Annotated in this window: 52 protein-coding genes and 1 tRNA gene (1 of these 53 only partly in view); 22 read left to right on the top strand and 31 right to left on the bottom strand. The window is 66.9% G+C overall.

Annotated features, from left to right (window positions below; translation table 11 throughout):
• The first annotated feature begins 105 nt into the window (after positions 1–105).
• Entirely contained in the window at positions 106–1,113 is a 1,008-nt protein-coding gene (locus tag RMCB_RS12515; RefSeq protein ID WP_062829031.1) for a DUF2971 domain-containing protein, read from the top strand.
• A 63-nt stretch (positions 1,114–1,176) separates the two neighbouring features.
• On the opposite strand, the gene RMCB_RS36975 is transcribed toward RMCB_RS12515, so the two are convergent.
• Together RMCB_RS36975 and RMCB_RS12505 are read right to left on the bottom strand one after the other, a co-directional pair.
• Positions 1,177–1,431, bottom strand: coding sequence for a helix-turn-helix domain-containing protein (locus tag RMCB_RS36975; protein ID WP_062829030.1), 255 nt, complete (start codon positions 1,429–1,431; stop codon positions 1,177–1,179).
• Positions 1,432–1,837: 406 nt separating this feature from the next.
• On the bottom strand, positions 1,838–2,830 hold the full coding sequence (locus RMCB_RS12505) for an AraC family transcriptional regulator (RefSeq protein ID WP_062829042.1): 993 nt from the start codon (positions 2,828–2,830) through the stop codon (positions 1,838–1,840).
• Positions 2,831–3,102: 272 nt separating this feature from the next.
• Here RMCB_RS12505 and RMCB_RS12500 point away from each other — a divergent pair, with 272 nt between their 5' ends.
• Positions 3,103–4,521: a DUF1254 domain-containing protein gene (locus RMCB_RS12500; RefSeq protein WP_062829029.1), complete on the top strand. Its 1,419-nt coding sequence runs from the start codon at positions 3,103–3,105 to the stop codon at positions 4,519–4,521.
• A gap of 127 nt (positions 4,522–4,648) precedes the next feature.
• The gene (locus RMCB_RS12495; RefSeq protein WP_062829028.1) at positions 4,649–5,275 is read left to right on the top strand and encodes a hypothetical protein; all 627 of its coding nucleotides are present in this window, start codon (positions 4,649–4,651) and stop codon (positions 5,273–5,275) included.
• A gap of 66 nt (positions 5,276–5,341) precedes the next feature.
• Here the strand turns inward: RMCB_RS12495 and RMCB_RS12490 are convergent, their stop codons facing one another.
• The 3 genes from RMCB_RS12490 to RMCB_RS12480 form a co-directional block, all read right to left on the bottom strand.
• On the bottom strand, positions 5,342–6,580 hold the full coding sequence (locus tag RMCB_RS12490) for a D-alanine--D-alanine ligase family protein (protein WP_062829027.1): 1,239 nt from the start codon (positions 6,578–6,580) through the stop codon (positions 5,342–5,344).
• Positions 6,581–6,723: 143 nt separating this feature from the next.
• The gene (locus RMCB_RS12485) at positions 6,724–8,166 is read right to left on the bottom strand and encodes an MmgE/PrpD family protein (protein WP_072278461.1); all 1,443 of its coding nucleotides are present in this window, start codon (positions 8,164–8,166) and stop codon (positions 6,724–6,726) included.
• Between the two features lie 19 nt (positions 8,167–8,185).
• Positions 8,186–9,409, bottom strand: a complete 1,224-nt coding sequence (locus tag RMCB_RS12480; RefSeq protein ID WP_062829025.1) for an MFS transporter — start codon at positions 9,407–9,409, stop codon at positions 8,186–8,188.
• Positions 9,410–9,690: 281 nt separating this feature from the next.
• On the opposite strand from RMCB_RS12480, the gene RMCB_RS12475 reads away from it, so the two are divergent.
• The 4 genes from RMCB_RS12475 (at position 9,691) to RMCB_RS12460 (ending at position 12,999) form a co-directional block, all read left to right on the top strand.
• The gene (locus RMCB_RS12475) at positions 9,691–10,476 is read left to right on the top strand and encodes a cutinase family protein (protein WP_072278464.1); all 786 of its coding nucleotides are present in this window, start codon (positions 9,691–9,693) and stop codon (positions 10,474–10,476) included.
• Positions 10,477–10,680: 204 nt separating this feature from the next.
• A complete protein-coding gene (locus RMCB_RS12470) occupies positions 10,681–11,421 on the top strand; it encodes a YwaF family protein (RefSeq protein WP_062829023.1) in 741 nt (246 codons plus the stop codon).
• A gap of 48 nt (positions 11,422–11,469) precedes the next feature.
• The gene (locus RMCB_RS12465) at positions 11,470–12,453 is read left to right on the top strand and encodes an LmeA family phospholipid-binding protein (protein WP_072278460.1); all 984 of its coding nucleotides are present in this window, start codon (positions 11,470–11,472) and stop codon (positions 12,451–12,453) included.
• Positions 12,454–12,462: 9 nt separating this feature from the next.
• Positions 12,463–12,999, top strand: a complete 537-nt coding sequence (locus RMCB_RS12460; protein WP_062829021.1) for an LOG family protein — start codon at positions 12,463–12,465, stop codon at positions 12,997–12,999.
• Here RMCB_RS12460 and mhpA read toward each other — a convergent pair.
• The 3 genes from mhpA to RMCB_RS12445 are packed head-to-tail and all read right to left on the bottom strand — an operon-like array spanning position 12,944 to position 16,593.
• The gene (gene mhpA / locus RMCB_RS12455) at positions 12,944–14,503 is read right to left on the bottom strand and encodes a bifunctional 3-(3-hydroxy-phenyl)propionate/3-hydroxycinnamic acid hydroxylase MhpA (protein WP_062829020.1); all 1,560 of its coding nucleotides are present in this window, start codon (positions 14,501–14,503) and stop codon (positions 12,944–12,946) included. The two genes, RMCB_RS12460 and mhpA, sit on opposite strands and share 56 nt — an antisense overlap.
• Positions 14,504–14,518: 15 nt before the next feature.
• Entirely contained in the window at positions 14,519–15,454 is a 936-nt protein-coding gene (locus RMCB_RS12450; protein WP_062829019.1) for a fumarylacetoacetate hydrolase family protein, read from the bottom strand.
• Positions 15,451–16,593, bottom strand: a complete 1,143-nt coding sequence (locus tag RMCB_RS12445) for a VOC family protein (protein ID WP_084388444.1) — start codon at positions 16,591–16,593, stop codon at positions 15,451–15,453. The genes RMCB_RS12450 and RMCB_RS12445 overlap by 4 nt, the downstream gene beginning before the upstream one ends.
• A gap of 93 nt (positions 16,594–16,686) precedes the next feature.
• Between RMCB_RS12445 and RMCB_RS12440 the strand changes: the two genes are divergently transcribed.
• From RMCB_RS12440 to RMCB_RS12430, 3 genes are all read left to right on the top strand, one after another.
• Positions 16,687–17,334 carry a TetR/AcrR family transcriptional regulator gene (locus RMCB_RS12440; RefSeq protein ID WP_062829017.1) on the top strand — a complete coding sequence of 216 codons (648 nt, stop codon included), beginning with the start codon at positions 16,687–16,689 and terminating at the stop codon, positions 17,332–17,334.
• A gap of 158 nt (positions 17,335–17,492) precedes the next feature.
• Positions 17,493–18,110, top strand: a complete 618-nt coding sequence (locus tag RMCB_RS12435; RefSeq protein WP_062829016.1) for a hypothetical protein — start codon at positions 17,493–17,495, stop codon at positions 18,108–18,110.
• The gene (locus RMCB_RS12430) at positions 18,107–18,472 is read left to right on the top strand and encodes a hypothetical protein (protein ID WP_029367594.1); all 366 of its coding nucleotides are present in this window, start codon (positions 18,107–18,109) and stop codon (positions 18,470–18,472) included. The genes RMCB_RS12435 and RMCB_RS12430 overlap by 4 nt, the downstream gene beginning before the upstream one ends.
• Positions 18,473–18,477: 5 nt before the next feature.
• On the opposite strand, the gene RMCB_RS12425 is transcribed toward RMCB_RS12430, so the two are convergent.
• Positions 18,478–20,022 (bottom strand): PTS transporter subunit EIIC, encoded by a 1,545-nt coding sequence (locus tag RMCB_RS12425; RefSeq protein WP_029367592.1) that lies wholly within the window; start codon positions 20,020–20,022, stop codon positions 18,478–18,480.
• A gap of 116 nt (positions 20,023–20,138) precedes the next feature.
• Here RMCB_RS12425 and RMCB_RS12420 point away from each other — a divergent pair, with 116 nt between their 5' ends.
• Together RMCB_RS12420 and RMCB_RS12415 are read left to right on the top strand one after the other, a co-directional pair.
• Positions 20,139–20,609 carry a PTS sugar transporter subunit IIA gene (locus RMCB_RS12420; RefSeq protein WP_062829015.1) on the top strand — a complete coding sequence of 157 codons (471 nt, stop codon included), beginning with the start codon at positions 20,139–20,141 and terminating at the stop codon, positions 20,607–20,609.
• A gap of 97 nt (positions 20,610–20,706) precedes the next feature.
• Positions 20,707–23,346, top strand: a complete 2,640-nt coding sequence (locus RMCB_RS12415) for a LuxR C-terminal-related transcriptional regulator (protein ID WP_201028283.1) — start codon at positions 20,707–20,709, stop codon at positions 23,344–23,346.
• 3 nt (positions 23,347–23,349) lie between these two features.
• Here the strand turns inward: RMCB_RS12415 and RMCB_RS12410 are convergent, their stop codons facing one another.
• From RMCB_RS12410 to RMCB_RS12390, 5 genes are all read right to left on the bottom strand, one after another.
• Positions 23,350–25,914 carry a helix-turn-helix transcriptional regulator gene (locus RMCB_RS12410; protein ID WP_062829014.1) on the bottom strand — a complete coding sequence of 855 codons (2,565 nt, stop codon included), beginning with the start codon at positions 25,912–25,914 and terminating at the stop codon, positions 23,350–23,352.
• Between the two features lie 72 nt (positions 25,915–25,986).
• Complete coding sequence (ptsP, locus tag RMCB_RS12405; protein WP_062829013.1) at positions 25,987–28,404, bottom strand: phosphoenolpyruvate--protein phosphotransferase; 2,418 nt, start codon at positions 28,402–28,404, stop codon at positions 25,987–25,989.
• Complete coding sequence (gene dhaL, locus RMCB_RS12400; RefSeq protein WP_062829012.1) at positions 28,401–29,015, bottom strand: dihydroxyacetone kinase subunit DhaL; 615 nt, start codon at positions 29,013–29,015, stop codon at positions 28,401–28,403. Before dhaL ends, ptsP begins: the two co-directional genes overlap by 4 nt.
• Position 29,016: 1 nt before the next feature.
• Entirely contained in the window at positions 29,017–30,015 is a 999-nt protein-coding gene (dhaK, locus tag RMCB_RS12395) for a dihydroxyacetone kinase subunit DhaK (RefSeq protein ID WP_062829011.1), read from the bottom strand.
• 11 nt (positions 30,016–30,026) lie between these two features.
• Entirely contained in the window at positions 30,027–30,779 is a 753-nt protein-coding gene (locus RMCB_RS12390; protein WP_062829010.1) for an MIP/aquaporin family protein, read from the bottom strand.
• A gap of 151 nt (positions 30,780–30,930) precedes the next feature.
• Between RMCB_RS12390 and RMCB_RS12385 the strand changes: the two genes are divergently transcribed.
• On the top strand, positions 30,931–31,677 hold the full coding sequence (locus tag RMCB_RS12385) for an IclR family transcriptional regulator (RefSeq protein ID WP_062829009.1): 747 nt from the start codon (positions 30,931–30,933) through the stop codon (positions 31,675–31,677).
• A 3-nt stretch (positions 31,678–31,680) separates the two neighbouring features.
• On the opposite strand, the gene RMCB_RS12380 is transcribed toward RMCB_RS12385, so the two are convergent.
• Both RMCB_RS12380 and RMCB_RS12375 read right to left on the bottom strand, forming a co-directional pair.
• On the bottom strand, positions 31,681–33,360 hold the full coding sequence (locus tag RMCB_RS12380) for a patatin-like phospholipase family protein (protein ID WP_062829008.1): 1,680 nt from the start codon (positions 33,358–33,360) through the stop codon (positions 31,681–31,683).
• A gap of 102 nt (positions 33,361–33,462) precedes the next feature.
• Positions 33,463–33,663 (bottom strand): hypothetical protein, encoded by a 201-nt coding sequence (locus RMCB_RS12375; RefSeq protein WP_062829007.1) that lies wholly within the window; start codon positions 33,661–33,663, stop codon positions 33,463–33,465.
• A 19-nt stretch (positions 33,664–33,682) separates the two neighbouring features.
• On the opposite strand from RMCB_RS12375, the gene RMCB_RS12370 reads away from it, so the two are divergent.
• Entirely contained in the window at positions 33,683–34,057 is a 375-nt protein-coding gene (locus RMCB_RS12370) for a DUF488 domain-containing protein (RefSeq protein WP_062829006.1), read from the top strand.
• A gap of 37 nt (positions 34,058–34,094) precedes the next feature.
• Positions 34,095–34,697 (top strand): GNAT family N-acetyltransferase, encoded by a 603-nt coding sequence (locus tag RMCB_RS12365; protein WP_062829005.1) that lies wholly within the window; start codon positions 34,095–34,097, stop codon positions 34,695–34,697.
• A 19-nt stretch (positions 34,698–34,716) separates the two neighbouring features.
• Here RMCB_RS12365 and mbtN read toward each other — a convergent pair whose 3' ends face one another.
• From mbtN to crcB (RMCB_RS12335), 6 genes are all read right to left on the bottom strand, one after another.
• The gene (gene mbtN, locus RMCB_RS12360) at positions 34,717–35,883 is read right to left on the bottom strand and encodes a mycobactin biosynthesis acyl-ACP dehydrogenase MbtN (RefSeq protein WP_062829004.1); all 1,167 of its coding nucleotides are present in this window, start codon (positions 35,881–35,883) and stop codon (positions 34,717–34,719) included.
• Complete coding sequence (mbtM, locus tag RMCB_RS12355) at positions 35,880–37,463, bottom strand: long-chain-fatty acid--ACP ligase MbtM (RefSeq protein WP_062829003.1); 1,584 nt, start codon at positions 37,461–37,463, stop codon at positions 35,880–35,882. Before mbtM ends, mbtN begins: the two co-directional genes overlap by 4 nt.
• Positions 37,460–37,729, bottom strand: coding sequence for a mycobactin biosynthesis acyl carrier protein MbtL (locus RMCB_RS12350; RefSeq protein ID WP_062829002.1), 270 nt, complete (start codon positions 37,727–37,729; stop codon positions 37,460–37,462). The genes mbtM and RMCB_RS12350 overlap by 4 nt, the downstream gene beginning before the upstream one ends.
• A gap of 68 nt (positions 37,730–37,797) precedes the next feature.
• Positions 37,798–38,877 carry a DUF190 domain-containing protein gene (locus RMCB_RS12345; RefSeq protein WP_072278459.1) on the bottom strand — a complete coding sequence of 360 codons (1,080 nt, stop codon included), beginning with the start codon at positions 38,875–38,877 and terminating at the stop codon, positions 37,798–37,800.
• Entirely contained in the window at positions 38,874–39,242 is a 369-nt protein-coding gene (gene crcB / locus RMCB_RS12340; RefSeq protein ID WP_029367572.1) for a fluoride efflux transporter CrcB, read from the bottom strand. The genes RMCB_RS12345 and crcB (RMCB_RS12340) overlap by 4 nt, the downstream gene beginning before the upstream one ends.
• Before the next feature lie 31 nt (positions 39,243–39,273).
• Positions 39,274–39,666, bottom strand: coding sequence for a fluoride efflux transporter CrcB (gene crcB / locus RMCB_RS12335; protein WP_062829001.1), 393 nt, complete (start codon positions 39,664–39,666; stop codon positions 39,274–39,276).
• A 71-nt stretch (positions 39,667–39,737) separates the two neighbouring features.
• Here crcB (RMCB_RS12335) and pgm point away from each other — a divergent pair, with 71 nt between their 5' ends.
• From pgm to RMCB_RS12320, 3 genes are all read left to right on the top strand, one after another.
• Complete coding sequence (gene pgm, locus RMCB_RS12330) at positions 39,738–41,372, top strand: phosphoglucomutase (alpha-D-glucose-1,6-bisphosphate-dependent) (RefSeq protein ID WP_029367569.1); 1,635 nt, start codon at positions 39,738–39,740, stop codon at positions 41,370–41,372.
• Entirely contained in the window at positions 41,369–42,628 is a 1,260-nt protein-coding gene (locus tag RMCB_RS12325; RefSeq protein ID WP_062829000.1) for an MFS transporter, read from the top strand. The genes pgm and RMCB_RS12325 overlap by 4 nt, the downstream gene beginning before the upstream one ends.
• A gap of 55 nt (positions 42,629–42,683) precedes the next feature.
• Positions 42,684–42,756: transfer RNA gene (locus RMCB_RS12320), tRNA-Ala, on the top strand.
• Positions 42,757–42,933: 177 nt separating this feature from the next.
• Here RMCB_RS12320 and RMCB_RS12315 read toward each other — a convergent pair.
• Positions 42,934–45,168, bottom strand: a complete 2,235-nt coding sequence (locus RMCB_RS12315; RefSeq protein ID WP_062828999.1) for a serine hydrolase — start codon at positions 45,166–45,168, stop codon at positions 42,934–42,936.
• Positions 45,165–45,812, bottom strand: a complete 648-nt coding sequence (locus RMCB_RS36045) for an LGFP repeat-containing protein (RefSeq protein ID WP_165606283.1) — start codon at positions 45,810–45,812, stop codon at positions 45,165–45,167. Before RMCB_RS36045 ends, RMCB_RS12315 begins: the two co-directional genes overlap by 4 nt.
• A 495-nt stretch (positions 45,813–46,307) precedes the next feature.
• Between RMCB_RS36045 and RMCB_RS35825 the strand changes: the two genes are divergently transcribed.
• Positions 46,308–46,586, top strand: a complete 279-nt coding sequence (locus RMCB_RS35825; RefSeq protein WP_131805516.1) for a hypothetical protein — start codon at positions 46,308–46,310, stop codon at positions 46,584–46,586.
• Positions 46,587–46,699: 113 nt separating this feature from the next.
• Here the strand turns inward: RMCB_RS35825 and RMCB_RS12300 are convergent, their stop codons facing one another.
• Entirely contained in the window at positions 46,700–47,116 is a 417-nt protein-coding gene (locus RMCB_RS12300; protein ID WP_062828997.1) for a hypothetical protein, read from the bottom strand.
• 188 nt (positions 47,117–47,304) lie between these two features.
• On the opposite strand from RMCB_RS12300, the gene RMCB_RS12295 reads away from it, so the two are divergent.
• Positions 47,305–48,123: a DNA polymerase beta superfamily protein gene (locus RMCB_RS12295; protein ID WP_062828996.1), complete on the top strand. Its 819-nt coding sequence runs from the start codon at positions 47,305–47,307 to the stop codon at positions 48,121–48,123.
• Here RMCB_RS12295 and RMCB_RS12290 read toward each other — a convergent pair.
• The gene (locus RMCB_RS12290) at positions 48,107–48,574 is read right to left on the bottom strand and encodes a hypothetical protein (protein ID WP_062828995.1); all 468 of its coding nucleotides are present in this window, start codon (positions 48,572–48,574) and stop codon (positions 48,107–48,109) included. The two genes, RMCB_RS12295 and RMCB_RS12290, sit on opposite strands and share 17 nt — an antisense overlap.
• A gap of 46 nt (positions 48,575–48,620) precedes the next feature.
• Positions 48,621–48,851, bottom strand: a complete 231-nt coding sequence (locus RMCB_RS12285) for a hypothetical protein (RefSeq protein ID WP_062828994.1) — start codon at positions 48,849–48,851, stop codon at positions 48,621–48,623.
• A 441-nt stretch (positions 48,852–49,292) separates the two neighbouring features.
• Between RMCB_RS12285 and helR the strand changes: the two genes are divergently transcribed.
• A complete protein-coding gene (gene helR / locus RMCB_RS12280; RefSeq protein ID WP_062828993.1) occupies positions 49,293–51,515 on the top strand; it encodes an RNA polymerase recycling motor ATPase HelR in 2,223 nt (740 codons plus the stop codon).
• On the opposite strand, the gene RMCB_RS12275 is transcribed toward helR, so the two are convergent.
• From RMCB_RS12275 to RMCB_RS12260, 4 genes are all read right to left on the bottom strand, one after another.
• The gene (locus RMCB_RS12275) at positions 51,512–52,894 is read right to left on the bottom strand and encodes an NtaA/DmoA family FMN-dependent monooxygenase (protein ID WP_062828992.1); all 1,383 of its coding nucleotides are present in this window, start codon (positions 52,892–52,894) and stop codon (positions 51,512–51,514) included. The genes helR and RMCB_RS12275 overlap by 4 nt on opposite strands.
• Before the next feature lie 19 nt (positions 52,895–52,913).
• Positions 52,914–54,071, bottom strand: a complete 1,158-nt coding sequence (locus RMCB_RS12270) for an LLM class flavin-dependent oxidoreductase (RefSeq protein WP_062828991.1) — start codon at positions 54,069–54,071, stop codon at positions 52,914–52,916.
• A 172-nt stretch (positions 54,072–54,243) separates the two neighbouring features.
• A complete protein-coding gene (locus RMCB_RS12265) occupies positions 54,244–54,834 on the bottom strand; it encodes a hypothetical protein (protein WP_234792088.1) in 591 nt (196 codons plus the stop codon).
• Positions 54,831–55,391 (bottom strand): RNA polymerase sigma factor, encoded by a 561-nt coding sequence (locus tag RMCB_RS12260; protein ID WP_062828989.1) that lies wholly within the window; start codon positions 55,389–55,391, stop codon positions 54,831–54,833. The genes RMCB_RS12265 and RMCB_RS12260 overlap by 4 nt, the downstream gene beginning before the upstream one ends.
• Before the next feature lie 134 nt (positions 55,392–55,525).
• Here RMCB_RS12260 and RMCB_RS12255 point away from each other — a divergent pair, with 134 nt between their 5' ends.
• Positions 55,526–55,853 carry the 5' portion of an Asp23/Gls24 family envelope stress response protein gene (locus tag RMCB_RS12255; RefSeq protein ID WP_062829039.1) on the top strand. Its footprint extends 146 nt past the window's final position, so 328 of the gene's 474 nt are visible here — the first part of the coding sequence; its start codon is at positions 55,526–55,528; its stop codon lies off the right edge, out of view.

The raw sequence follows: 55,853 nt of genomic DNA, 5'->3' as shown, positions 1-55,853 counted from the left end.
GGCGTCAGACACCAGCAGCATCGAGGGAGGCCCGCCCTTCTCGGCGGAGCCACACAGGTGGGGAATTTCGATGAGCGTCAGTGGGGAAATTCAGCGAGCGCAGTCATGACCATCGACCCACCGTTTCTGGGACAGTCATTCCCGATTACGTGGCTATTCGACTCCCGCGTATATGCCAGAGCGGCAAGTGACAATCACCCGCCGATCCTCTACCACTACACCGACGAGAACGGGTTGAGGGGGATCGTTAGTCCGCCGTCGTGGGATATAGACCACCCGGGCTTCGGCCTCGCAGCGCAATTGTGGGCAACTGACGTGCGATACATGAACGACGCGAAGGAACTCCTGTTTGGGGCCGAGCGGTTTGTGGAGCGGTTTCGTGCAGCCGCCGCCGATGCGTCAACGCCCCGAAAGTTGGCAGACGCAATGTCACGCCTAGCGGACGTGTTCGACGAAACTGATGTCCTACGTTGGAATTTGCGGTGTTTCGCCGCCTGCTTTAGCGACTCTCCGGACCTGGTCAATCAGTGGCAGGGATATGCCAGAACGGGCGGGTATGCCATCGGCTTCCCCTGGGATGCCCTAGCCGAGCAGACGTATGCCCTGCACCCAGCAGCAACAGCCGCTGGCACAACCGCGCAGTCAGTCGGGTTGCGAAAGATGGGATACGACGCGCCAGCAGCCGATTCCCTGGCTGCTTCGTCTATCGCTGGGATGCGTCACGCCTACAGCGCAGAAGGTAGCTTCGTCCGGTCGATGATTGAGGACGGCTCAGGCGGAGGGCTGCTCTACATGGCGTCCATTGTGCTTAGTGACCTCGCATGCGTGAAACATGGTGCGTTTCAACATGAACGTGAATGGAGGTTGTTCGCCCTGAGTGAGCCGGGATACCCCTCAAAGACCCGGCAGTCGGGCGTTCCCTATCTGGAGATGGCCGTAAACGTGGACGACGCGGATGGTTCCAATCCGCAAACGTCCCCGACTATTGCAAGCCTCGTCGTCGGCCCTGGTCACGATCAGGCAAGCCGGATCGTTTTCGCCCGTGACCTGCTGGCGCAGCGCGGACATAACCCCGACGTGGTCGTCGGCTACGACGGGCCATACCGAGGGTGACCGAATAGGTGGCACCTTCGGTCAGCGATCACTTGGCGTTCGTGTGCGTGCGACTTGTCGCCCTCAGATTTGGAGGTCCACTTCCCACGGCAATGACTCGGCATAGCGCTCAAGCACCGCGAACGGGAACAACACCTTCCCTCCGTGTCTCTTCGCCAACAGCTTGCCGGACAGCCGGAGCCTGTCGATTTCCCTCACGCTGAGCGACAGGATGCGTGCAGCCTCAGGCCGCGTCACCAATAGCGGTGGGGGGAGGACGGGCGACGCAGTGCCAACGTCGTCTAGATGCTTGAGCCAGCACCCTGAAAAGTCCGCCATAGTAGGAACGTAGTTCCGAAGCCGTGCGACTGCGACTACATGCCTTGTACATCCCGTTTTCGTGGGTCTGCGTACCGGCCAGGGGGCCGTTGACGTGTTGACGTAGGTCAACAGATGGCCCACGCCGGCCCATGTTTCCGCATGTCGCGCCATGTTGACGCATACTTGAAAAGTGCTGGTGATTAGCGGTATTTGCGGCTTCAATTCCCGGCAGCTCCACTTTTGAAGTACAGACAACTTCATATCTGAGACCTCCTTGCCGACGAGCAAATGTGTCACCCGTGGAACCCCACGAGATGACAAGTCGGCAAGGAGGTTTCTTCATGCGGGCGACCGGCACGACACCCAGATGCGCCTGCCGGATGATCGAGGTACCGCGCATCACGTAACGCGGATACGGCGAAAGTCACCGGTTCCGGTAGGCCGTAGGCGTCATCCCGAACCAGCGTCGGCAGGCGCGGCTGAACGTGCTGTGCTCGGTGTAGCCGAGCTGGCGGGACACCTGGGCCACAGGGAGGTCGGTGCCGGTGAGCAGCCGGTCGGCGAGTTCGCGGCGGGTGCGGTCGACCAGTTCGGCGAAGGTGATTCCCTCCGATACGAGGCGCCGCTGCAACGTCTTCGGATGGATGCCGAACTGGCGTGCCACCAGGGTGGCCGACAGTTCCCCGGACGGCAGCAACTGGCGTACGACGCTGCCGACGGTATTGGCGATGTCGGGTGTGCGCTGACCGTGAGCCTGTGACAGGTAGGTGAGGGCGAGTCGGTGAGCGAGCGGATCGTGATTGAGAGGACGCTGTAAATCCTTGGCGCGCAGGGTGAATCCGGCGACCGGCTCGGAAAAGTGTGGTGGGCAGCCGAAGTACCCGCGGTAGTCGGGCACAGAACCCAGCGGGGTATGGGGCAGGTGCACGGCGACCGGCCGGTAAGTGGTGCCCAGGAACAGGCGCAGCACTTGCAGGGTCAGCCCGAGCGCCAGTTCGATCGCCTGGGCCTGCGGGGGTGCCGGGCGCAGAAGGAAGTCGTATTCGAACCGCCGTAGCGCCGGATCGGCATGGTCGGTGATGCCCGCCGCGATGGCCGGGCTGTGCGAGTCCATATAGGTGACCAGGACGTCGAGCGCCTCGGCGACCGTGGCGGCCGTGCGGGCGGCCACGGCGACGGGGCCGAGGATGTCGATGCTCTGCTGCCTGCCGAGTTGGCGTCCGAAGTCGGGCACGCCCAACACCGTGGCCGCGGCTTCGACCGCGGAGATGGCGCTGCGCAGCGGGATGAACCGGTCGTCGTGCCCCGCGTCGGCCGGATCGATGCCGACCATCGTCAGCATCGTGTCGGGATCGCCGCCATGGACGGTGACGAGTGGCGCGAACCCCGTGAGGGACGATCCGCGGACCAGTTGCATGTCCACAAGAGTCAAGAAGCTGTCCAGCAAAGTCAAGACAAGCAGACGCTGGATGGTGCAGAGTGGTTGCCCGGTCGGGGGACCACAACCGGTTGTGGCCGACGCGAAAGCGGTGGGCCGCAACGGAGATGAACCAGGGGGAACCCGTGGACGCGCAGCCCAGCTGACGAGGCGGTCGGACTCACTGCGGCGCCTCATCGAGATGCGCCGGATACTGGACAAGCCGTGCTCACGGGGCGTAACGCCGCGACGGCCCACATGAAGGGAAATGGATGAAGGTCTGGGTTTCGGGTCTGGTGGCGCTGCTGCTGGCCGCCACTGCTGGCTGCGGTGGCAAATCCGGTGAACCGCAAGGTGGTTCGAGCGCGGAGCCGACGCCGCAACAGGTGCGCGAGATTGCCAAGGAGGCGTACATGTACGGCTTCCCGATGGTCGACAACTACCGCATCCAACACTCCTACTTCGTCGACAAGGCCAACCCGCAGTACAAGGGCGACTGGAACCAGACGCACAGCATCGCCCGGGTGTTCACCCCCGAGGACACCACGATCCAGACGCCCAACTCCGACACCCCGTACACGATGCTGGGTGCTGATCTGCGGGCCGAGCCGCTGGTGCTGACGGTTCCGCCGATCGAGGCCGGCCGCTATTACTCGTTGCAGTTCGTCGACGGCTACACCTACGACTACGCGTACGTCGGCAGTCGCACCACCGGCAACGGCGGCGGCAAGTACCTGCTGGCAGGCCCGAGCTGGAAGGGCGAGAAGCCGGAGGGCATCAACGAGGTGATCCGGTCGGACACCGATTTCTCGCTGGTCATCTACCGCACTCAGCTGTTCGATCCCGCAGACATCGACAACGTCAAGAAGATCCAGGCCGGTTACACCGTCGAACCGCTGTCCGCGTTCGAAAAGAAGCCCGCCGCAACAGCTCCCGCGATGGACTTCATCGCGCCGCTGACCCCGGACGAGCAGAAGACCTCGCCGAAGTTCTTCCAGATCCTCAACTTCGTCCTCAAGTTCGCTCCCGTGCTCCCCGATGAGAAGGAACTGCGAGACCGGTTCGCCACCATCGGCATCGGGCCCGACGGCAACTTCAACCCCGACACCATGAGCAAGGACACCCTGCAGGCCGTGCAGGACGGGATGGCCGACGCCTGGGCCGAGCTGACGACGTTCCAGAAGGAGAAGCTCGTCACCGGTGAGGTCACCTCCGGGCAGCTGTTCGGCACCCATGAGGAGCTCAAGAACAACTACCTCTACCGCATGGCCGGTTCGGTGCTGGGCATCTACGGCAACGTGGCCCAGGAGGCCCTGTACCCGGTGATCGCGACGGACTCGACCGGTGCGCCGCTGACGGGCGCCGGCAAGTACACGCTGCGATTCGCGCCCGGGCAGCTGCCGCCGGTCAACTCGTTCTGGTCGATCACGATGTACAAGATGCCGCAGAGCCTGCTGGTGGCCAACCCCATCAACCGGTACCTCATCAACTCGCCCATGCTGCCCAACCTGATTCACGATCCGGACGGCGGCATCACGATCCATGTGCAGAACCAGTCGCCCGGCGCCGACAAGGAGGCCAACTGGCTGCCCGCACCCGACGGGCCGTTCCAGATGATCATGCGCCTGTACTGGCCGAAGGAAGAAGCGCTCAACGGCTCCTGGAAGGCGCCGCAGGCAGTCAAAGACTGACGGCCGCAGGCATCGCGCCGCCAGAGGTCACCAGCGGACCAATCAGGTAGGCCCCCAGAGATGGGGGCCTTTCCTGTATCGGAGCATTGTCACCGGTTTCTCGGCCACGCTCTGTCACTCTGTGCGAGTGGACCTGGTGTGGGGTGTCGTCGCGCTGACCGTCGCGACGTTGACGGTGCTGCTGGCGGTACGCAGGTTCGTCACGGTGGGAAGCCAGTTGGTGTTCTCGCGTTATGTCGCCGTCGGTGGGCTGGTCGCGTTCGGCGCATCCCGCGACGACGCCGTCGCCCCCGACATCTATTGCGTGCGCTTCGAAGTGGGCGGGCCGGGAGTCTTTCACAACGTGACGATGCACCTGTTCGGGATGTCCGACACGGATGCCCAACCACAACGGCCCGCGGTGCGCCACACCATGGCCGCCGGTGACAGTCCCATCGAGTGGACCTTCCGGCTTTCCGACGAGGCAGCGACGCGGGCCTGGGTGATGGTGACGTGGGTGCGGCCATACCTGCAGGGCGTGGAGTCCGAGGCGCTCGCGCAATGGCTGCACACCGGCCGGCTGTACGAATGGCGGTGGTACTCCGAGACGATCCGATACGTGCGGACCGTCGTTCGGTTCATCGCCCGACGATGGCCGCTTCCGGCCGCCGAGTCGGTGCGCGACTTGCCGCTGTACGGCCGGTGGCGTCGCACGTCGTCGAACACCAGCGCCGATCTGCTGGGTCCGGCTGCCTGCCCGCCGCCGATGGTCTGAGTCGGCCCTGCCGGAGGTCCGCCTGCGGGGTACTCCCCACACGCGGCCTCCGGCTCGGTGGCACCGTCACCGCGTAGGCGTCAAACGATGGCATGCCAGGCGCGCCCCGGCCGAGCTTGTCGGCAGACCGGCTTGCCGCAGGGCGCGAGGACCCCCATGCGTGGAGGGTCGCGTGATCCTTTGGACGGGGGCGGCGTTGACGGCTATCGCCGCAAGCAACTCGGTGTAGCTCCAACCGATCTCGGTTCCGGACAGTGCCGACAGGTTGATCATCTGCTCCCGACCGGGCCGACCCGGGCCGGTCATGCTGGGCTTCATGTTGATGTCGATGGCCTTGATGACACCGTCGGCGTCTTCCCGGCAATCGATGCGGATCGGCGCAGTGGCCTTCAGGAACTGCGCGACTCGCACGGCGTGCCTGGCGAATTCGCGGAGTTGATCATCGTCGCCCGCAGGCTTGCTGTTCGACTGGATCGGCACCACCCCGCTGAACGGCATCACTCCACCGCGATGTCCAGTCCGCTCGATCGCCGGAAGTGGCCAGTGGGTGGCTTCGTGCCGCACCCCGTCAGCCGTCTCATAGATGCCCGGTGGCATCACGGTCACGGCCAGCTCCCGGCCTGACAGGTACTCCTCGATGAGGAACTTGCCGCCGAACTTCGGCCCGACCAGCGATTCGATGTGCTCTGCCGCGTCGCCGACCGAGCCGACGACCTTGACACCGGCGCTACCACGGCCACGGACGGGCTTCACGATGATCGGGAAGGACAGCCCCTTCGTCGAAACCGCTGTCTCGACTTGTGCTTTCGCCGGACCGATCTCGACGTTGACGAGCGCCTGCACCGGCACCGGGACGCCGATCGCGCTGATAGCGGCCTGGCACACGTTCTTGTCCTCGAACTTCTCGACCACGTCCAGTGGCTGACCAACCACGTACAGCCCGGAGCGAGAACCGAAGTGGGCCAACGGATGCTCGTCGAACAAGCTGGTATTTGCCCATAGCACCACAGCTCCGTCGGACACGGCGCGGGTGATGCCGTCGAGAGTGTCCGGGTACGTCCACTCGGCGTCGACGTCGGGCCGCGGATCGTCTACCGGGGTAAGCACGTCACAACCGGCCTGCGCCAATGCAAATGCGATGTCTGCCGATGAATCCCGGTACCCGAATGGGTTCGAGGGCTTGACCGCTCCGCCGAGCGACGGCGGTGTAACGGCTTGGTGCAGCACCGCGATCGGCTTACCCGACAGCGCAGGTGCATTCGCCGTGATGATGTTGCCGGTGCTCTGTGCGTTTGCTGTTTTCATTCGAGTTCTCCTGTGTGAGTGAGTGTTTGGTATCTGCCAAGTGGTGGCCTTGCAGAACCAAAATTACGGTCCTTCCGGCGTCCTGGCCCGCTTGTGCGCACAACCGCAACAAGCGCGCGATCTTCGGCTTTTGTGCATTGCGCTCATCGCGGTTTCGACGTGCCAGGGAACTGGGCGATGACATCGCTGACGTCCGTGCAGGTCTCCAAACTCAGGATTTTGCCTGCGAGGCAGTCGATTTCGGCTGGCGTCGCGCCGAGCCCAAGCTGGAGGCAGTCCGAGAACTTGGCGAGTGCCTCGTCCTCGGTCATCGGCTGTTCCGGACTACCCTCCATGAACTCGAGGAAGCGTTCGATGCGCCGGCCGTCCCGGCAGAGGATCGTCACCCGGGTCGGCGACATGGCGCCGGACGCTATCGTTTGGTCCACCACGACGCGCGTGCGCGCTGCCAGGGCGCTGACGACGGGGTCCGTGATCTGCGGCCGCTGGAAGGTGGTCACGTCGACCCGGCCGTGGATGAGCGCCGTCGCAAAGCAGTAGCAGGCGTTGAACTGCGCGTGGATCGTCGAGTCCCGGGCGACGTCGTAAGGCTCGCCGACGATCTTTGTGTTCACCTCGCTCATGCCGATGGCAACGCTCTCGATGTCCGCTGGGCTCAGGCCTTCTCGGTGCAGCGACTGGCCGATGGCGATCGCGTTGTGGGTGCAGCGGCAGCAGGGATACGGCTTCATGCTGTGCGTCATGACCTCCCACCGCAGGCCGAGATCCTGCAAGAGAGCGTCAGGCCGGACATCGCCGGCCTCGTACAACCGGAAGAGGCCCGCTTCTCCCTCGAGAAATCGGGTCGGTCCGGTCAATCCCGCCGCGGCGAGATACGCCGCGGCCGTGCCGTTGCGCGACGCGAAGCCCGCTCCGAGCCGCTTGGCCAGAACGCCGTCGTTCAACGCCTGCCGGGTACCCGAGGCCTGATGAAAGGCAAGGCCGACGGCATCGGAAAACTTGTCGGCGCGCAGGTCCAGTACCCGCGCGGCCGCCGCCGCGGCGCCGAGCGCGCCCATGACGGTGGTCGGATGCCAGCCGCGGGACATGCTGTGGGGTGCGGTGAGTCCGAGTCGCGCCTGCAGCTCGACGCCGGTGGCGAGCGCCGCGATGAAGTCACGGCCGCTGACACCGCCCTGCGCTTCTGCTGCCGCCATCGCCGCGGGCAGGATGACGGCGTAGGCGTGTACGCGGCCGGGATCGTGATTGTCGTCGAAATCCAGCGCGTGCGCCGCTGCGCCGTTGGCGAGCGCGGCTGTCGGCGGTGCTGCGCGGCCCTTGCCGATCAGTACCGTCGAAGGGCCGGCACCCTCCCAGCCGAGAAGGAGACGGTTGACCTCCGGTATGCCGGGGGCCTCGGCGGCGGCAGCGATCACGCCCAGGGTGTCGAGCACGAAGAGCTTGATTCGCTGCACCACCGGCGCGGGGAGATGAGAATAACGCCAATTCTCGTATGCGGCCGTGACCTCGCGGCTGAACCCGTCGGCGGGCGCATCTTGTCCGGTGGCACGCTGCGCCGGAAGGCCTGCCGTATTCGTTGTATTCATCAGTGGCTGCTCTCTGGGATTAGTTGCGGGGCAAGAAGAATGCGGCGATGCCCGCCGCGACACCGGCGAGAATGAGCACCGTCAGCGCCACGCCGGGCCAACCTGCCGACGTCAACGCGATGCCGCCGAACCAGCCGACGATGCTCGATCCCGCGTAGTAGAAGAGGTTGTAGAGCGACGAGGCCTGGGCCTTACCGACGGTGGCCCCGCGGCCGGCCCACCCGGTGGCGATCGCGTGAGCGCCGAAGAATCCGACGGTGGTGACCACCAGGCCGATCAGTATCAGAAACAGGTTGGTGCACAACGTGATCAGTACTCCGGTGATCATGATGGCGATCGATGTCAGGAGCACCGATTTGCGGCCGAACCGAGTGGCGAGGGCGCCCGCGAGGGTCGATGCTCCGGTGCCTGCCAGGTAGGCGAAGAAGATCAGGCTGAGCACTGTTCCCGGCAGGTGATAGGGCGCTGCGGTCAGCCGGAACGCCAGGAAGTTGTAGATCGCCACGAACCCGCCCATCAGGAGAAATCCCTGGGCGAACAACGTCAGCTGGCGTGGTGAGCGCAGATTGACCACGAGGCGGTGGGTCAGCGTGCCTTCCGGGTTGGCTCCGCGCCCACTTGCCGGTGTGAAGCCTCGTGAGTGCGGCGCGAGTTTGACGAAGCCTGCCGCCGCGGCTGCGCACAGGACGGCCACGGTGATCATGCCGATCCGCCACGTCGCCACCTCGGTGATCGGCCCGGCGACCACCCGGCCCAGCAGCCCGCCGATGCTCGTCCCGGACACAAAGGTCCCGGCTGCCCGCGCCGCGTGCTCGGGGGCGATTTCCTCGGTGAGGTAGGCGATCGCGATGGCGGGAACACCGGCGAGCACGAGTCCCTGCAGAAGTCGCCCGGCGAGCAACAGGTGGAGGTTGGGTGCGCATGGCGTGAGCAGCCCGAGCACGCTCGACGTCACGACCGACACCGACATGGCCTTCACCCGGCCGACACGGTCGGCAATCATCGACCAGGGGATCACCCCGACGGCCAGGCCGATCGTGCAGGCCGACACCATCAGCGCTGCGCTCGCCGCTCCGACACCCAGGTCGGTCGAAATCTGCGGTAGCACTCCCTGCGGCGAGTACAGCTGGGCAAACGTTGCGATCCCCGCGCAGAACAATGCCCCCAGCAGACGGCGGTACTCGGTGGACCCGCGGCGGTGTCCGACCCAAGATTGTGTGCGGCTCTGGGAGATGGTGTTCATGACCACGCCTTCAGTCGAGGTGACATCGATTGCGGCGAAGTTATGCGCTGGGGGCTACGACTGGCGCGCTTGTGCGCGCAACCCGCGCAGTGCGCGAATATCGGGCTTTTGCGCATTTCGCTCACCGATGCCGGAGGCCCCTGGCCACAGCCGGTGGCAACGCGAAGTTGATCCTTTGCCGTTACGCGTTACATTGAGGCGTGTTTTCTCGCCGCATACGTAGCCCCCGGACGGGCAGTGCGCGGTCAAGTGGTCGCTGGGTCGGGCTTGGCGCTGCTGCACTGTTGACGGCCGGCGTCTCGCTGGTCACCGCAAACGTGCCGGTGGCGTCCGCCACCGACTGTGCCGACGCCGAGGTCATCTTCGCGCGCGGTACCGATGAGCCCGCCGGCCTCGGTCGGGTCGGCGACGCACTCGTCGACTCGCTGCGCAAGCAGACCGGCCTGAACATCGCCACGTACGCGGTGAACTACAAAGCCAGCAAGCTGCAGCTGCATGGTGGTGACGGCGCCAAAGACGCGATCTCACACCTCAAGTCCACGGTGTCGTCCTGCCCGGACACTCAGATCGTGCTGGGCGGCTACTCGCAGGGCGCGAGCGTGATGGACATCGTGGCCGGCGTTCCTGTGGGTGGCATCAGCTGGGGTGATCCGCTGCCTGCCGAGTATGCGAAGAACGTCGCGGCGGTCGCCACCTTCGGTGACGTGGCCACCCGCACCGACCAGGCCCTGCCGACCCACAGTGCACTGCTCGGTGCCAAAGCGATCGACCTGTGCAATCCGAGCGACCCGATCTGTCATCCGGGCCCGGGCAACGCCTGGAGCGGCCACACCGAGGGCTACGTCCCGCTGTACACCGACCAGGCCGCGGCATTCGTCGCGGACAAGCTGCTGGGCGGGTCTCGGCAGTCGTTGCCCGGGTATGGCCCGCTGCCGGGATACGGCCCTGACACGTCGGTGCACGGCCCGCAACCGGGGTACGGCGTGCAGCCGCCCGGGTCTGACGGGTCGACATCGGCGCCTGCTTCGCCGCCGCCCGATCTGAGTTGGGTCTCGGCGGTCCGCTGACGTCCCTGACGGTCCTCGCGGTGATGCCCGTGGTCGCGCTGCGGTCGCTTGCTCAGACGAATTCTGAACACGCCGAACAACATTGAGAAACCGTACGAGCGGCCGCGGAGATCGTCCCCGACGCGTTGTACAGCGCACATCCATGGTCGCCTGCGATGATGGGTAATCGGTCCTGCCGGCAACGCAACGGGGGAGTTGATCGCAGTGTTCTCGGCACAACGTGAGTTCGTGGCCTACGGCCCGTCGCACTGCATCGTGTTGGCGGTGTTTGCGCTGGGTGCGGTACTTCTGGTGGTGGCAGGCCGGCGCCAGACGCCGTCGCAGGCCCGGGTGTTCAGCCGGGTGCTTGCGGTGCTCCTCGTCGGGGCTTTCGCCGTGGCGCTGGGCTACAAGCTGGCCGACCCCGCCCTCGACACGTCGGTGCCGCTGCAGTTGTGCGACGTCGCTGAGCTCGCCGCGGCGTATGCCCTGTGGTCACACCGGCATTGGGCGTTCGTGCTCACGTATTTCTGGGGCCTGGTGCTGAGCTCGCAGGCGCTGATCACGCCGGACATCGGTACGGCCCGCGACGGCGCACCCGACTTTCCCCACCACCTGTTCATCACGTTCTTCACGCTTCACGTACTCGTGGTGTGGGCGGCCATCTATCTCACCTGGGGGCTCGGCATGCGCCCGCGGTGGCGCGACTACCGCTTCGCCATTGTCGCGACGCTCGGGTGGGCGGCGGTCACGCTCACGTTCAACGCGATCACCGGAACCAACTACGGCTACCTGAACAGGAAGCCGCCCACTGCGTCCCTTCTTGACGTGTTGGGCCCATGGCCGGTGTATCTGGTGGCCGAGGTCGCGATCGTGCTCGTCGTATGGGCGCTGATGACCTGGCCGTGGGAGCGGGCCCGGCGCCGGACCGAGCAGCCGCTGCCGCTGCACGAAACGAGTGATTGAACGGTCCTTCTCAGCTCGCGCCCATCTCGATGGGGCAGAATTGCCGAGGTGTCGACACCGCCGCAACGTCCCGGACAACCTGGTTGGCGCGGTCGGGGAGCGCCACCGCCCGACCCCGCGACCCAGCGGCTGCGGCCACCCGAGCCGCCGACCGAGCGGTTGAGACACGCTCCGCCGCCACAGCAGCCGGGCCGGCCCGAACCACCGACCGAGCAGTTGCGCGCTCACCGGCCGCCGGCCGACACTCCGGCCACCGAGAAGATTGCCCGCCAGCGTCCGCCGGCGTCGTCAGGTGAGCGTCCACGCAAGAAGCCCCGGCGCTGGCAGGCCATCGTCCTGGTCGCGGTCATCGTCGTGGCGCTCATCGCCGGTGGATTGGCCGGGGCGGAACTGTATGCCCGGCATCGGGCAGGGACCCTGCTGGCCGATGTCACGCAGTGCGTCGTGCAGGACGGTGCCACCATCTCGTTCGGCGTCAGTCCGCCGTTCCTGTGGCAGCACATCACCGGCCACTACACCAACATCTCCGTGGACACGGCCGGTAACCAGGTCCAAGCGGCCAAGGGGATGACGGCGGACGTGAGCCTGTCCGACATCCGTTTGCAGGGCGACGCCAATTCAAAGGGCACCATCGGATCGCTCACCGCCACGCTGTCCTGGACCTCGGCCGGGATCAAGAACACGGTGGCAGACAACCTGCCGTTCGTCGGGGACCTGCTCACCGACGTACATACCGACACCGCCGCGGGCACCCTCATCCTCGAAGCCGCGGGTGGCACCAGCATCACCGCCAAGCCCGTCGTCAGCAACGGTGACCTCAACCTGCAGGTGCTCGACGCCACCGGTCCGTTCTCGAAGGACGCAGTGCAGTCGGCGCTCGACGGCCTCACCAAGAAGCTCAACGACAACTATCCGCTGGGAATCCACGCCGACAGCGTCGAGGTGACCAGCACCGGCGTGGTGGGCAAGTTCTCCAGCCAGAACGCGTCAATTCCCAATGGGGAAGCCAATTCCTGCTTCGCGAGCATCTGAGATACGCACGTGAACATCTGCGTGTTCCTGTCTGCCGCCGACCTGGACGAGCGCTACACCGGGCCGGCATTGGCCTTCGCCGAACTCATCGGAGCCCGGGGAAACACCTTGGTATGGGGTGGATCCGACACTGGGTTGATGAAGGTCGTGGCCGACGGCGTGCGTGCCGGCGGGGGCCGGCTGGTGGGTGTCTCGGTGGACTTCCTGCGGCACAAGGCCAAACCCGACGCCGATGAAATGGTGTTCACGCGTGATCTGGCCGAGCGCAAGGCGACGCTACTGGCCCGCAGCGACGCGATCGTCGTGCTGGTCGGCGGTCTGGGTACCTTGGACGAGCTGACCGAGATCCTCGAACTGCGCAAGCACGGCCGGCACGACAAGCCGGTGGTGCTGCTCAATACTGCAGGCTTCTACGACGGTCTGTTGGTACAACTGCGCCGAATGGCGCAGGACGGGTTTCTGCCGATTCCACTGGACGATTTGGTGCACATCACCGACGACGCGAACGACGCGCTGGCGTATCTGGAACGTGCCCTGGCACGGTAGACCGGTCTGCGGCCCGAATGTGCGGCGGGTGGAAGGCCGGTAGGGCATCGAGTACGGCCGCCACATCACGTCCGGAGCAGGCCACAGTGCGGTCCGGGCGCACGACGGCCGCGACGGCATTACCGCGGCGCAGCCATTCGGCAACGGCGCCAACGGAGTCGACGTAGGCCGTGGCACCGCATGCGGCAACGTGCGCAGACTCGGCATCGGTCAACGCCCGCAGGCTCACCACGGAGAATCCGCGGCCGAGCCGGGTGTCGAGTCGTGTTCCGTCGTCCAGTCCCGGGTTCGGGCACAATCGCCCCGCGAGTTTTCCCGGCCCGGGCAGCCGCAACGACGGTGTGCGCGAATCGAGCACCTTGTCGCGCAGGCCCGGGACGAGATGCAGGCGTGGCAGCACGACGCGGCGGGCGAGGCTGCCGGTGCGCCCACCCGCGGTCATTGCCCGGCCGACTTTGAGGGCCAGCCGGATCATGCTGCGGGCATGAGGCTTTCGTTCGCGCTCGTAGGTGTCCAGCACCGTGGCGTCGAGATCACCGTGCAGGACGCCGGCCAGCTTCCACGTCAGGTTCACCGCATCCCGCAGCCCGGCGCCCATGCCCTGGCCGATGAACGGCGGGGTGAGGTGGGCCGCATCGCCCAGCAGGAAGATGTTTCCGCGTCGCCAGCGGTCGGCCACCCGTGCGCGGAAGGTGTATTCGGTGATGCGCACGAGTTCCAGTTGGTCCTCGTCGACGTGTGCGGTCCACGGCGCGATCAGCGGGCGCAGCGCGGACACCGTCGAGAAGTCCGCAGCCGATTCTCCTGGGAGCAGCCGGAATTCCCAGCGATATCGGGTCGTGCCGATGCGCATGTAGGTGCCGGCACGGCGCGTGCTGCATACCTGATGGACGCCCTCCCACTGATGTAGGTCGGCGGTGGTGGCGATGTCGACGACCAGCCAGCGTTGCTCGAAGTGAAGGTCGCGCATCGATGTGCCGATTCGCTTGCGCACCAGGCTGTTCGCGCCGTCGCACCCGAGCACGTAGTCGGCTGTGAGGATGTGCTTCTTCCCGCGGTCGACGAGGCTGATGCGCGTGGGCGTGCCGGGCTCGATGTCGACCACTTCGGCGCCGCCCCATAGCCGGGTCCGCGGATACCGGGAGAGGTTGTCGCGCAACAGCGTTTCGAACTCCGGCTGGTCGAACATGTTGGCCTGTGGAAAGCCGTTCGGACTGTGGTCGGGGTCGCGGCGGAACTCGCTCAAGACCTGTTGGTCGTCGTCGAGCAACCGCAGCCCCAGTGCAGGCCGGGAGATCGCCGCGAATCCCTCGGCCAGGCCGAGTCGGTCGATGACGCGGTAGATCTCGTCGTCGAGGTGCACCGCGCGGGGCTGCGGGTAGACATCGGGCCACCGGTCCAGCAGCAGGGCGTCGACGCCGTATTGGGCCAGCAGGGTGGCCGCGGTGACCCCGGTCGGCCCGGCGCCGATGACCACGACCGGATAGTGACTTGGTGTCTTCATGGCTGCTCGCGTGCGCTACATCGACCGCACGCGCATGCGTTGCGCGCCGAGATCGATGGCACCGTCGTCGGTGGCGATGGTGGCCTCGACGATGTCGCCGTCCTTGAGATATTTCGGGTTGGCGGCCTGGCGTTTGAAGAACGCCTTCCACTTCACCGCAGGCGGCAGGAGGTTGCCGATGATCTCGACCGGCTTCGGCGGGGCGCTGAGTGCGGTGCCGACCGGGGTGCCGGTCAGGATCAGGTCGCCTGCCGACAGATCCTGGAACCGGGTCAGCGACTGCAGGGCTTGCAATGGGCGGTACAGCATGTCGCCATCGACCAGCGCGTTCTGCCGCTGTTCGCCGTTGACGTGCAGACGCAGCCGCAGGTCACCGAACCGTTTGAGTTCGTCGGAGTCGAGCAGCACCAGCTCGGGCCCGACCGGGGTGAATGTCGGGTAGGACTTGGCTTCGTAGAACTGGGTCTGCGGCAACTGGATGTCGCGTGCTGACACGTCATCGGTGATCACCAGACCGGCGATCACGCCGGGGAGGTCCGCTTCGGAGAGCGTTGTCCCGACCGGGATGTCGCGGCCGATGACCAGTCCGATTTCCACCTCGTAATCCAGCAACCGGACATGCGTGGGTTTGACGATGTCGGCGAACGGCCCGCTGATCGACGCCGAGGACTTGCGGAAGAACGTGAGTGGAATCGTCCGCGGATCCATACCCGCATCGCGGACATGGGATTCGAAGTTGGTCATCTGGGCGATCACCCGGCACGGGGCCGTGACGGGGGACACGGGCTCGAGGGAGTCCAGCGCCACCGACTCGCCCGACCGCGCGGCGTCGATGGCGGCACGGTCAGCCAGCAAGGCGCCCGTGGTGGTGGCGTCGGTTTGGATGCGCGCAGCGCCATCGGGAGTCTTGACCCACCAGGCGTCGGCGGTGCGGAGCACGGAAACGGTCATGAGGCAGCAACTTTCAGTAGACCGACGAGACGTCGGAGGTCGAATTCGTTGTCCGCGCGTAACGCGGCGATCATCGAGCGAAGTTCGTGGCGCGCCGATCTCAGATCGGTGCCCAGGAAGTCCTTGCTGACGGGTGGTCCCCACTGCGACAGCCCCGAAGCGGTGAACGGTGCCCAACCGGGTTCGACAGTGTTGTCGAACATGTCGCCATCGGTGAAGTGTTCGACCAGAAATCCGTCCGGATCCCGCCAGTAGTCGAACAATTGGCTGCCCTGGATATGCCGGCCGATACCCCACGAACGCAGATAGCCGCGTTCGCGCAGATATTCACCGCCGGCAGCGAGGGCGTCGAGATCGCTGACCTGGTAGGCGGAATGCACGTAGCGATCGGCCGGGCCGAGCGCCAGTGCGATGGTGTGGTGGTCGGCGGGGGTGGCACCCCGATCGCATCGGATGAAGCTCATCGCCGGGCCGCGGTCGCGCTGGCCCGGGAAGAACTGGAAGTCGCTGACGATCATGCCGAAGGTTTCCAGATACCAGTCGAGGGTCCGCCGATAGCTGGTGGACTGCAGCACGACATGGCCCAGCCGTTGCACCCGTGCAGGCACCCGCGCCGGTCGCTGCGTCGTGTTGATGCGCCGGTATTCGTGGCCGGCGTTGACGACCAGAGGTGGCTGCGTGGGCAGTTCGGCGAGTTCATGCATACCGGCCACGACGCGCACCGGCGTGCCGCTCGGATCGACGAGGTCGACCGCGAGGCCGCCGAGCGTCTCGGGCAGCGGCCGGACCGAGAGCCCGCTCTTGTCGGCCAGCCGCAACACGTCGACCTCGTCGGCGGCGCGCAGTGCGAGCCCACCGAATCTGGTCCGTGCGCCGCGGCGCACCAGAACGCACGGCGCACCGGCGTCGGTGCCCCGCAGGTGGAGCTCGTGAGGGGTGCGCAGGGCCGTCTGGAAACCGAACGCCCGGGCGAATGCCTCGGCACGCGTCAGGTCGGGCTTTTCGAATTCCAGCCACGCCAGATCGGCGACTTTGATCACCGGATTCTTGGCGCGCCCGCTGTGCTCGCCTCTGTGGGCGCCGTGCTCGCTGTGCAGGGTGTCGTGCGGATCGCGTCTTTTCCGCAGGTGAGCGGTCATCGAACCTCCTCGGCTGACGAAATCATCACATACGACGACTTGCTCAGTCAAGAGTTTCTGACGAAATCCTCAGGAATGAGGCACACTGGTGGCATGGTCGACGAACCGGTGAGCCGCTCCCAGCGGCGCAAGCAGCGCACCCGCGCGGCACTGATCGAGGCGGCGCAGGCGTTTATCGCGGCGGGCAAGCTGAACTCGCCGATCCTGGAGATCACCCAGGCTGCCGATATCGGGATGGGCTCGTTCTACAACCATTTCGAAAGCCGTGAGCAACTGTTCGAGGCGGCCGTCACCGACGTGCTCGACTATCACGGTGCGCTGCTGGACGAGTCCACGTCTGCGATCGACGATCCGGCCGAGATCTTCGCGGCCAGCTTCCGGCTCACCGGGCGCTTGTTCCGTCGCAGGCCCCAGGAGAGTCAGGTGCTGCTCGCCAACGGGATGTCGCTGCTGGTGTCCGACCGCGGGCTGGCCCCACGCGCGTTGCGTGACATCAAGGCTGGGATCGCTGCCGGCCGCTTCACCGTCGCCGATCCCGAGTTGGCGCTGGCGGTCGCCGGAGGGGCGCTGCTCGGCCTGGGGAATCTGCTACGTGCACAGCCTGATCGCGACGACGCACACGCCGCCGACATGGTCACCGAAGATGTGCTGCGACTCTTCGGCATGTCCGCCGACGACGCTCACGACATCTGCACGCGACCACTGCCAGACCTGCCGGCGCTGAGGCGGCCGGTGGCCTGACACATCCGGCCGGTTTCTTGGCGAGGCCGTGGCGCGCCAACGCGGCTGGGCCAGAATCGGATCGATCGCCGTGGCTGCCGACGTCTCGACGACGTCCGCGAGAAATTGACGTTTGTGCAGCCCTGCTTCGGGTAACACCCCGGTGCAGGAGGTCAGAAATGCCTACATGGAGTTGGATCGTCATCGCGGTCGTCGTCCTGATCATCGTGGTGCTCGCACTGATCGCAGGCGCATCGATGATGCGGAAAAAGCGCAGTGACAGATTGAAAGACCAGTTCGGCCCGGAATACGAGCGGGCCGTCGACACCGCCGGAGGCCAGCGCGCCGCGGAAAAGGAGCTTCTTGCTCGCGAACGCAAACACAACAAGTTGGACATCACCGAATTGACGCCGCAATCACGGGCGCGATACGAGCAGGCGTGGCAAGAAACTCAGGCACGGTTCGTGGACGATCCGTCGCAGTCGGTCAGCGAAGCCGATCGACTGGTGACCGAGGTATTGCGCGAACGCGGTTATCCGATAGACGATTTCGAGCAGCGAGCGGCTGACATCTCGGTCGATCACCCGAAGGTCGTCGAACACTATCGCGCGGGGCACATCCTGCATCTCGCGCAACAGCGCGGTGAGATCGGTACCGAGGCACAGCGCGAGGCGCTCGTGCACTATCGGACCCTCTTCGAAGAACTACTGCGGCCGGACCACGAGACGCGCGATACGGCCGAAACGCCGGCCGAGCGTGAGACCGGCACGGACACGGCGAAAGGGGCGCGAGCATGACCGCCCACGACGAGCAGGCGGCGACCGGATGGCCCGAGCCTGTGCCTGCCTACGAAGACGATTCTGTTGCCGCGGACGCGCCGACGGACGACAACACGCTGTTGTTCGCCGACGAACATCTCTCGGGTCTGCGCTCGCGGTGGAATGAGGTCCAGGCGGCCTTTGTCGACGACCCGAAGCAGTGTGTGCAGAAGGCGGACAGTCTGGTGGCAGAGGTCGTCGAAGAGCTGCATGCGAGTTTCGCCGACACCCGTTCTCGGCTCGAGGCTCAATGGGCCCGTGGCGAGGATGCGTCCACCGAGGATCTGCGGGTGGCCCTGAAGCGCTATCGCGATTTCTTTCAGCGGTTACTGTCGGTCTGAGCCTGCTACAGGATCTCGAGGATGCTGTTCTTGAGTGCTTCGGAATCGGTGCCGAACACCGCCTGCACGCTGTTGCCGACCTCGACCACACCGGCGGCGCCCAGCGCGCGTAGCCGGTCCTGATCGACCTTGGTCTTGTCGGCGACGTCCATCCGCAACCGGGTGATGCAGGCGTCGACGTTGACCAGGTTTTCCCGGCCGCCGAATGCCTCGATCAGTTGCTCGGCCTTGCTGTCGGTACGGGTCAGGGTTTCGACCGCACCGGCGGTGGCCGGGTCGCCGAGATTGGCGGCCTGCTCGGCCTCGAACTCGGCCTCGGGTTCGCGCCCCGGCGTGCGCATGTTCCACTTCGTGATCGCGAACCGAAACAGCAGGTAGTAGACGACGAAGAACACCAGACCCATGCCGACGAGCAACGGAATGTTCTTCGCGGCCGGTGCCGTGCCGTAGAGGAGTAGGTCGACCAGGCCGGCCGAGAACGAAAACCCCAGATGAATGTCGAGCAGATACGCGATCGCCAGCGACAGGCCTGTCAGCACGGCGTGCACGACGTAGAGCGGGAACGCGACGAACATGAACGCGAACTCCAGCGGCTCGGTGACGCCGGTCAGAAACGCCGTCAGCGCCGCCGCCGAGAGAATGCCGACCGCGACCTTGCGCTGTTTCTTGTTCGCCACGTGGATCATGGCCAGCGCGGCAGCGGGTAACCCGAACATCAGGACGGGGTAGAAGCCCGCAGTGAGGTGTCCCGCAGTGGGATCGCCTGCGGCGAACCGGGTCAACTCACCGGTGACCACTTTGCCGTCGGGCGTCTGATAGTCGCCGTAGAGGAACCACACGTAGGAGTTGGGGATGTGGTGCAATCCGAGCGGGATCAGCATGCGGTTGGCGAACCCGTAGACGAATGCGCCCAACGCGCCCGAGCCGCCGATGAACCGGCCCAGACCGGTCAGGCCCGCGTCGAAGATCGGATAGAAGTAGCTCATGGCGAAGCCGATGAACAGGCAGGCCAGCGACACCGCGATCGGGACGAACCTTCTGCCGCCGAAAAAGCCGAGATACGACGGCAATTCGATGGTGTGATACCGGTCGAACAGCCACGCGGTGACCAAGCCGACGACGATGCCGGCGAACACGCTGTAATTGATCTGGGCCTGCTCCCCGGCTTTGTCGACCTGACCGGCGAGCACGATCGGCGACATCGTCTTGAACACCGCAGAGGTCACCAGATAGCCCACCGCCGCAGCGAGCGCGGTGGATCCGTCGGCCTTGCGCGCGAATCCGATCGCCACGCCGATGGCGAAGAGCAGGGGGAGGTTGCTGAACAGCGCATCGCCCGCGGCGCTCATCGACTTGAAGAACGGTCCGATCACCGGTGCGTCGATGCGGCCCAGCAGGTCGGGCTGGCCCAGCCTCAGCAGGATTCCCGCCGCGGGCAGCACCGCGATCGGCAGCATGAGGCTCTTGCCCAGCCGTTGCAGCTGGGCGAATGTGCGCGCTGCCGGACTCGATTTCCCCGGTGCCCCGCCAGGTTTCGTGGTATCGGTCATGGGTGCGTCGCCCTCCTGGTCGCCTGTGCGGTCGCCGCCGAGTTGGTCGGAAGCTTAGACGAGACGGCATGCGACGCTCGTAAGGTTGCGGCCACAAACATAGAAGGAGACCACGCGTGAGTACCACGACAGTGCTGGCCCCCATCGCCGGGCGCGCGGTCGCCCTCGGCGACGTCCCCGATCCGGTCTTCTCGGCCGGAATGGTCGGTCACGGCGCGGCGATCGACCCCGGACCTCGAGTGGTCGATGCCATCGCCCCTGTGAGCGGGAAGTTGCTGAAACTGATGCCTCATGCGTATGTCTTATTGACAGAGGAGAAAGTCGGCGTCCTGGTCCATCTCGGCCTCGATACCGTGGCGCTGGGCGGCGAGGGCTTCACCGTGCACCTCAAGCAGGGTGATGATGTCGCCGCGGGCCAGGTCGTCATCACCTACGATGCCGCGTCGGTGGCCGCCAAAGGTCTCAATCCCATTGTCCCCGTTGTGATCATGGACGAGCGTGAAGCAGGCAACATCGCCGTGTCGGATGCCGTGCGGACAGGTTCGGACATCGATTGCGGAGCCGTCCTCTTCGCGGTGAACAGGTGATCCTGCGGGCGTCCCGCTGCTCCAGAATTGGTTAACTGCGCAAACATTCGAGATGCGGCGTCGATGTTTCGACGCTACAAAGATTTGCGCGGGCGTAATGTCGGCCCGGCATACCGGCGCACCTTGGGGGTACGCATTGGCGGATTGGCCGTTCGTCGCACGGGATACGGAACTCAGCGAAGCCTCGCTGGCGCTACGTGACGGGTCGCGTGGCGTCGTTCTCGTCGGCCCCGCAGGCGTCGGCAAGACCGCGCTCGCCCGGGTTCTGGCCCGGCAGTTGCAGAGCGAAGGGCGCTGTGTGCGATTCGTGCTCGGCACCGAGACCGCGCAGGCGGTGCCGTTCGGGGCGTTCCATCATGCGCTGCACCTCACCGACGCACGCGAGCCTGCCGTGATGCTCGGTGCTGCGCAGCAGGCCCTGGACGATCCGAGCCTGGTCATCGTCGTCGACGATGCCCAGTACCTCGATCCGCTGTCGGCTCTGCTGGTCCAGCAGCTCGCGGTCAACGGGGAACCGACGCTCATCGTCACCATCCGGTCGGGTGCTGCGCCGACGGACGCGGTCACGGCATTGTGGAAGGAACAGCTGCTGGCCCGTCTCGACCTCGAACCGTTCACCCGTGAACAGACCGCTGAACTCGCCGCGGCGGTTCTCGGCGGTGATGTCGATGATCGGGCGGTCGGCGAGCTGCACCGGTTCTCGTCGGGGAGTCCGCTCTATCTGCGCGGCGTGCTCAATGCCGCGCGCGCAGACGGTGCCCTCGTCCGCGACGGGGACCACTGGCGGTTGCGCGGCCGCCTGCGGCCCAGCCCGGATATCCATGAACTGGTGGCCTCGCGGCTGGATGCCCTGCGACCCGATGAGCTCGACGTGGTGGAGGTGGTGTCTGCGGCGCAGGCACTCGACTGGGACGTCCTGCTGGACATCTGCCCGCCCGAGGCGGTGACGCGCGCAGAACGTCGCGGTGCGATCCAGGTGACCGCCGACGCCGCGCACACCATGGTGCAACCGGCGCATCCGATCGTCGGCGAGGTGGCCCGGCGACGCTGCCCGGTGACCCGTTCACGTCAGATCAATTCCCTTCTGGCGCGGCACTTGTCAGCGCACCGACCGGCCTCTGCCGATGTGCGGACCCGGATCCAGTTGGCCCGGTTCATGATCGCCAGCGACGCCCCCGCAGACCTCGACACCATCGTCGATGCCGGTGCCAGCGCGGTCACCATGTCCAATCTGGTTCTCGGAGAACAGCTTGCGCGATTCGCTCTGGAGCACGGTTCGGGGGTACAGGCCGCGATCGTGCTCGCCGACGCCATCAGCTGGCAGGGCAGGGGGCAAGAGGCAGAGGAGCTGCTGGCCCGATTCGACCCGGCCTCCGGCGACGAGCTGACCGTGGTGCGGTGGGGCTGTCTGCGTGCCGCGAACCTCTTCTTCGGCTGCGGTCGTGCCGAGCAAGCCTGGGCGGTGCTCGACAGCGTCCGCGCGCGTGTCAGCAGTGCCGCCGCCCTGAGCTTCGTCGCCGCGATCGAGGTCAGCTTCGCGTTCTTCGCCGGTGACCTGCCTGCGGCGATCGCTTCGGGAACCCAGGCGCTGGCGTCGGACATGTTGCCGATGGCGACGGTGTGGGCTGCGCTGGCCACCGCGGGGGCGCTGGCGCTGTCGGGGCGCTTCACCGAGGTGGCTGCGGTGGTGCAGCAGGGTGAACGGGCCGCCGACTGTTGTGAGTCCGGTCCGCAGCGCTACTCGCTGGCACTGGCCGAGGCCCTGGCCGGTCTCTACAGCGGTGACTTGGCGGCAGTCGAGCGCGTCATCACGCGGTACGCCGCGATGACGGCGGGTGCGCTGCAGGCAGAGGCCATCGTGACCGCGCTGGCGGGTCGTCTTGAGCTGGCGCGGGGGCGCATCGTCGAATCGTGCGAGGCGTTGCAGACCTCGGTATGGGCGATGTCGGAATGCCTGCCCCGGGGGTGGGTCATGCTGGTCGCCTCGTGGTTGGCGCAAGCCGAGGCGCACCGCGGAAACATCGACGCCGCTGCGGTGGCCCTGACGCGGGCCGAAGCGGCCAGCGGCCCTCAGGTGGAGGTGTTCCGGCCCGAACTCGAGTTGGCCCGATCGTGGTTGCAGGCGGCGACGGGCGAGACATCGTCAGCGCAGCAGCACGCCGTGCGGGCCGCGCAACTCGCGCGTGGCGGCGGCCTGCGCGCGGTCGAACTCACCGCACTGCACACTGCTCTGCGCCTCGGTGACCGTTCCGTGGACGCGAGGATTCAGCAGTTGGCCGCCCAGCTGGACGCGCCGCTGTGCGAGCCGATCGCCGCCCACAGCCGGGGTGTGGCCGAGCATGACGGCCGATGCCTGGACGAGGCAGCCTGCCGTTTCGAAGAGCTCGGAGCACTGGCACTGGCGGCCGACGCATCCGCCCACGCCGCCCGTGAACACGCCCGCGCCGGGCGCCGGGGCAGCGAACTTGAATCCGCGACCCGGGCACACTGGCTGGCCAGCCGGTGCGGCCTCACGACGCCGGCAACCCGGCGCGCAGCCGATCCGCTGCACCTCACCGAACGCGAATGGGAGATCGCGAATCTGGTGGGGGCCGGCCTGAGCAACCGGCAGATTGCCGACCGGCTGTGCTTGTCGGTGCGCACCGTCGACGGCCACCTGTACCGCATTTTCGCCAAACTCGGCATCGAGGACCGCGACCAGCTGGCCCGGCTGGTCCGGTTCCGGCCGGCCACCTGACGGTCAGGACGCGGTGCCGTCGGCGAGCAGCGAGATGAGCTCGTCGCGGGTGTTGACGCCCAGACGCTGACATGCGCGGAACAGATGTCCTTCCACCGTGCGCACCGACATCACCAGCCGATCGGCGATCTCGCGGTTCGAAAGCCCCGTCGCCGCAATGGCGATGACTTCCCGCTGGCGTGGGGTCAGCACGCCGGTACTGGCCATCGCCCGGTACGCCGGGGTGCGGGCCCCGCCCGCGGCGAGCCGGTGCGCAGCGGCGATCGCGCGGCGCTGCCGCTCGCCATGCAGGTGCGGTACGGCCTGCGCCGCGGCGTCGAGTGCGGCGACCGTATCGCCGATCACCGCATAGCCGTTCGACGCGCTCAGCAGCCGAGCACCATCGGCCCGGCGCAGCGCGCTGGCATGTTCATGTGCCACTCCCGCCCGCGGGCCCTGCACCACTGCGGCCAGCTGACCGAGCCGTTCCACGGTTTCGGTGGCACCGAACTGGGTGGCCGTCTGCAGGCACCACAGCTCATGGGCCGGCCGGCCCTGGGTGCGGGCGGTCCGGGCGGCGCCGATCGCGAAAGAAATTGCGCGGCTTTGCGATCCGTGTACCGCCTCGAGCCATGCCTGGGTCAGCAGCATATCCGTACGCCAGATATGGGAGTAGTCACCGAAGTACCGGAACCTCTCGGCGTCGGTGGCCCGGGCACCCGCCAGATCACCGCACATCGCCAGTGTCATGGTCAACCACATCCCCGCGAGTTCGCGGATGACACCCGACTGCGCATCGAACACCGATCCGGTGGCCAACGATTCACGTAGCCAGCGCTGCGCGGATTCCAATCGGCCACAACATAATTCGGCATATCCGAGGATCACCGCGGTGAACGAACGGGAGGCGACGACGTCGAGTGACTGCTGCCGCAGCCGGTTGGCGATATCGGAGATGCGCTCCTGGGTGCCTGCCCGATGTAAGCCGACGATCTCCATCAGGCCGAGGCCGAACCGCAGATGCGAGGCTTGCGGGGCCGTTGTCGCCAGTTCGTAGCCTGCCGCTGCCGCGTCGGCCATGCGGTCGACGTGACCGAGGTCGCCCAGCCCGCAGACCAAGGCCCAGTAGCCGAACATCGCCGCGAGGGGATCCACGTTCTGTGCGGACAACGCCGCTGTGGCCATGTCGACGGCTTCCCGGGGATGGCCCAGCGCGCTGCGGCACGAGGCGTGCAGGGCGTCGTAGGACGGCCCGAGCCCGCAGCTGTCGGCGGCGTCGCGCGCCGCGTTCAGCACCGTCTCGGCGTTGCCTGGCCGTGCCAGCACCCAGGACAGGTTGGCGGCCCGCAACAGCGCGATCGACGCGCGTTCGGCAGCGTCACCGCCATCGGCCAGCTCGGCGAACATCGCGTCGGCCGCGCCGCCCTGACCGGCGAAAGCCAACATCGTGGCGAGCGCGGCCTGGGCTGCTCGTCCGCCACCTGCCGCGACCGCGCCCTCGGCCAGTCGGACTGCGAGGTCGAGGTCGAGCAATTGCAGTGCCGCGTTGGCCGCTTCCACCAGGAACACGGCATCGCCTTGGGTGTCGGAATCCATCAGCAGAACGGCGCGCCGCACTGTCTGGACCGCCGACGGCGCGCACAACTGCCCGATCAACTCGGCGACCTGGCTGCGGACACCGCGCAGCCGCGCGGTGCCGGCCCGGTTGCGGCGGACTTCGCCGAACAACGGATGCGCCAGCCGCACCTGCCCACCGTCGACGGTGATCAACACCCGGTCTCGGGCGTCGTCGATCACGGTGGAGTCGACGAATCGGAGCAGCACCGGCAGTTCGATCGGGTCGGAGACCGCGAGCACGTCGAGCAGCTCGATGATCGCGTCGGGCTGGTTCCCCGCGCTCGCTTCGAGCAAGTCGACGAGCGAGGCGGACAGTCGAGGCGGCCCGTCCCACACCCATACGCCCGCGCGTCGCGTCAGCCGTCCTGCCGCGATCTCGTCGGTGACCAACTGCCGCAGGTACAGTGCGTTGCCGCGGGTGTAGCTGAAGAACCGTTGTGCGCTCGACGATTCCACCGCAGCGCCGAGAACTTGGGTGACCAGCGCGCTGACCCCTTCGGTGGTCAACGGGGGCACGGCAATGCGGGGCAACCGGGCGCACAGAGTTGCCACCGAATCCGGCACTGGCTCGCCGTCGCGGACGGTCATGACGACAGTGCCCATCGCCTGCTCGACGAACCGTTCGATCACCAGGGCCGACTGGTCGTCGAGCAGGTGGGCGTCGTCAACGCAGATCAGCACCGACGGTTCGCCGGCGACGAGGGCCTGGATCACATCCTGCACGCGGCGCAGCGGATCCGGGCCACACTGCGCGGTGTAACCGGCGAGCGCACCCAGCGGGATCGACTGGCCGGTGACCGTTGCCGCGATCCATCGGACGAGCCCCTGCCGTCGCTGCACAGCGGCGTGCGCCAACCGGGATTTGCCGACCCCGGCCGGCCCGGTGAGCACCGCGCCGCCGTGGGAGTTCAGCGCGGCCGCGACCAGGCGCAGTTCGTCCTCACGATCAACCAGTGGCCACGCGGTCGGCACATCCGGATCCTAAGGCCGCGTGGTCAGCCGCGCCTGCGAGAACCGAATGGTCCCCGCAGGCGGGCCACCCGATCAGCCGAACTGTGACCGCACCGCGACGGCATCCGCGGCTGACAGGGCCGCTGCCGCCAGTTGCCGCGCCTCGCTGCTGTCGATCGCGCGAACAGCGTCCTTGGTACCCGGAATCGCCGGGGGAGTGACGCTGAGGGCATCGACACCCAACCCGAGAAGCAGTGCGGCGGCGCGGTTGTCCGCGGCGAACTCCCCGCAGACCGAGACCGATGCCCGTCCCGCGGCGCCTTGGCACGTCGACCGCACCAACTGCAGGACACCCGGGTCGAACGCGTCCCCGAGGCTCGCGACGGCGTCGTTGTTGCGATCGGCCGCCATCGTGTACTGGGTGAGATCGTTGGTGCCGATCGAGAAGAAGTCGACGTGCGGCGCGAACGCTGCGGCCTTGAGTGCGGCGGCGGGCACCTCGACCATCATCCCGACCTGCAGATCGGACGCCTGCGGACCGGCTCGCCGGATCGCGTCGTCGAGCACCCGGCGCGCGGCGAACAGTTCGTCGAGGGTGCTGACCATCGGGAACATGATGCTGACCGGCGTATGCGTGCTGAGCCGCGCCATCGCCAACAACTGGTCGGACAACAGCTGCGAGTGTGCCAACGCCAGCCGAATACCACGCACCCCCAGATAGGGGTTCGGCTCAGCGGGTGTCGGCAGGAACGCCAGCGGTTTGTCACCACCCACGTCGAGGGTGCGCAGGGTGATCCTGCGTCCCTCAAGGGATTCGGCGATCTTGCGGTAGACCGCAAGCTGCTCGTCCACGTCGGGGGCCTGGTCGCGGCCCAGGAACAGGAACTCCGTGCGGACCAGACCGGCGAAGTCCGCGCCCTGGCTCGCTGCGGCACGCGCGTCGTCGGCCGAGCCGATGTTGGCGCCGACCTTGACCGTGACACCGTCGCGGGTGACAGCGGGCTCATGCGTGCGGGTGACGGCCTGCCGGTGCTGCTGCGCGGCTGCGGCGACCCGGGCTTCGAATTCCCGGCGGACGGCGTCGGGTGGATCGACAAGGTATTCCCCGCGCGTACCGTCGACGGCCACGGTGGTGCCGTCGGCGATTGTCAGCACAGCCCGTCCCGCACCTACGATGACCGGAATTCCTTTGGCCCGCAACAGGATGACGTTGTGTGCCGTAGCGCTGCCGAACGCCAGCAGCACCGCGGCGACGTGAGTCGGATCGAGTTCGGCGGCCTCGGCCGGAGTCAGGTCGGCCGCCACCAGCACGCCGGTGGCAGTGCCCGTGGGTGCCACATGTCCCAGCAGGGCACGCAGCACCTGATCGCCCACGGCGCGGACGTCCTCGGCCCGCGCCTGCAGATAGGCGTCGTCCACGGCGCCGAACTGATCCGCCACCTCGGCCACCGCGGCCGCCCAGGCCGCTGCGGCGTTGTGCCCCTTGTCGATTCGGCTCTTCGCCGCACCGAGGAGCGCATCATCGTCCAGCAGCAGTGCGTGCGCATCGAAGATCGATGCCTCGGCTTCGCCCACGGCACGGGCGGTGTGGGCGCGCACGTCGGCGATGGCGGTACGCACGCCGTCGACGGCTGCGGTGAGGCTGCGCCATTCGGCCGCAGGATCTCCACCCTGATGTTCGGGAACCTCGATGGCCCCCGCCCGAGCCGACCAGGCGGGGCCGATCCCCAGACCCGGCCCGGCGCCGATCGGTCGGCCCGTCGTGACCGGCTCGGATGGTGCAGCGGCGGACGGCGTCTCGTCGAACTGCCGGGCGGCCAGCGCCAGGATGTGCTCGAGTACCTCTGCGGCCTGCGGACCGGATACCCGGACGTCGACCTCGTCGCCACTGCGGACGCCGAGCGTCGCGATCTTGGAGAGGCTCGCGGCGTCGATCCACGCCGAATCGGTACGCGGGTTACGGATCCGTACCTGCGCGTCCCGGCCACGAACCTCCTGGACGAGGCGGGCCGCCGGTCTGGCATGCAGACCGTGCGGGTTGGCGACGACGAACGTCGCGGACAGCCCTTCGACGGCGGTCTCGGTGGCGGCATGTTCGACGCCGCCGCCCAGCTGAGCGAGTTTCCCGGCAAGCGCGCCGGAGGCCTCGGCAGCCACCTCCGCGGCCGGGGCTCCGCCGCCCGCGGCGACCGCGGCCACCACGAGCCCCTCGACGAGGGGAGCCGGGCACAGCAGGACCCGCTCGCGCACATCGTCGTCGAGCAGCTCCAGCGCGAGTTCGGCTGACAGCACGGCACTTCCGAGATCCATGAGCACGACTGTGCCGTCACCATCGTCGGCGGCGGCGATGGCGTCGACGATCGCGACCGCGTCGGTGCCGAAGGTTCTCTCGTCCAGGCCTGCCGCGACTTCGATCTGGATTTGCTTGCCGTGCAACATCTCCTGGGCCAAGTCGACTGCGGCGTCGGCGAGGGGACGGCTGTGTGAGACGACGACGAGCCCGACGGTCACGTGCCCACCACCGTCGCGGCGGCACCGATCAGCAATGCTGCCGACGTGGCCCCCGGGTCGATGTGTCCGACGCTGCGTTGTCCCAGATAACTGGCGCGACCTTTGCGGGCCACCATGGATTCGGTGGCGTCCCTGCCTTTTTCGGCGGCGGTCGCGGCGTCGGTCAGAGCCTTGGCCAGATCGGCGCCTGACGCGAGTGCGGCGTCGAGGGCGTCGAGGGCGGGGGCAAGTGCGTCGAACATCGTCTTGTCGCCGGCTTCGGCGCGGCCCCGCTGAACGACGCCTTCGATGCCGGCGCGCAACGCCGCGGCGAAATCCGGGCTGTCGGAACCCAACGCGGGCGCCATGCGCAGGAAGAAGGTGCCGTACAGCGGCCCGCTGGCGCCGCCGACCGATTTCACCAACGTCATGCCGACCTGTTTGCACAACGCGCCGGCGTCGGCCGGTGGTGCCTCGTCGAGCGCGGCCACCACGGCCGTCATCCCGCGATCCATGTTGATGCCATGGTCTGCGTCGCCGATCGCGGCGTCCAGATCGCTGAGATACGGGGCATTTTCGGCGATCAGCCGGGCGAACTCGCGGATCCAGGCGGTGAGTCGATCCAGATCCATGTCAGCATCCTCTCCGCAACGCGGGTGTGTCGACCGGGTGGTCCCACAGCCGCAGCAATTCGTCGTCAGCGCGTAGCAGGGTGACCGAGCAGCCCGCCATGTCCAGGCTCGTGATGTACGGCCCGACGAGTGAGCGCGCGATCTGCACGCCCGCCTTCTCCAGGATGGCCGCCACTTCGGCGTACATCACGTACAGCTCGATCAGGGGCGTGGCGCCCATGCTGTTGAGGAACAACACCACGGGGTCTGCGCCGGTGAAGTCGAGGTCGGACAAGATCGGCTCGACGAGGAGTTCGGCGACGGCCCGGGCGGGCTGCAGCGGCACGCGCTGCCTACCGGGCTCGCCGTGGATGCCGATGCCGAGCTCGATCTCGGTGTCGGACAGCTCGAACGTAGGGTGGCCCACCGCGGGAACCGTGCCCGACGTCAAGGCGACTCCCATGCTGCGTGCTGCGGCGTTGACCCGGCGCGCCACCTCGGCGACCTCGGTCAGCGGCCTGCCCTCGTCGGCCGCGGCCCCGGCGATCTTCTCGACCAGCACGGTGGCGCCGACGCCGCGCCGCCCGGCGGTGAAGGTGCTGTCCTGCACCGCGACGTCGTCGTCGACGACGACCGACTCGACCGTGATGCCCTCGCCGGCAGCCAGTTCGGCGGCCATCTCGAAGTTCATGACGTCACCGGTGTAGTTCTTCACGATGTGCAGCACGCCCGCGCCACTGTTGACCTTGATGGTCGCCTCGAGCATCTGGTCGGGCACCGGTGATGTGAAAACCTCACCGGCGCAGGCGGCGTCGAGCATGCCGCGGCCGACGAAGCCGGCGTGCAGGGGCTCGTGCCCGGACCCGCCGCCGGAGATGAGGCCGACCTTGCCCGCGACCGGGGCATCAGCGCGGTAGACGATGCGGTTGGCGTGGTCGACGCGCAGTTCCGGATGGGCCATGGCCATGCCGCGAAGCGATTCGGCGACGACGTCGGCGGGATCGTTGATCAGTTTCTTCACAATTCGGCTCCTCAGACTGCGGTCGGTGCTGCGTGGACGGAGAGATTCGCGGTGTCGGCGCGGGTGCGCGAGATTGCGACGTAGGCGAGTGCGGCGAGCGCGCCTGCGAGGAATTCCGCGGCGAGATAGATCGGCAACTGGTGCCAGGCCACCGAGCCGCCGGCGATCTGCTGGATGAGCATCGGGCCGAAGGTCCGGGCGGGGTTGATCGACGCGCCCGTCGTCGGCGCCAGCGGAATGATCGCGGCGAACACGACGAGGCCGATCGCCACACCGGCGAAACCTGCCGACGCCTTGCGGTGTATCACGCCGAACACGGTGAACACGAGTATGAACGTACCTACGAACTCCGCGAAAAACGCCTGTACGGCACTGATGTCGCCGCTGTAGGTGGCGATGCCCAGGCCGGCGTCACGCGCGCGGGTGCCCAGTACGCCGAGGATGGCTGCGGCTCCGACGGTCGCACCGACGAGTTGTGCGGCCACGTAAGCCGGAACCCGGGACCATGGGAACCGGCCGGTCACGGCCAAACCGACGGTGACGGCCGGATTGATGTGGTTGCCCGAGATGTGCCCGAGCGCGTAGACGGTCGCGACGACGACCGTGGCGAAGGCGAATGAGATGACGCCGAGGTCGGCCATCGTGAACGGCGCATGACCGTTGATGATGATCGTCGCGGGTACCGAGCCCACGCCGATGAACACCAGGAACGCGGTGCCGAAGGCCTCCGCGGCGAGTTTTTGAGTGATTGACGGCTCGTCCATGTCGTGCGCTCCAGAGAGTTGGGATATGACACATCACTTGCCGACTGAGAATCGGCTATCTCGTATCACATTCGACATTATCGAATGTGATCTGGAACATACGCTTATGCTGCTGTGAGCACAAGAGCGTCTTCGGCACGAGGAGGTCGTCGTGATTCAGGCGGTGGATCGCGCCCTTCGCATCCTCACGGTGCTGCAAGGCGGTCGGCGGATGAGCCTGGGGGAGATCGCCTCGGCGATCGAGCTCGCCCCGTCGACGGTGCACGGCCTGGTGCGGACGTTGTTGGCGCACGGCATGGTGCAGCAGGAGGTGGATTCCGGCCGCTACCGGCTGGGCCCCGCGACATTGCGGATGGGCAACGTCTATCTGGACACGCTCGAACTACGGTCGCGCGTCGCGGTGTGGACCGAAGGGTTGGCCCGCCGGACCGGATGTGCGGTGCGCACCGGGGTGTTGTTGTTCGACGAGGTCGTGGTGGTGGCGCACGAACCGCGTCCCGACGGCACCCGGCAGATGCCCGAGGTGGGCATCGTGATCCCGGCGCATGCCAGCGCACTGGGCAAGGCACTGCTGGCCTACGCGGCCGACTACCCGTCGGGGGAGCTGCGCGGTATGACGGGCGAGACGGTCACCGACGCCGCTGAGCTCGCCGGCCAACTCGTCCAGATCCGCGGCACCGGCATCGCGACGGAGGCCGAGGAGGCGGTGCTCGGGGAATGTTCGGTTGCGGCAACCATTTTCGACGCGTCCGGAGAGGCCGCGGGGGCGATCGGACTGGTGGTCCCCGCAGCGCGTTGGCCGTTGGACCCCGAGGCCGTCGACGCGCTGCGGGATACCGCACGCACCGTATCGCGTGAACTCGGGGCGCCGGTCTGGCCGCCCCGCCGCGGCGGATAGCGATCAGGTCAGCCGACGGTTGCGCCAGCGTCCGAAGCCGGTCGGCAGTTTGATGGCCGACATCACCGCACTCATCGGTGACGCGACCGACTTCACCAACGTCTTGCGGGTACCGATGACCGGCGGTTGGTCACCGTGCCACCAGATCGGTTGCAGCAGTGCCGATGTCAACGGGATCGCGGCGTCGACACTGTTGCGGCCCCACTCGCACGCCCGGTCGATGGTGGCGACCGACGGTGCCAGGTTGACCGGCGACAGGGTCGGCCCGAAACGGATGAGGTGATCGGCATACGGCGCGTTACGCACCATCTGCAACTGCACGGCCTGCGTGATCGGCACGAGCCACAGATGCCTGGGGTCCCACTGCGGATGGAAGCAGTCGAACGCCAGGTAGCAGGCGTTGCGGGTGCCCAATCGCCCGTCCCGCACGCGTTTCCACGCCAATTCGATCGGCACGTTGCTGGCCGCGCCTCCGTCGACGAGCGCGGCGACATCGTGGCTCTGACACAGCTCGTCCAGAATCGGTTCCATGCGTGGATCGTTCGTCTCGTGATGCAGCACGCCCGGAATCGCCGAGGAGAACGACGCGGCGTCGACGACGTTGAATTCGCGGGTCAGATCGTCCCCGCCGACGACGATGGGCTTCACCACCCGCGAATCGATGAACGAGGCGACCTGCCACATGCGGGCCGCGACCAGCGGACCGACACCCACCGGAAGCACGGGTAGCAGGCGCAACCCGGCCAGCTCCGGGCGCCGGAATCGCGACGGCAATGCGGCGAACGACCGCTTGCGCACCCCGGCCACCACGGCGTCGAACGGAATCGCCATGTCCGACATGCGCATCCGGTCTCCGTCCGCGCGGCTGAACATGGTGTGCGCGAACGCGTCGAAGCGGAGTGAGAACACGCCGGTCAGTCCGTGCCTGCGGCGTAACCGCTCTGAGCCGAGGATCGCGCGGTAGGACACGGTCTTGGCCCACTCGACGTAGTCGTCGATCGGCACCGGCAGGGTGCGCCCGACCACGGCGCCGATGATCGCTCCGAAGGATGACCCAAGCATGTAGTCGGGCACATGGCCCTCGTGCAGCAGCCGCTGCATGCCGCCGATATAGACGAATCCCGCACCTCCGCCACCGCCCAGGACCGTCACCAACTTCTTGTATCCGACTTCGGAATCCAGTTCGGCGGAAGAGAAGTCGTTGCGGTGTCGCTCGATGAGCAGGTCGCGCTGCTCCGTCTGGTCGTCGGTGAGGCGGTCCAGTGCCTCCCGGGCCGTGGTCAGTGCGATGACGGCGTCGCGTTCTTCGCGGAGCGGCCCGTGTAGCGCGTCGATCACTCGTGATCGCCATGGGCCCACCTGCGCGCCGACCGCGACATCGCCCCGTCCGCGCGTTCCGTGCGGGCCCGCGGCACCCGGTTCGAAGTCGCCCAGCCGGGCGAAGTTCAGGACATAGCGCAGCTTGCGCATCTCGGTGCCGGTCAGCACGTCGGCATGGGCGAGTCCGAGCCGGACGAGCCGATTCTCCATCTTCTGCAGCAGCAGGGTGGGTTCGGCGGTCGGTGGCGCCGAGACTTCCTCGAATGCGGTTTCGTCGACGTCGTCGACCGGCTCCACCTCGGGGATCTCCAGCGGGGCCGAACGCCGGACCAACCGGTTCAGAACCGCATCGGTGAACTCCATGTCACTGCCCTGGTTTGGTGATCGCCAGCACCTCGGCGTCGGGCAGCGAGGTCAGTGCTTCGGCTGCCGCATACCACGCACGTTCGGCGCGGCTTCCAACCTTCACCGGGAGCCCTCGCTACCCGCCCTGGAGCCCACGAATTCGAGCAGGCGGGGGTCGGTCGAGGTGAACCGCTCGACCTCCTCGCCGCCATCGCACCGCAGCAGCGCGATGGTGATGCTGTCGGGAGTCCGGGCGATCACCTGCCAGTGCGCGCCGGAATCCTCCCAGCGCACCAGATCGGCAACGCGATCGACATCCATGCTCCTACCATCGCATGTGATGGCGGCGATACATCGGATCCGGTTGGCGCGGGTGTATGACCAACCGGCGCCCGACGAGGGGACGCGGGTCTTGGTGGACCGGCTGTGGCCGCGGGGACTCCGCAAGACGGACCCGAGGGTCGGGCATTGGATGCCTGACGTGGCGCCGTCGACCGAGCTGCGGCACTGGTACAACCACCAAGCCGAGCGCTTCGACGAATTCGCCACGCGCTACACCGTGGAGTTGGAGGCCTCGCCGGCAGCAGAGGCGCTCGAAAAACTGCGCGCCATCGTGCGCAAGGGTCCGGTCACGCTGGTGACGGCGACCCGCGAGGTGGATTTGAGTCACCTGGTGGTGCTGAAGAAACTGCTCTCACCCGCGCAAGGTAGGTAAACCTACCCTCAGTTGCTGCGGTAGGCTCGGCGATCAAATGACCGAGATCGATGATGCGCCCATCCTCAAGCGCGAACTGACCGACATATCCGACGCGGTACGGGCCGTGGCCGCACCGCCCACCCCGATCGTGGCCGATCCGTATGCGATCCGGCCGGCCGATCCGGACGCGGACGCCGAGATGGTCTCCGAGTGGATGAACCGGCCACACCTGGTCGAGGCCTGGGAATACGACTGGCCGCCCGAGCGCTGGCGGTGTCACCTGCAGGCCCAGGCCGACGGTGAATACTCCCGGCCCTTCATCGGCAGCCTCAACGGCGAACCCGTCGGCTATATCGAGCTGTATCGCGCCGCGAAGGATTCGATCGCGCCGCGATACGCCGCCGAACCCCACGACATCGGCATCCACGCGGCGATCGCGGACCTGCGGTACGTCAACCGTGGTCTCGCCGCGTTCCTGTTGCCGCGCATCGTCGCCAGCGTCTTCGAGCTCGAGCCGAACTGCCGGCGCATCATGTTCGACCCGGATCACCGCAACGCCGGTGCCCGCAGGCTGTGCGAGTGGGCGGGATGCACGTTCCTCGGTGAACACGACATGTCCAACCGGCGCATGGCGCTCTACACGTTGTCGCGCCCCTGATCTGCCGAGGGCCCCGACGTCAGGCCTGACCGAACTCGGCGTAGCCGTCGTAATCCGGCTTCATCGCGGCGGCCACCAGCTCCCACAACACCTCGTCGGTGCCGCCGCCGACGCGGGCCAGCTTCATGTCACGCCACCACGCGCCCAGTGGCGTCTCGTCGACGAGATATCCTGAGCCGCCGAAGATGTGCATGCACTCCGAGAGCACTTCTTCTCCCAGCCGCGCAGCGCTCACCTTGATCGCGGCGGCGGCGCGCATGTCGAGCTTGCCCTGCGCGGCGATGCCCATCAGGCTGTAGCGCAGCATGTCGACGCGGGCCTGCAGGTCGGCGATGCGCATCCGCAGTGCCTGATGCTCGTAGAGGGTGCGGCCGAACTGCCGCCGTTTCATCATGCGCGCCAACGTGATTCCGATGACGCGCTGGGCGCCGGCCGCCACCTGCCCGGCGATGGACATGCGTTCGTGGGCCAGGCCCCAGGAAATCGCCGCCAGACCGGTTCCCGCCCGCGCGACCAGGGCGTCCGCGGGCACCCAGGTGTCGATGTGGACCGCCGCGGTGTCCAGCGGGCCCGCGCCGACCTTGCGGTACGGCGCCTGCACCTCGACCTGGCTGGTGGGTACGGCGATCACGACGACATTGCCGTGCCGGCTGGTCGGGTCATGATCGACGCTGCGGGCCACCACCAGGATGTGATCGGCGACGGGGGACAGCGATACGAACTTCTTGATGCCCTTGACCTCGAAACCGTCTCGGGCCGTGCGTACTTCGGTTTCGACGATCTGCAAGTCGGAGCCGCCGGATTCCTCGGAGGCTCCGATGCACAGCACCGCTTCGCCGCGGACCGCCTGCTCGCAGATGGTGCGGAGATATTCCGACTTGCCAAAGCGCCGCAGCAGGGCGATCGCCGAATCATGCAGGCTGACGCCTACTCCGATGCCCGCAGAGCCGGTGCGGCCCAGCGCGAAAGCCAGCTCGAACAGCTTGGCCATGTCGGGGTGTTGACCGTCGCCCCATTTTTCGGTGAACACGCCCGAACGCCCGAGGTGTTCGATGAGCTGACGCGGAAAGCGTTCGGTCGCTTCGGCTTCGGCTGTCCAGGCCGCCACGGACGAGTCGAAGGCCTTGGCGAGCAACTCACGGTATTCCTCGACGGTGGTGGTCGTCGCCGGTTGGGTCGCTGTCATGCTTTCACCATCTCCAGGTTGCGTTTGACCTCAAGCCGGCGCAGCTTGCCCGACGAGGTTCTGGGTAATGAGCCCGGGGCGACGAACACCACGTCGGCCGGTACGACGCCGCATTCCGAGGCCACCCGCTGTACCACTTCGCTGCGGGCATCGGATTCGTCGCCGCCACGGAATTCGGCCGCGATCACCAGGCCGGGCCGCGGGGCCCCTTCGTTGGCGCCGACGGCGACCACGGCACCTTCGCGAACTCCCTTGACCTGTGCGACGATCCGTTCGACTTCGGTCGGAAAGATGTTGCGGCCGGCCACGGTGATCAATTCCTTGGCGCGGCCGCACACCACCAACTGTCCGTCGACGAGGTAGCCGAGATCCCCGGTGGGGAACCAGTCGTCGCGGTGGCGGGGCTCCTGACCCAGGTATCCCGACATCATCGACGTACCGCGGACCTCGATCTCGCCGACCTCGCGGTCACAGACACCCGCGTCGTCCTTCGTGGGCCGCAGGCGCACCTGCATGCCAGGGATCGGCGCGCCCAGGACGGCCAGCCGCTGGGTGGTGGTACCGGTGTCGGTCTTCACCGTGATCTCGTCGACCGCGACACCGACGCCGGGTGTGGGAATCGATACCGCACATGACGATTCGGCCAGGCCGTAGGACGGGCACAGGGCTCCGGGGTCGAAGCCGAAGCGGACCATCTCCGTGCCGAACCGCTGGGTGCCGTCGCAGTCGACGGGCTCGCCGCCGTTGAGCGCGAATCGTAGGGGAGACAGGTCGAGGCCCTGCAGTCGGCTCGCGTACTTGCCAAGCATTCCGTAGGCCATGTTCGGCGCCGCGGTCAAGGTGGCCTTGCTCTCCGAGAGCCAGTTCAGCCAACTGAAGGGGGATGCGGCGAAGGCGGTCGTCGGTGCCTGCCATGCCTGCAGTCCGTTGATCGCGGTGGTCAACAGGAACGCCAGGCCCATGTCGTGGTACAGCGGCAGCCAGGAGCAACCGACATCGTTGCCGGACACGCTGATTCGCTCGCTGATACCGCGCAGGTTGGCCAGTGCGGCCGCCGACGGGATCTGCGCGGTGCGCGGGGTGCCCGTCGATCCGGCGGTGCCCTGCAGGATCGCGACGTCGGTGGGCCCGGACGCAGGACCGCGCCATGTGGCCGAACGCCGAGCGTGGGCAACAGTGGCATCGTCATGCAGGGTGAGTTCGGCGGGGGCCGTTCGCAGTTGCTCCAGATAACCGCCGTGGCTGAACACCGTGCCCACACCGATTCCGGTGAACCGGTCCATTGTGGACTGCGCCCAGCGCTCGGGGTCCGCGCCACGGATCGGTCCGGGCAGGATCGAGACTGCTGCGCCGGCCAGGATCGCCCCCACGATCGCGGCGACGAATTCGACGGTCGGTTCACCGACCAATCCGACCGCGCGCGAACCGTCTTCGCCGATGCGTTCGGCGACATTCTCGGCGCGCGCATGGACCTGGCCCCACGGATGACGAGCCCAGGTGCGGGTCTCGGTGTCGAAAACGACGAGATCGGCATTGGTCGTGGTCAGTGACTGCGACAGCGCCGCGGCGAGGGTGCTCACTGGTTGCTCTGCCCCGCAGGCAGTTTCGCCAGAATCGCGGCCTCCAGCTCTCCGACGGTGTCGCAGCTGAGTAGATCCTGTTCGGAGAGCGCGACACCGAGTTTGTCCTCGATTGCCACCATCCCGACTGCGAACGCCACGGAGTCGAGGCCGGCGTCGTCGATCAACCGGGACTCGCGCGTCACGCGCCGGATGTCGACATTCATGTCGTCGCGCAGGATTTCGATGAGGGCAGCGTTGACGGCGTCAGGCGTAGTCGGTTGCATGGAGTGCGACGGTACACCCGCAGATAAGGTAAGGCTAGGCTTATCTCCTGTGCCTGGTGCCTTTGTGTCTAGTAGTGGTGGCGAGCCAGATCTGTGCTGCCGTACCGCACGCCCCCGTCGACCACCACAGCCGCCGGGACCATCTCGGCACTGATCAGACCGTGTCCGTTGGTCAGCTCGTCCACCGTATCGAAGGCCGCGGCGATGCGATCAGATGTGTCGATCACGATTGTGGTCACCGGCACCTGACGGCCGATCTGGAAGAGCTTGTCTCCGTGCGGTTCCCGGGTGCCGCTGTATCCCCACACGCCACGCAGGACCGTGGCGCCTCGGCTGGTGCCGGACTGCAGCAGCTGACGCACGATGGCCCGGTGGATCGGGACACCGTCGTGCAGCGTGGCCTCGGACGTGTGGATCATGAGCTTCTGCCACAGCGGCCTGCCCTCGGCGTCGGTCGCGGGCAGGGACGGCGGGCGGGTCAGCAGTTCGCCGCCGCTCTTGCACAGTTGTGCCCGCTCGACGGTGAGCAGCGGCTCGTCCAGCAGGTCGTCGAGCTCGCCGAGTGCCGCCGCCACCTGTTGCCGCGTGCCGATCGCCATGATCATGATCGGAACATCGGAATTGCCGCTGAAGAAGCGCGCACGACGACGCTGCCCGTGCGCGGTCCCGTCGACCCCGAGAAGCACTGTCGCCCCGGCGAACCCGTGCCTGTGCAACGCGGCGCACACGGCACGATAGGCAGGCATCCCGCCCACCCGGTGGCGCCGGCCGACATAGACCGTCAGCTTGGCTGTCTCCGGGATGGTCGGAGCCGGGCTGCCGCGCCTGACCAGTTGCGCGCGTTCGAGCGTGATGAGCCCACGGGTGGTCAGCGTGACCGTGTCCTCGGCGAGCGCAGCGATCTTGTCGGCGGCATCCACCGCCGCAACCGCCACCGGCGGATCCTCCGACATGCTCAGCGTCTGATCACTGCGCAAATGGTGGTGCGGACCGAAACTGGCGATCCCGCGCAGCATCACGCTGGTGGCGACGTCGTTGCTGCCGTACAGGTCGAACAGGGCGTCGGCGGCGAAGCGGTGACCATGGCGCATCCGCTCGGCGAAGTAGGCGGTGAGCTTCAGGTAGTCCGTCTCATGTCGGTCACTCACAGCCGAGCCCCCAACCACAGCCCCAATCCCGCCATCATCAGGCCGAGAACGACACTGACCACGATGTTGGCCGCCGCCGGCCACAGGCGGCGTTCTTCGCTCAGCCGCTGCGTTTCCAGCATCCAGGTGGAGAACGTGGTGTACGCCCCGACGTACGCCGTGCCGGCCAGCAGTGCGACGTGCGGGCTCAGTGCCAGGCCGCCGAAGAAGCCCAACAGCAATGCGCCACTGAGATTCACCACCAGCGTGCCGAACGGGAAGCCTCGGGTATGCCGCGCCGAGACCGCCCGGTCGACCAGAAAGCGCGACACTGCGCCGAGGCCGCCGAGCAGCACCACCCCGGTCCACACCAGTACCGTGCTCATGCGCGATCCGCCTGCGGCTCCTCGCGGGCCGTCACACGCTGACCCGCCGGACCAAGGCGGTGGCGAGCCCGACCGCGAGCAATCCCAGAGCCAGGCTGGCCGCCGTGTAGCCCGCAGCCAGGCCCCACTGCCCGGCCTCCAGCATTCGAACGGTTTCCACCTGCATGGTCGAGAACGTGGTCAATCCGCCGCAGACACCCGTGCCCAGCAACGGACGGCGGTAACTGGACACCGGCAGGCGTTCCAGCAATCGGGTCGTGAAGTACCCCAACATGAACGCGCCGATGATGTTGACGACGAAGGTCGGCCACGGCCAGTGGCCGGGTGCCGGTGCCGCCGCGATCGCCAGGACGGCGCGGGCGACCGTGCCCAGCGCGCCTCCGACGAACACTGCGGCCAGTTCGCGAGGGTCGTGGCCGAACATGAAGTAAAAGTATGGCGGCAACTCGGCGACCGGCAGACACCGACGCGCTTCTGGTAGCAGAATCGTCAACCATGGCTGCCAACCCGCGTGCCGGACAACCGGCGCAACCCGAGGATCTCATCGACGTCGCACAGGTGGTGACGGCGTATTACACCTTGCAACCCGATCCCGAGGATGTGGCGCAGCAGGTGGTGTTCGGCACGTCCGGACACCGCGGGTCCAGTCTGGATGCGGCGTTCAACGAAGGCCATATCCTGGCCACCACCCAGGCCATCGTGGAGTACCGGGCCGCGCAGGGCACCACGGGGCCGCTGTTCATCGGCCGCGACACCCACGCGCTCTCGGAGCCGGCATGGGCTTCGGCACTGGAAGTGCTGGCCGCCAATGACGTTGTGGCCATGATCGATTCGGCGGATCGGTACACCCCGACGCCCGCGGTCAGCCACGCCATTCTTACGTTCAACCGCGGCCGCGATGCGGATCTGGCCGACGGCATCGTCGTCACCCCGTCGCACAACCCGCCCCGCGACGGCGGATTCAAGTACAACCCGCCCAACGGCGGGCCCGCCGACACGGACGCCACGAGTGTGATTGCCAAGCGCGCCAACGAGATCCTGCGCGATGGCCTCAAGGCGGTCAAGCGCATCCCGCTGACCCGGGCGTTGCAGACCGCGCAACGCCACGACTATCTCGACGCCTATGTCGCGGACCTGCCCAACGTGGTGGACCTGCACGCGATCCGCGCCGAGGGCATCCGCATCGGCGCCGACCCCCTGGGCGGGGCCAGTGTCGACTACTGGGGCGCGATCGCCGAGCGGCACAACCTCAACTTGACCGTGGTCAACCCGCTCGTCGACGCCACCTGGCGGTTCATGACTCTCGACACCGACGGCAAGATCCGCATGGACTGCAGCTCGCCGAATGCGATGGCGTCCCTGATCGCCAACCGTGACAAGTATCAGATCGCCACTGGCAATGACGCCGACTCCGATCGGCACGGCGTCGTCACGCCCGACGGCGGCCTGCTCAACCCCAACCACTATCTCGCGGTGGCCATCGACTACCTCTACACCCACCGGCCCAACTGGCCCGGCTCGACCGCTGTCGGCAAGACGGCGGTGAGCAGCTCGATCATCGACCGGGTGGTGGCCGGGCTCGAACGCAAGCTCGTGGAGGTGCCGGTCGGCTTCAAGTGGTTCGTCGACGGCCTGATCACCGGGGCCATCGGGTTCGGTGGCGAGGAAAGCGCCGGGGCGTCGTTCCTGCGCACCGACGGGTCGACATGGACCACCGACAAGGACGGCATCATCCTGGCGCTGCTGGCCTCGGAGATCCTTGCGGTGACGGGCAAGACGCCGTCGCAGCGCTACGCGGAACTGGCCGAACAGTATGGGGCGCCGACCTATGCGCGGATCGATGCGCCCGCCAACCGCGAGCAGAAGGCGCGATTGGCCAAGCTGTCGCCCGAGCAGGTCACCGCGACGGAGTTGGCGGGTGAGCAGATCACCGCGAAGCTGACCGCGGCGCCGGGCAACGGCGCCCCGCTGGGAGGGCTGAAGGTGACGACCGACAACGCGTGGTTTGCCGCGCGGCCGTCGGGAACCGAGGACGTCTACAAGATCTACGCCGAGTCATTCAAGGGCCCCGACCACCTTGCCGAGGTCCAGCAGGCCGCCAAGGACTTGGTCAATACAGTTATCGGGTGAGTTCTGTCGCGGAGACCGACTGTCAAGCCAAACCGAAGCTGCCCGGTGAAGTCTGGGTTCTGATCGCTGCGAACGCCGTGATCGCGCTCGGTTACGGCGTCGTCGCGCCGGTACTGCCTGCTTATGCCCGCCACTTCGGCGTCAGTATCAGCGCCGCGACCTTCGTGATCACCGCGTTCACGCTCATGCGCCTGACCTTCGCACCCGCCAGCGGCCTGCTGATCCAGCGGTTGGGGGAGCGGCGGGTCTACGTCACCGGGCTGCTCATCGTGGCGTTGTCCACCGGCGCCTGCGCGTTCGCCCAGACCTACTGGCAGCTGCTGCTGTTCCGGTCGCTCGGTGGCATCGGCTCGACGATGTTCTTCGTCTCGGCGCTGGGCCTGATGATCCGGATCAGCCCGCCGGATGCCCGCGGCCGGGTCGCCGGCATGTTCTCCTCGGCGTTCCTGGTCGGCTCCGTCGGCGGCCCCGTGCTCGGAAGCCTCACCGCCGGCCTCGGGCTCAGCGTCCCGTTCCTGATCTACGGTGGCGCGCTGTTGGTGGCAGCCGCCGTGGTGTTCATCAGCCTGCGCCACTCGTCGCTCGCGGCGCCCGCGCTCGACGACGGTCCCAAGATGGGCGTGCGGACCGCACTGCGTAACCGGGCGTACCGCGCGGCGCTGCTGTCCAATTTCGCCACCGGATGGTCGGCGTTCGGGTTGCGTGTCGCCCTGGTGCCGTTGTTCATCACCGAGGTGTTCCACCGCGGGGCCGGCGTCGCAGGTCTGGCGCTGGCGACATTCGCGGTCGGCAACGTCTCGGCCGTCATTCCCAGCGGGCATCTGTCCGACCGGGTGGGTCGGCGGCTCCTGCTCATCGTCGGACTGAGCGCGGCGGGACTTTCGACCGTGTTGGTCGGATTCACCGACGGGCTGACGCTGTTTCTCGTCAGCGCGTTCGTCGCGGGATTCTCCACCGGCATCTTCTCGGCCCCGCAGCAGGCTGCGGTGGCCGACATCATCGGCAGCAAGGCACGTGGCGGCACCGCAGTCGCGACGTTCCAGATGATGTCCGATGTCGGCTCGATCGGTGGCTCCCTGCTGGTGGGCATGATCGCTCAGCATTTCTCGTTCTCGTGGGCATTCGTGGCCAGCGGCGCGATCCTGCTTCTCGCGGCGACGGGCTGGGTTTTCGCCCCGGAAACCCGCCATATTCCGTCCACCGAGCACACTCCGGCCCGTGCGTTGGGTCCAGAGTCCGGCGGCGAGGTGCCTTGACCAGCGATTTTGAATGGCGGGTAGCCGTGGTGTAACTTCGTGGAGCACGACAAACGGGGCTATGGCGCAGTTGGTAGCGCACCACACTGGCAGTGTGGGGGTCAGGGGTTCGAATCCCCTTAGCTCCACGTTTGAGAAACCCGCTCTGACCTCGGTCAGGGCGGGTTTTCTGGTTACGCCGCGGTGCCGGCAAGGTCGTTCCGGTGCCGAGGGGGCCGGCCCCATCACCGACATTCACATGAGGGACAAATTCCGCGGCGCTTTTGTCCCTGGTGTGAATCTCGGTGAGGTCAACGCCTGACAGCTCACGCCAGCGGCGCGAGGCCCACTGACGGGAACAGGTCGTGGGTGGGCAGCGTGTCCATGACGGCGTCGATGAGCTCGTCGTAGTCGGGCTGCATCTCCCGCTGCGGTGCGCCGGCGTTGTACGTGACGGCCCAGCTGATGCCGTCGTCGCGGATGGCCATCAGGGCGTCGGTATTGCTCAAGCCGCCGTTGTGCGTCCACTCGACGCGTCCGTCGGTGGCGTTTCCGGCGAACATGATGTCGGCCGGCGTGTACGTGTTGAGCAGCCGGTGCTTGGAGGTTTTCGAAAAGCTCGCAAGCACTTTCACCAAGTCGCACGACGGAAATGCCATCCCGCCGATCGCGTCGCCGACCTCTTCCAGATTCACGTTGCCGTAGCCGGACCGCACCAGAGGCTGGTCGGCACTCATCAGGCTGGCGGGCAGATCCATGTTCCAGTCGTGGCTGAGAACCTCTTGCGGCCGTCGACGCGCGAGCGTCGAACCCGACGGTGTCGGCAGCGTCAGTCCCAACGGTGTCAGGACGCGGGACTTCAACGCGTCGAACCACATACCGCCCGTGAGCTTCTGGACGAGGGCACCGAGGAAGAGATAGTTCGTGTTGCGATAGTCACCTTTCGGCGGATCGAACGGCTGACACATCATGAAGGCGGCGAAGTCCAGCTTGCTGCGCGCCGGCAGCGACTTTCCGAACGCGGCGACGACCTCGGGGTCGAAACTCGCGAAGTTTCTGGCGACGGCCGTCTGATGCTTGATGAGTTCGAGGACCGTGATGTCTTCGAACCCCTTCGTCTTCGTCATTCCCGGCGGCGGGTCCAACGCCAGCAGGTGGTCGATCTTGCTGTCGTCGCCGAACTGCGGTCGGGTGGTTGGGTCCTCCATGAGTTGCCGGATCAGGATCGCCGTGAGGACCTTGCTCTCACTGCCGATCCGGAAGCTCGTCTGCGGTTGCGCGATGGGATAGCCCTGCGCGCTCCACGTGAACGCGCGCGCGTAGATCAGTCGATGGTCTTGCGCCACCGCCAGGTTGGCTGCCCGGATGCCGGTCCGCTTGAGGTAACCGGCCATCGCCTCGTCGAGGACAGTGAGCTCGGGCACCGGAGTGCCGGTGATGACGAGCCGACGCGGCAGCGGGTCGATCCGCTTCTTGAAGATCACCGAGAACCGGTGGTCGTCCGTCCCGCCCATGTCGATGTGCCGCGGCAGGTAGCCGAGTTTGCGGTGGGTTTCGACCTTGGCGTCCATCTCGGCCGGGGTGAGGCCACTGAACGACGCGCCGGGGCCGATGTCGTCGTCGCGGTACAGCGAGGCCCACTGATCGTCGGACACTGCGGTGAGTTCGACGCGCCCGCCGTGGGCGAGCTGGATCGGCAATTTGGCCATGTCGTCGTCAGGCGCGGTCGGGTGCGTTTCGTAGACCGACCACGGGATGGTGTCGGGATCTCGGCGGTAAACGCCTGCCGCCCAGGACGCACCGCTGTTCTCGAAGAGCGTCAGACTGGTCAACACCGCCTGGTTGCGCTGGGCGATCTTGTTCATCGCCAGTAGCGATCCCGGGTCGGTTGAGGCGCCGTCGGTCATTCTCGGAAACCACATCAGCGGCGGCTCGCCGGGGCGAGTGGTTGCCGCCCAGACCCGGTCGGCGCCATCCCCCGACGCGGATATCAGTTCGATCGAATGGCCTTGAGCGGCTTCGGTTTCCAGGAATTTCGCCAACCCGGCCTCATCGACACCGTGGATCTCGTGCTGATCGGTGTCGCTGCTCTTGAGCCAGACGGCCGCGTACACGACGCTGCTGGACGAGAGCCGTTGCACTGCCAACGACACCATGCGGTGGTCGTTGTGCAGAGCGGCGATCTTGTTCTTGTGGAAAGCGGCGTCCCGGTTCCAATAGGCCCCCCATGTCACCGATGCCTGGTCGACGGCACCGTTGGTGGGGGTCCACTTGATGTCTCCGTGCTGGAAGTGGCTGATGCGCCCATCCGTCCCGGCCGGCCCCTCGTCGGTGCGGGGATAGCCGAGCCAGCTCTCCTCCCAACCCAACGAGGCCCACTTGGCGTGGATGGCGCCGTGCACCTCGTGGGCGCCGGTCGTGGGGTGCCAGTAGATCGACCCGTGGTCGTAATGACGGAACCGCCCGGTTCGGTCCGGACAGAAGGTCTCCGGCCCTTTCGGTGCGCCAAGGTCGAAACCCGCCGCTTTCAGTGCCGCGTATTTGTCGTCGATCGCCGTCATGGCACGATCACCGCCCCGGTTGCCTTGGTCCAACGGATGAGTCCGTGCTCGAACTTGCTGAAGCGGCTACCGTCCGCGGCCGGTGTCTCGTCGGTGAGCACACCGCCGAGTGATGCGCCCTGTGTTGACTGCCACGCTGCCAAGATCGGGCCGTGTACCGCGAAGGCCCGCCAGTCGTGCCCGGGCCAATCGATGACGCCGTGCTCGAACGTGCTCCGCCGCGTCGGTGGGGTCGACGCGTGCTCGTCGGAGATCGGGTACCCGACCGCCGATCGGACGCCGCCGATCCTGATCCATTTGTTGTAGATGGCCCCTTGAACGGCGAACGCGCCCAGATCTTTTCGCCAGACGATGGCAGCCCCGTCGAAGTAGGAGATGCGCCCCGCCCCGTCGCGGGTCATCAACTCGTCAGACGTGGGAAACCATGGATCTGTCGGACTTTCGACTGTGCGAAGGTGATCGAGGATGGCGCCGTGTACCTCGAACGCTTCTTGCGGGTCCGGCGCGGCGAGGTCCAGGCGGATCTCTCCGAAGGCGTACTTGCGCCGGCGGCCGCGGCCGAAGTCTTCTCCCGGGCTTTTCGGCGGTCCGAGGAAACCGTGGTCGCCGCCGAGCATCGCATATTTGTCGTCGATTAACCCCACAGGCGGGCACCTTAGTGCAGTAGTCTTGGCCTCACCAGATGCTTCTACTGTGAATCGCTGGCGCGCTTGGTAATTCGCCTGTCTGTTGGTGCTGCGTCGGGCACGAGGGGGTAAGCCTGGGCTGACGTTGTCGACGGAGGCGCCGCGTGGGTCCAGATGCCGTGATCTGGCGACGTGGCGCCGAATTCTTCTTCAGGGTCGCTGATCAAGCGTTGTCCCGCAGGTGTTTTCACCGGGGATCGCGTCACGATGCTCGATCGCTTCTGCGCTGACTCTTGGCGCAGCCCTTGCGTCGATGAGTTCTGTTGCGCTGCAGTACCTCGCGATACGTTGAGTCTTCATAACCTATCGATAACCTATACATAGGTTGGCTCGATATCGTCGAAGGTGGGACGAAACGGAAAGTCACCGTTGCTTTCCGTGCCCAGCAATGACTTTGGTCCGAGTCGGGGAGGCCGGAGCCATAGCTTCGATTCACGTTTCACAGGGGTGCTCATGAAGAGTCTGAAGAGAGTTGCAGTTGGTGCGGCCATCGCCGGGGCGCTCGGCGTGTCCGCGCTCGGCCTTGGTGCTGCGACGGCCAACGCGGCACCGCTGACGCCCGGCGTGCAGTGGTCGCAAGGCCCGTGGCATCACGGCGGTTGGGGCGGCGGTCCCGGCTGGGGAGATGGACCGGGCTGGGGCCCGCCACCGCCTCCGCCCTATGTGGGCTACGGCGGCTGGGCTCCGCCGTGCGTGTCCGGGCCGCTCGGCTTCGTGCAGGTCTGCGCCTAGCGGTGAGAACGGGACCCGCTCCGACCATCGGTCGGGGCGGGGTCCCGCGTCGTTCGCCGAACACCAACTGCCACCCCGCCAGGCCTGACGGGGTGGCAGCCGCATCCGGTGTCCTACAGCCGAATGAATGCGCTCGCCTGGGCGTCCCACACGCCCCAGGCGCCGATGTCAGGATCCCAGACCACCGGGAGGCCGGTGGCCCAGTCCGGAACCGGCGGAGCCGGAGGCGTGCCCATGGGCGGCACGGCCGGGACCGTGACCCACGGCGGTGCCGAGGCGAACGGAATGCGGTCCTGAGGCATTGGTCCACCGTGCCCAGGAGGCGGCAGATAACCCTGCCCCGGCGGCAGCGGATTGCCAGGTACTCCGGCATTTACGCCAGGACCGGGAATCCCCGGAGCCGGAACGGGTGGTGTCGGTGGCATCGGGACGTGCGGATCGGCGTGGGCCAGACCCGCGCCGATGCCCAAGCCAGCCATGCCGAGCATGCTTGTGGTGACTGCACGCGCTGCGATCTTCTTCAAGGCCATGCGTTGAACTCCTTGCGTGTGCTTCTCGATGACGGGAGCGCCAAGCAGTGCGGCACACAGCGGCGATCCCTGACCCCCCACGCACGCCGCATACCCGAGAACACGGGGGAGCCAAACACACGCCAGGTGAGAGCGGCGGCAGGCAAAAATCGGTGGGGACGCCCCGGCCTGGTCATTACGCTCGCTGCATGGATGGGCCGTACATCAACCCGCACAACACGCCGTGGCACCGTGACATCGCCGAACGCAACACGGTCCTGCGAACGCAGGTCGGCTCGGGGCTGCATGGTGTGACGGTCGACGGCACGGACGACCGTGACGAGATGGGTATCTGCATCGAACCGCCGGACTGTGTGATCGGGCTCGCACGCTTCGAGCAGTACCAGTACCGAACTCAGCCAGAGGGCGCGCGTTCGGGTGCGGGTGATCTCGACCTGACCATCTACAGTCTGCGCAAGTGGGCTCGGCTGGCCGCCGGCGGCAACCCAACCGTCCTGTTGCTGTTGTTCGTGCCGCCTCAGGAAATCGTCGAGATCGCTTGGCCGGGAAGGGAACTGCAGGCCAATCCGGAGCTGTTCCTGTCGCGCGACGCCGGCAGGCGGTTCATCGGCTATCTCGATGCCCAACGTGATCGGATGCTGGGCCTGCGCTCGCAGCGCACCAATCGTCCGGAGCTGGTCGACGTGTACGGGTACGACACGAAGTTCGCCTATCACGCGATACGGCTCGGCTTGCAGGGCGTCGAATTGCTCAGCACCGGTCGGATCACACTGCCGATGCCGGAGCCGTCGCGAACATGGCTGCGCGACCTACGGATCGGCAAGGTCGACAAGCCGACCGTCATCGACACCATTGCGGATCTGCGCGCACAACTCGTCGCGCTCACCGATACGGCCGATTTTCCGGAGGGGCCGGATTACACCAAGCTGAACGATTGGCTGGTCGCTGTCTACACGCGTTGGTGGACAACCGATGCCGCACACCCCACCGCTACGACAGTTCGTTGACCATCGTGATGCCAAGTGGGCCGCGGCCTTGGCCCGCGACTCTTCGGCCACGTTGCGCTCCGGCTGGCGCGGTGCCCGAGACCCGCTCGAGAAACTCGCGCGAGTATTCGTCATACGACAGCACGAGAGTCTCCGCGGGCGTATCGATGTCCACGTAGTGGTGCCCGGGTTTGTTGGTTTCGCCGTGGGCAGCCAGGTATTCGGTGATGGTGACGGCAAGAGCGCGGTCCAGCAGCCACAGGACGTGTTGAGTGCCCAGTCGGATGTCGGCCGCACCGGTTTGCAGGCGGAATTCGTGGATGACACCGTCGTGCCGTAGCTCTGACGAACCGCGTCGCACCGCTTCGGACAGTGCGCTGTGAACGATCGGAACACCGCCGGCGTCCATCGCCAACAACACGACGTCCTCGCCCTTGAACTCGGCGGCGTACAGCACCCGAATGAAGCTCACGATTCTCCATCGACCGTGGGTGATCCCGGTCGACGATAGCCGAAGCTCAGTGGTGGAAGAGCAGGGCACCGTCGACGCCGCCGAAGGGCTGCTGCAACTGAGCGGCTTCTTGGGCGGCGTCGCCCGGGGTGGCGGTGATCTGGGTGTTGCCCGGGTTCTGGTTGATCGACGCCGTATCCGGCAGGGTGCTTGCGGACGCGATCGGCGCGGCGACGATGGCGATGGCGGTCACACCCATGGCGACCAGCGGAACGATACGAGCATTGATGGCGTGCATGGTCTTCTCTCAATCTCTGCTGTTGTTCTGATGCCGAACTCGGCACCTACCAGAGTCGTCCCGCGGGGCTTCGGTGTCGTCAGCGCTGGCACCCAACCCTGTCTTCCAGCTAGCCGGAAGAGCCGCAGATTGGGTCAGATCGGCGACGGCACCGCGGCAGACCACTGAAAAGCATTGCACAGCAGAGCGTTTCCCCTACGCTGAGCGATGAAGCCGGCAGGGGCGCATGCCCGTAGAATGGTTGGGTCGCCCGAGCGGTGCGGCGGCGATCACGTCAGAGATACGGAGCGACCGGTGTGCGCCCTTCCCCTTCGACCTTATAGCGCACAGGGGGGCTTGCGGCAAGGCCGGGGGTATGGCGCAAAATCGCTGGCCTGAACCAGAACTCGGCGGGAATGCGGCACCCGTGTGCCGCGAGATGTGAGAGCGAAAAGCGAGAGTATGTCAGAGTACGAAGACGAACTGCGGTCCGAGCGCGAATATGTAGCCGGGCTGTACGCCCGCCTCGACAGCGAGCGGGCTGAGGCCAACCGTCGCTACAAGGCGGCGTTGAGCAGCCCCGTCGACCCTCAGAACGGCAGCACGCTGGTCGAACGCGACGCCGAGGTGCGCGCGATGGCCCGGGAGATGCAGCGGTTGGATGTCGCTGACTACGGTCTGTGCTTCGGGCGGCTGGAGACTCTGGACGACGAGCACTTGTACATCGGCCGCCTGGGCCTGCTCGACAGCGAGAACGACTACGAACCGTTGCTGCTCGACTGGCGGGCGCCGCTGGCCCGAGCGTTCTATGTCGCGACCGCGGCCAGCCCGGAGGGGATGCGGCGACGTCGTCAGTTCCACACCCGTGGCCGGCGGGTGATCGACTTCACGGATGAGACCCTGGGCCGCCCGACCGGCGCGGAACTCGGTGAGGAACTCGACGGGCCGGGCGATGCTGCGCTATTGGCCGCGGTCAATGCGCCGCGCGGTGAGGGCATGCGCGACATCGTCGCGACGATCCAGGCCGAGCAGGACGAGATCATCCGGTTCGAGCACCCCGGCGTGCTCGTCATCGAGGGCGGCCCGGGCACCGGCAAGACGGTGGTCGCCCTTCACCGGGTCGCCTACCTGCTGTACACGCAACGCAAGCAGATGGAACGCCACGGTGTACTCGTGGTGGGCCCGAGCCCGGAATTCCTCAATCACATCGGGCGGGTGCTGCCGTCGCTGGGCGAGTCGCAGGCGGTCTTCATGACCACCGGTGATTTCGTGCCCGGCCTCAGCGTGACTGCCGAGGACACCGAGGACGCCGCGCGGTTCAAGGGATCGCTGAAGATGCTCGACGTCTTGGCGGCTGCCGTGGCGGATCGTCAGGAGCTCCCGGAGGAGCCGATTCCCATCGACCTCTCGGACGTCACAGTTCGGATCGACGCCGCGACGGCGGAGTGGGCCAGGGAAGAGGCGCGCAAGACCGGCCTGCCGCACAACGAGGCCCGTGCCGAGTTCATCGACGTCGTCACCTACGTGATCACCGAACGTGCCGTTGCCCGTATAGGGAAGGGCTGGTTGACGCGCGATGACAAGCACGCGTGGGCGCAGATGCGTGCCGACGTGGTGAACGAACTCGAGGATCACGAGCAGTTCACCGCCGCACTGAATCAGCTGTGGCCCATCCTGACCCCCGAAGATGTTCTGCGGCAGCTGTACACGTCACGCGAGCGGTTGAGCGCGGCAGGAGCCGACGACGCGTTGTACCGTGCCGACGGCGAGGCCTGGACGGTGTCCGACGTGCCGTTGCTCGACGAGCTGGTCGATCTGCTGGGCCGCGACAAGGCAGCCGACGAGGCGGCCGAGCGGCTGCGCAAGGAAGAGGCGGCGTACGCGGCCGGAGTGCTCGATCTGATGGTCGACCGCGAGGACCTGATGGACGACGAGGATCACCTGCTGGCCGCGGACCTCCTCGATGCCGAGCAGCTGGCGGAGCGGTTCCAGGAGCAGGATGGCCGTGAACTCGCCGAACGTGCTGCCGCGGACAGGGATTGGACCTACGGGCATGTGGTGGTCGACGAGGCGCAGGAGCTGTCGGAGATGGACTGGCGGGTGCTGATGCGGCGTTGCCCGCGGCGGTCGTTCACGATCGTGGGTGATCTCGCGCAGCGCCGCTCGGCGGCAGGGGCGACATCGTGGGGGTCGATGCTGGAACCGTATGTGCCGTCAGAAGCCAAGGGTCCGAACCGGGCCGGCCGGTGGGTGTACCGGCCGCTGACGGTGAACTACCGCACGCCCGCGGAGATCATGGAGGTCGCGGCCGCGCTGCTGGCCGAGTTCGCTCCAGGCGTCCAACCGCCGGAGTCGGTGCGCGCGTGCGGGGTCAAGCCGTGGGCCCGCAAGGTCACCGACGATGAGTTGACCGCTGCCATCGAGGAATTCGTGCGGGAGGAAGCCGGCCGCGAGGGCACCAGTGTGGTCATCGGGCCGGCGGGGATGCCTGGCACCGTGCCGCCTGCGGCCACCAAGGGTCTGGAGTTCGATGCGGTGCTCGTGGTGGAGCCGCAGCAGATCCTGGCCGACGGGCCGCGGGGTGCGGCTGAACTCTACGTCGCCCTCACTCGCGCCACCCAGAGACTGGGTGTCCTGCACCGAGATCCGTTGCCGACGGCGCTGGCCGGGCTCGACGAACGCTAGCCGGTGACCGCGGTCGGATGCTGCGCGCCGGACGGATCGGGGACATCGAGGCCCAAGTGGTCGCGCAATGTCGTGCCCTCGTAATCGGCGCGAAACACCCCGCGTTCTTGCAGCAGCGGCACCACCCGGTCGACGAACGGATCGAGACCGCCCGGCGTGACGTGCGGTACGAGGATGAAACCGTCACTGGCATCGGCCTGGACCAGATGATTGATGGATTCGGCGATGGTGGCGGCCGATCCGATGAAGTTCTGCCTGCCGGTCACCTCGATGATGAGTTCGCGGCTGCTCAGTCCTTCGGCCTCGGCCTTGGCTCGCCATTCGTTGGCGGTGGCAATGGGGTCGCGGTGCATCCGGACGCTGGCGCGGCCGCGGGCGATGGTGTTCTCGCCGACGATGGGGTCGACAGTGGGGAGCGGACCGTCAGGGTCGTGGTCGGAAAGGTCGCGGTTCCACAGTTGTTCGAGGAATTTGATCGCCGTCTGCGGTGACACCTGGGCCAGCCGGACTTCATGAGCGAGGTCGGCGGCTTCGGCGTCGCTGTCACCGAGCACGAACGTCGCGGCGGGCAGGATCAGCAGTTGGTCATGGCGGCGGCCGTATTTGGCGAGGCGGCCCTTGACATCGGCGAAGAACTTCTGACCCTCTTCCAGAGTCCCGTGGCGGGAGAAGATGGCATCGGCCGCCGCGGCGGCGAACTCGCGGCCGTGATCGGAGTCGCCGGCCTGGAAGATCACGGGCCTGCCCTGTGGGCTGCGTGGAACGTTGAAGCGGCCACTGATGTCGAAATGAGCGTCTCGGTAAGAGAATTCACCGGCACGCGCATCGGACACAAACACCCCGTTCGCCTTGTCGGCGACGATCTCGTCACCGCGCCATGAGTCGAACAGTGTGTGCGCGGCCTCCAGAAAGCTCTCGGCCCGTTCGTAGCGCTGATCTTCTGGCAGGAAGCCGCCGCGGCGGAAGTTCTCTCCGGTAAAGGCGTCCCACGATGTCACCACATTCCAGGCCGCGCGCCCGCCTGAAAGCTGGTCCAACGAGGCGAATTGCCGTGCCACCTCGTACGGTTCGTTGAACGTCGAGTTGATCGTGCCCGTCAGGCCCAGCCGGTCGGTGACGGCGGCCAGTGCCGCGAGCACCGTGAACGTGTCGGGCCGGCCGACGACGTCGAGGTCATAGATCTGCCCGCCTTGCTCGCGCAGGCGCAGTCCCTCGGCGAGAAACAGGAAGTCGAACTTGCCCCGCTCGGCGGTCTGGGCGAAGTGCACGAACGAATCGAAGTCGATGTGGCTGCCCGACGAGGGATCACTCCACACCGTGGTGTTGTTGACACCCGGGAAGTGTGCGGCGAGGTGAATCTGTTTGATGGGCTTGCTCATACGGAGTCCTTGTCGAAATTCACGCGGTCGCGTAGCGATTGGCGGGACGGTCCAGGCCGAGCAGGCCGCGCAGTGTCGCGGCCTCATAGCGGTCGCGGAACAATCCGCGCCGCTGTAGTTCGGGCACCAGCGCCCGAGTGATCTGAAGCAGATCGTGCGGGACTGTGGCCGGACGCAAACGAAAACCGGCTGCGCCGGCGGCGTGCCACTGCTCTATCAGGTCGGCGAGGCCGGTTGGCGTCCCGGTGAAAATCTCTGCATCACTGACATATTCGGCTCCGGCGAGTTCATCCAGCCGGCTGCGGCGCGAACGCGCGGCGTCGGCGCCGTCATCGAGGAACACCACCAGATCGGCGAATACTCGCACCGGCGCGGCGTCAGGAGCACGCAGCGCCGCGATACCGGCGACCAGATCGGTGACCTCGGCGGCATTGTGCGGGGTCACGAATCCGATGTCGGCGCTCGACGCGATCAGCGCGTAGGCGGGGTCGACGTGTGCGAGCGCAGCCACGATCGGCTGCCCCTGCGGCGGTCGCGGCGTGATCGAGGGGCCTTTCACCGAAAACTGGGCGCCGCTGAAGTCGATGTAGTGCAACTTGTTCCGGTCGATGAAGCGTCCGGTGGCCACATCGCGGATCTCGGCATCGTCTTCCCAGCTGTCCCACAGCCTGCGCAGCACCTCGACGTAGTCGGTGGCCTCACCGAAGAGTTCGTCGACGAGCCCGGCTGATCTTGCGGGCAGTTGGCGCCGCCCGAAGTGCGCGGCGATGTCGGGGCGCGCGGAGACCTGAACCCGTACCCCCGCCCGCCCCGAGCTCACGTAGTCGAGGGTGGCGATGGCCTTCGACGCGTGGAACGGTTCGGTGTGCGTGGTGATGACGGTGGGTACCAGCCCGATGTGCTTGGTGTGCGGTGCGACCCGGGCCGCGATCAGCACTGCGTCGAGCCGGCCGCGAACGCGATCGGTCCGACGATCGGGACGCCCCGGATGGTCGGACTGCAGCCCGAGCGAATCTTCGATGGTGACGAAGTCCAGCAATGCCGTCTCGGCTGCGGTTACCAGGTCGGCCCAGTATTGGGCGGTGAACAGATCGGTGGGGCGGGCGTCGGGCTCGCGCCACGACGCCGGGTGCCACCCGGTGCCGTCGAGTGCGACGGCGATATGGGGTGCGGCCACGGAAGGTCCTCGCTTTCGGTCGCGATCTTTGGCGGCAACGCGACCGGGTGGATCGATAATCCCCGCCGTCGCCTCACACGAGTGTCCAACCGGCCGTGACCTGGTCTCCAGGGATCGGCGCACGGTGAGGCGAAGTCGGCAGGGCCGGCGTCCGAAGAGGATCGGGGCCGGCTCATTCGCCCGGCGGGGGCACCACCAGGTCGTCCCAGATCGCGGTTATCTCGACGGTGCCGCCGATGACGGCGCGCAGCACGGTGGCGGCGTAGTGGCGCAACGTGTCGCCGTCTTCGAGGTACGTGCGATCGCGGGGAGCGGTGCCGACCCCGATCAGGTGGACATAGACCGCGGCGAGTCGGGAGTCCGTGATATCCAACTCGACATCGGCGACGGCTGCGGTCATCGCGGCGGCGCGTTCGGCCAGTGCCCAGGTCAGGAATTTGGCGAGGGCGATGTGGCTGACGCTGATGCCGGTGCGGGTGGTGCGGATGAGTGTGGCTCGACGCGGCAGATTGGCGATGCGATGGGCAATACCGGCGCGCAGCTGCGTGAGTGTTGATCCGGTCTGGGCCCAGCGGTCTTCGAGTGCAGCGGTGGAGTCCTGCTGTAGACCGGCGAGCCGGCGGGTCGCGTCGGCGATCCACGCCGCGGCCTCGGTCGTGGCGTCATCGTCTGCGGTTGCCGGGCCCATTGGTCGTCCAGTGTGACCCGCTGCGACATCAGCTGTCACGCTCGCGGGCGGTACGTCGACGGTGCGGTGCGTCATGGTCGGAACTCCTGTAGCGCTTCAGCGAGCCGTTTCCGAGTTCGCTGCAACTGGCCTCTGACTGACCCTTCGGTGGTGTGGAGCACCGTGGCGATCTCGGCCACCGGCATGTCATAGATCTCGCGTAGCCACCATGCTGCGCGGGCTGGATAGGTTAGCTGAGCCAGTTCGCGGTGCAGTGCCGCCAGGAAGTCGGTACCGAGAGCCTGCTGGCCTGGATCCGGGCGGCAGTCGGGGGTGTCGAAGACAGAATCCAGGTCGGTCTGCGGGCGTCGGCGGCGCATCGCGTCGATGGTTTTCCGAGTCGCCAGCGAATACAGCCAGGTGCGGAATTGTGACCGGAATGCGAAGGTTGGAAGCGATTTCCACGCGGCAATGAAGGTTTCTTGGACGATGTCGTCGCATTCGGCGGTTTCCGGGTAGGTGTTCGCGACGAACCGCAGCAACGCCGGTCCGTGCCGGACCACCAGCGCATCGAAGGCCGTGCTGTCACCGCGTTGGGCGCGTCGGGCGAGGGTGTCGTCGGGCAGTGACTCCAGCAAGTCATCTGCGTGCATTACCACATCACCCCCCGGGTTCGGACACGATTGTGTTCTGTATCTCGTTTGCGTGCGGACTGCGCGCAGGTGCCCGACAAACCGATTGTGCCTGACGATGCGTCCGGCGAGACCAACGAATGAAGGAGCAGCTGATGACCGCCCCCACCGAGACTCGTGAAGTTAGCTCGAACGCGCACGCCGGACAGTCCGGCAAGGCTCTGCAGAAGCTGGCCACCGACCACGGCGTCACCACCATCGCCGACATCGTGGTCTCCAAGATCGCCGGGATCGCGACCCGCGAGGTCGACGGTGTGTACGACCTGGGCGGGCAGGCCGCCCGGGTGGTCGGCAAGCTGCGGGAATCACTGCCGGGATCACCGAGCTTGACGCAGGGCGTGAGCGTCGAGGTCGGTGAACGCCAGGCCGCGATCGACATCGGCATCGTCGCCGAGTACGGCGTGGCCATCCATGACCTCGCCG

This window comes from Mycolicibacterium brisbanense (assembly GCF_001570425.1).
Classification (GTDB): Bacteria; Actinomycetota; Actinomycetes; order Mycobacteriales; family Mycobacteriaceae; genus Mycobacterium; species Mycobacterium brisbanense.
Note: the sequence above shows the minus strand (reverse complement) of the source record. Positions and strands in the feature narration are given on the sequence as shown.

Excerpts from the sequence above, each read along its gene's own strand:
- RMCB_RS12480 (WP_062829025.1), bottom strand. The coding sequence starts at position 9,409 with ATGAACACCATCTCCCAGAGCCGCACACAATCTTGGGTCGGACACCGC.
- crcB (WP_029367572.1), bottom strand. The coding sequence starts at position 39,242 with ATGAGCACGGTACTGGTGTGGACCGGGGTGGTGCTGCTCGGCGGCCTC.
- RMCB_RS12440 (WP_062829017.1), top strand. The coding sequence starts at position 16,687 with ATGGTCGACGAACCGGTGAGCCGCTCCCAGCGGCGCAAGCAGCGCACC.
- RMCB_RS12435 (WP_062829016.1), top strand. The coding sequence starts at position 17,493 with ATGCCTACATGGAGTTGGATCGTCATCGCGGTCGTCGTCCTGATCATC.
- RMCB_RS12445 (WP_084388444.1), bottom strand. The coding sequence starts at position 16,593 with ATGACCGCTCACCTGCGGAAAAGACGCGATCCGCACGACACCCTGCAC.
- RMCB_RS12490 (WP_062829027.1), bottom strand. The coding sequence starts at position 6,580 with ATGAAAACAGCAAACGCACAGAGCACCGGCAACATCATCACGGCGAAT.
- RMCB_RS35825 (WP_131805516.1), top strand. The coding sequence starts at position 46,308 with ATGAAGAGTCTGAAGAGAGTTGCAGTTGGTGCGGCCATCGCCGGGGCG.
- RMCB_RS12315 (WP_062828999.1), bottom strand. The coding sequence starts at position 45,168 with ATGACGGCGATCGACGACAAATACGCGGCACTGAAAGCGGCGGGTTTC.
- RMCB_RS12425 (WP_029367592.1), bottom strand. The coding sequence starts at position 20,022 with ATGACCGATACCACGAAACCTGGCGGGGCACCGGGGAAATCGAGTCCG.
- RMCB_RS12285 (WP_062828994.1), bottom strand. The coding sequence starts at position 48,851 with ATGCACGCCATCAATGCTCGTATCGTTCCGCTGGTCGCCATGGGTGTG.
- RMCB_RS12390 (WP_062829010.1), bottom strand. The coding sequence starts at position 30,779 with ATGGACGAGCCGTCAATCACTCAAAAACTCGCCGCGGAGGCCTTCGGC.
- crcB (WP_062829001.1), bottom strand. The coding sequence starts at position 39,666 with ATGTTCGGCCACGACCCTCGCGAACTGGCCGCAGTGTTCGTCGGAGGC.
- RMCB_RS12505 (WP_062829042.1), bottom strand. The coding sequence starts at position 2,830 with ATGCAACTGGTCCGCGGATCGTCCCTCACGGGGTTCGCGCCACTCGTC.
- RMCB_RS12450 (WP_062829019.1), bottom strand. The coding sequence starts at position 15,454 with ATGACCGTTTCCGTGCTCCGCACCGCCGACGCCTGGTGGGTCAAGACT.
- pgm (WP_029367569.1), top strand. The coding sequence starts at position 39,738 with ATGGCTGCCAACCCGCGTGCCGGACAACCGGCGCAACCCGAGGATCTC.
- RMCB_RS36975 (WP_062829030.1), bottom strand. The coding sequence starts at position 1,431 with ATGGCGGACTTTTCAGGGTGCTGGCTCAAGCATCTAGACGACGTTGGC.
- RMCB_RS12500 (WP_062829029.1), top strand. The coding sequence starts at position 3,103 with ATGAAGGTCTGGGTTTCGGGTCTGGTGGCGCTGCTGCTGGCCGCCACT.
- mbtN (WP_062829004.1), bottom strand. The coding sequence starts at position 35,883 with ATGACAGCGACCCAACCGGCGACGACCACCACCGTCGAGGAATACCGT.
- dhaL (WP_062829012.1), bottom strand. The coding sequence starts at position 29,015 with ATGGATCTGGATCGACTCACCGCCTGGATCCGCGAGTTCGCCCGGCTG.
- RMCB_RS12350 (WP_062829002.1), bottom strand. The coding sequence starts at position 37,729 with ATGCAACCGACTACGCCTGACGCCGTCAACGCTGCCCTCATCGAAATC.
- RMCB_RS12365 (WP_062829005.1), top strand. The coding sequence starts at position 34,095 with ATGACCGAGATCGATGATGCGCCCATCCTCAAGCGCGAACTGACCGAC.
- RMCB_RS12295 (WP_062828996.1), top strand. The coding sequence starts at position 47,305 with ATGGATGGGCCGTACATCAACCCGCACAACACGCCGTGGCACCGTGAC.
- RMCB_RS12275 (WP_062828992.1), bottom strand. The coding sequence starts at position 52,894 with ATGAGCAAGCCCATCAAACAGATTCACCTCGCCGCACACTTCCCGGGT.
- RMCB_RS12370 (WP_062829006.1), top strand. The coding sequence starts at position 33,683 with ATGGCGGCGATACATCGGATCCGGTTGGCGCGGGTGTATGACCAACCG.
- RMCB_RS12415 (WP_201028283.1), top strand. The coding sequence starts at position 20,707 with ATGTCGGCCCGGCATACCGGCGCACCTTGGGGGTACGCATTGGCGGAT.
- helR (WP_062828993.1), top strand. The coding sequence starts at position 49,293 with ATGTCAGAGTACGAAGACGAACTGCGGTCCGAGCGCGAATATGTAGCC.
- RMCB_RS12265 (WP_234792088.1), bottom strand. The coding sequence starts at position 54,834 with ATGACGCACCGCACCGTCGACGTACCGCCCGCGAGCGTGACAGCTGAT.
- RMCB_RS12300 (WP_062828997.1), bottom strand. The coding sequence starts at position 47,116 with ATGGCCTTGAAGAAGATCGCAGCGCGTGCAGTCACCACAAGCATGCTC.
- mhpA (WP_062829020.1), bottom strand. The coding sequence starts at position 14,503 with ATGAAGACACCAAGTCACTATCCGGTCGTGGTCATCGGCGCCGGGCCG.
- RMCB_RS12375 (WP_062829007.1), bottom strand. The coding sequence starts at position 33,663 with ATGGATGTCGATCGCGTTGCCGATCTGGTGCGCTGGGAGGATTCCGGC.
- RMCB_RS12515 (WP_062829031.1), top strand. The coding sequence starts at position 106 with ATGACCATCGACCCACCGTTTCTGGGACAGTCATTCCCGATTACGTGG.
- RMCB_RS12485 (WP_072278461.1), bottom strand. The coding sequence starts at position 8,166 with ATGAATACAACGAATACGGCAGGCCTTCCGGCGCAGCGTGCCACCGGA.
- RMCB_RS12430 (WP_029367594.1), top strand. The coding sequence starts at position 18,107 with ATGACCGCCCACGACGAGCAGGCGGCGACCGGATGGCCCGAGCCTGTG.
- RMCB_RS12380 (WP_062829008.1), bottom strand. The coding sequence starts at position 33,360 with ATGGAGTTCACCGATGCGGTTCTGAACCGGTTGGTCCGGCGTTCGGCC.
- RMCB_RS12260 (WP_062828989.1), bottom strand. The coding sequence starts at position 55,391 with ATGCACGCAGATGACTTGCTGGAGTCACTGCCCGACGACACCCTCGCC.